A 56,467-nucleotide genomic window follows, 5' to 3' on the forward strand; every position below is an offset into this window, starting at 1 on the left:
CTCTTTGTTTCTTGATAATATATAGACTCTCATTTTTCTTCCTGTTTAGATTTTGTAAGATATTTTTTTGAAACATCAACTAAAAATTTATTCGCTAAAAATTTTCTTCCTATTAACATGGGATATTTCATATCTGAACGGTTAGTTAATGATATAACAGTAGTGTACTCTTTTCCAAAAAAATTAACTTTTACACGAATTGAAGGTCTCTCCTGAAGTTTTCCGTTTGAACTCCTTATCTTTTTCATTTGATAAAGAGGTATTTGCATTTTTTTTCCGTGATATGCTTCATGAACTTTATCGAGTAGTTTAAAATGCACAATATTATTTTCATCTACAAATATATCATCACAATGCAGAGCATTTGAATCTGCACCAGTATCTATTTTTGCATCTAAATCATAAAGTTGTAAATCAATAATAGAAATGATCTCTTTCGCCCCAATAATTTTTTTTTCCGGCATAAAATAAATCCTATCTTTTATATAAATTATAGCATATATAATAGTAAAAAATTTATAATTTTATTGATGAATAACTGTTTAAAAAAATAAAATTTTAAAGTTATTTTTAGCAAAATTTTTTTTTTTTGAGAGTATAATTTTATATAAAATTTAGGTTTAGGTTAAATAGGCTTGAATGCCAGTAGTAGTTATGTGAAAGCATCATTGATCCACAACAAAAGGGGTGGAATATATTTGTTAAAAGGGCAAATGTGACATTTAAAGATTTAGAATTTGCATTAGAGTTAAATGGTGTGATGAAAGAAGATATTGATTATATCTTAGATTTTAGTAAAAAAAATGGTATCGATATAGAGCTGCTTGATGATGAGCTCAATAAAATGGGATATGAGAGAGTGCTTGAAAATGAGTTTGATGACTCTTGGGATGATGATGAAGATGATTATGATCATATTGAGAAGTTTCCAAATAGAAGTAAGTTCTCAGAAGATTATGATTAAAAATAAGTAATGTTCGTATCGGCAGCACAGCTACATGTTGCCGATAATTTTTATCAGAAGAGTTTATTTCTCTTTTTTTGTTTTAGGTTTTGGTTCAAATAGAGTTCCTAGAGTATGTTTACCCTCTAGAAGAAATGATTTTGCAGCACTTAAATCAAAGCCATTACATAAGAACATTCTTTTTTCTCGCTTTATTAAAAAATCAGCCGCTTTAAGTTTTGTTACGATTCCACCTGTTGCAAATTCATTATTTGCAGTAGAGGTGTCATTGAGTACATTTTCCGGTAATTCATTTATAGTTTTGTAAAGTTTGGCATCTTTAAATTCTTGAGGATTTTTATCATAGTATCCATCAATATCGCTAAGTATTACTAGCAGTTCGGCATTCGTTGCATAAGCTACATTTGCCGATAATTGATCATTGTCTCCAAAGAGCTGCTCTGGCGTAGAAGTAATATCGTTTTCATTTACAATAGGCAAAATATCATTTTCTAGATGCGCATCGATAATCTCTTGAAACATTTTAGTTCTTTTTCTTGAGTCAAAATCATCCTCAGTAAGTAAAATTTGAGCTGTGGTAATATCATAAATATCAAATTTCTTTTTGTAAGAAGTCATTAAGATTGGCTGTCCGGTTGCAGCGAGCGCTTTTTTTCCAATTTGTTTTCTTTTATCAAGCTTAAGTATAGAATATCCTGCAGCAACCGCACCAGAAGTAACCAATATAACATCATATTTTTTCTTTAACATAACAATTAATGTAACAAGATTAAGCATTCGCTCTTTGGCGATATTATTATCTTCTGTTAAAACTGCCGTACCGACTTTTATAACTATTCTTTTCATATAATTCCTTTATATTCATTAGAAAACTCTATCCATATTTGAATAATTTTTTAATAATTTTTAAGATTATAAGAGCTTCTCGCGGGCATTATATCAAGTCAAAGATTTAATTTATATTATATAAGTTGCTTTTAATAATATAAAAATAAATATTATAAAAAAAATCATACAAAAAATATGATAATTAAATATCCTATATCAAATTATGATAGAATTATGATTATATAAAAGAGGTAGGATTGTTTTATGCAAAATCAAACAACTTTAACAAAATTAAATGATAAAGTATCAGCTGTTGTGGAACAGTATAATTTGCTTAAACAGGAGAATGAGACCCTTCGTTTAGAGGTAGTTAAATTAAAAGCTGAGAGTGAAATAAAAAACCAAGAGATAGAAAAGTTGATAGAACAAAATGCCATGAAAGATTCAGAAATAGAGTCAATAGTAGAGAAATTAGAAGAAATAATGGTTTAAATATATGAGTAAAAAACTTGGTTTAAATATAGGTGGCCGCCGTTTTGATGTAGATGTAGAAGATGGTTTTGCTCATTTTTTAGAACAGCAGATGAGAAAAGACTTTAATGTTGAGGGAAATAATGATTTAAAAGTGCTTCTTCAGGCATATGTTCGTAAAAACCATGAACTATTTTTACAAGAACAAAAAATAGAAGAAATCACAAAAAAATTAGAAATTTAAGAGTTGAATTTATTATTATCTAAGGTAAGAGTGATATAATTTCGTTCTCTTTAATAGAGATGGTGTGCGCTCGTAGCTCAGCTGGATAGAGCACTGGTTTGCGGTACCAGCGGTCACATGTTCGAATCATGTCGGGCGCACCATTTTGTATTTAAAACAACTTCTATACTCTTCTAAAATTTAATATATTTTCTTACATTTTAGCTTTTAACAAGCAGCAAAAAAATAAAAAACAATGGATACCAAAATGTTCATCGAAATTCCAAACTATAAAACTGTTGATCTTAAAAATATTGTATGTGATTATAATGGAACCATAGCCAAAGATGGAAAATTGCTTAATGGTGTCGGCGAATTATTTAAAAAATTGACAAAAGATTTTAAAGTTTTTGTGATAACGGCAGATACATTTGGAAGCGTTCAAAAAGAGTTACATGGGTTTGATATCGAAATTATTGTATTAAAGAGCACTCACCATACAGTAGAAAAAAAAGATTTTTTAAACTCTATCGGTGCTCAAAACTCTATTGCTATCGGAAATGGAAATAATGACTCTTTAATGTTACAAGAAGCTAATATTTCGATAGCTTTAATGGGTGATGAAGGGTGTTCGGTAAAAACTTTAAAAAATGCTGATATTGTTTGTAAAAATATTTTAGACGCTTTGGAGTTAATAATCTATCCAAAGCGGCTTATTGCAACATTAAGAGAGTAGTTTTAACTATTTATTTCACTCTTTAGTATTTTTGCCAGTTCGCCGCATTTAGCTATTTTTTGCGTATAATTTAAATTATAATCTAGCAGTATTTCAACAAAAGCACTTCCGACAATTACTCCATCAGCACCTTTTACTTTATCTTTTGCAGTTTTTTTATTAACTCCAAAACCGACATAAACCGGAGTTTGAGTATATTTTTTTATAGATGACAGGACAGATTGAAGATCTTCTGAAACACCTGAGCCTGTGATTCCTGCATATGCTACCATATATATAAATTTTTTAGAATCTTTAACTATCTCTGCAATTCTGCTTTCGCTGTCAGTTGGAGCGATAAAACTAATATTTGATATATGATTTGAGTCAAATAAATTTTTATATGCCAAACTCTCTTCATAAGGCAGATCCGGAATGATAAATCCGCTTATTCCTATCTCTTTTGCAAGCGGAATTAATGTGTTTAGGTTATGTTGATAAAAACTGTTAAAATATCCCATCCATAATGTATCTACTTTGGGAGCAATTGTTTTAGAAATATCTAAAAGATGTTCAAATTTAAAACCAAGTTCCAAAGCTTTATAGTTTGCTTTTTCTATCAATGGACCATCTGCAACAGGGTCAGAAAACGGAACTCCCAACTCTAGCAAATCTACCCCGTTCTTACTAAGGGCAAATGCTAAATCAACACTAAAAGACTTTTCTGGATAACCAGCTGTAATATATGCTACTAATTTTTTCAATTGTTTTCCAAGTTAGATTATTTAAACTAAGAATCTTTTTAATATTTAAAGTATTTTTAAATTTATACAAAGTTTCTCTATAGAGTTTAAATTATAGCACTTTTCTAAAATCCTTTCAAGTTAACTTTATTGTTAAAATAAATTTTTATATTTATAAAATTTATAAGTCGGCTATAAAAGTTAATTCATTATTACATTAATTTAGTTAAAATTCTTTTATTAAATTTTCTATTGAAAAAAAAGAGTGCCAAATGATTAAAAAAATGACAATAAACAGTATTAAAAAAGCAAAAGGTGTTCAACCTTTGGTAATGATAACAGCTTATGATGCTCTTTTTGCGAAACTTTTGGAACCAAGTTCTGATATGATTTTAGTAGGCGATAGTCTAAATATGAGTTTTGCAGGTAAAAATGATACTTTGAGTGCAACTCTTGAGCAAATGATTTATCATACAAATGCAGTTTGTCAAGGAGCAAAGAACAGTTTTGTTATTTGTGATATGCCTTTTGGAACAGATATAAATTCTGAAGAGGCTCTTAAAAACTCGATACGAATTTTTCAGGAGACAGCTGCTGATGCTGTAAAAATTGAGGGTGGTGAAGACAAAGCTCATATTATAAAGCATCTTTGTTCTAACGGAATAGCAGTTTGTGGCCATATTGGGCTGCTTCCTCAAGCAGTTCGTTCAGAAGGCGGTTATAAAGTAAAAGGGAAATCAGAAGAAGAAAAAGCAAAGCTTGTTAAAGATGCAAAAGCGGTAGAGAGAGCAGGTGCTTTTTGTATGGTTATTGAAGGTGTAAAAGCTGAAGTAGCAGCTGAAGTGGCAAAAAGCGTAGCAATACCTGTTATTGGCATCGGTGCAGGAAAAGATGTAGATGGACAGGTTCTCGTATTTTCTGATATGTTGGGATTTTTTGAAGAATTTACACCTAAATTTGTAAAAAAATACATGGATGGAGCATTATTAGTTAAAAATGCAGTGAAAAATTATTCTGATGAGGTAAAAAGTAGAGAGTTTCCTCAAGAAATACACACTTACTAAGAGAGAGTATGGAAAGATTAGTTGAGATAGAGAGATTTGAGAATGAAGAGAGTTTAGAGACGACTCTTCGTCCAAGCGCCTGGAGTGAATATATCGGTCAAGAACAGATTAAAAAAAATCTTGGTGTTTTTATAGAAGCCAGTAAAAAAAGAAGAGAAGCTCTTGATCATGTTCTTTTTTTTGGACCACCGGGATTGGGAAAAACAACATTAGCGCTAATTATCGCCAACGAGATGAATACAAATATAAAAGTAACAGCTGCTCCCATGATAGAAAAAAGCGGAGATTTGGCTGCAATTCTTACAAATTTGGAGGAGGGTGATATTCTCTTTATCGATGAGATACATCGTCTCTCACCAGCTGTTGAAGAGATACTCTACTCCTCTATGGAAGATTTTCGAATTGATATTATTATAGGAAGCGGACCGGCTGCGCAAACAGTTAAGATAGATTTGCCGCGTTTTACTCTTATCGGTGCTACTACAAGAGCAGGGATGCTCTCTAATCCGCTTCGCGATAGATTTGGAATGAATTTTAGAATGCAATTTTACTCTCCTGAAGAGCTGGCAAAAATTATTTTGCAGGCTTCGGCAAAACTTAATAAAGAGATAGTGCATGAGGCATGCATTGAAATAGCAAAAAGAAGTCGTGGAACACCGCGTATTGCGCTTAGACTCCTTCGTCGTGTAAGAGATTTTGCAGATGTCGCTAATGAGGAAAAGATTGTACATTCAAGAACAAAATTTGCGCTTGAGGAGCTTGGCATAAACTCTCATGGATTTGATGAGATGGATATTAAGCTTTTAAATCTTCTTATTGGAGCAAAAGGAAAAGCTATCGGGCTGAGTACTATAGCTGCCTCGCTTAGTGAAGATGAGGGAACGGTAGAGGATGTGCTGGAGCCTTATTTGATTGCAAATGGTTATTTGGAGAGAACTTCAAAGGGCAGAAAAGCAACAAAAAACACTTATGATGTTTTAAATGTTAATTTTGAACATGAAGAAGGATCTCTCTTTTGAAACCGCAATACTTTGTAGCCATACTATTTGCCACCTCTTTATACTGGATGTATCTTCTGTATGTTCCATTTTTGCTTGGAATGATAATCGCAGCGTTATTGGCAATTTCTACATCAAATATTCAGAATTTTTTTGAAAAAACAGTAAAATCAAAATTTTTTGCAGCACTGATTTCAAGTTTTTTGTTGGCAGTTCTGTTTTTTGTGCCTCTTGGATATTTTTTGGCAACATTGACAATAAAATTAAACAGCATGGATTTTACAATTTTTAAAAATATAGAAGTGTTTATTAGGGAATTTTTGTTAAATCCGCCTGAATATTTGTCATTTTTAAAGCCCTATACTGATGATTTAATGAAAGAAGTTAATGTAAATTCGATTGCTTCTTATGTTCTCTCTTTAACGGGAAATATTGGATCAATGAGTGCAGGGTATCTTAAAAATTCGTTTTTAGTGATAATTTTTTATTTTTTTGCTCAATACAATGGGAGTTATGTAGTAGATTTTTTAAAGAGAGTTGTCCAGATGTCAGTTGATGAGACAACACTTTTAGCAAAAGAGCTCTCATCTGTAATGAGTGTTGTCTTTTACTCTATAATTGTTAATGCGATGTTTCAAGGAATACTTTTTGGGATTGCTATCTCTTTTATGGGGTACAATGGGCTTTTATTTGGAATTATGTATGGATTTGCATCATTGATTCCTGTAATTGGAGGAGCGCTTATGTGGCTTCCTTTTATGTTTTATGAATTTTCTGTCGGCAATAGTTCTAATGCAATATTTATAGCTCTTTATTCTATTCTTGTTATTTCAGTTGTTGCAGATACTTTTATAAAACCTTTGATTATTAAAGAGATAAATCTAAGACTTTTAGAAGAGGATGATGCAAAGATGAATGAGCTTATTATCTTTTTTGCCATTATTGCGGGACTTACGACTTTTGGGTTTTGGGGAATGATTTTAGGACCTGCTATTACTGCATTTTTCTTAACTATTATGAAGCTTTTTGAGGCGAGAACAAAAGAGTGTATAACATAAAACTCAAAAAAGTTTTTAAGTCTTTTTTTTATAAATATATTGATATCTATTTTTAAATCTACGATGAATCCAGAACCAAAATTTTGGGTCATCTATTATGACTTTTGTTAGCCAGTCAGCTTGAAGCTGTGTTGCTTTTTGAATATCCTCTTTTTCGTTATCTGTTTTTGGCACCTCTATCTCATCAAAAAATGTTAGAGTATAGTTTTCTTCATCTTCTGTTTTTATGATAACTGGAATAATTGCAGCATTGAATTTTCTTGCTAAATAGGATGGTGTTGCAGTTTGATGCACTTTTTTACCTAAAAATTCAACTTCTACACCTACTCTGGAGCTAATAGCCGTGTCGATTAGAATACCGCTGGCTTTGCCATTTTTAGCAAGTTTTATAAGAGATTTAATTACACTAGATTTTTCTAATGATGTATTTCCTAAGTTTGATCTTGATTCAAGTACCCACTTCTGATAATTTGGATTTTTCATTTTTTTATAAACAGCGGCTATTGGTTCAGCAAAAATTCCTACCGCTATCCCGCCTAACTCCCATGAACAGTAATGGGAAGTTATATATACAGCTGCTCTTTTTTGTTCGTGCACTTTCTCTACAGCTTCTATATTTTTTACTGTTATTTTTTTTGCAAAATCCTCTTTGTTCATATGCCTGATTTCCATTAAATGCAAAAAGTTTAAGAGTAAGTTTTTAAAACTGTATTTGATTATTTCTTTTTTCTCTTTTTGTGTAAGTTTATCGCCGAATATAAAATCTAGGTTTGCAAATCCAACATTTCTGTATCTAAAAGAGAGGTAATATGCAACTTTTGCCAAAAAAATAAAAAAACCTTTTCGTATTTTTTTCGGTAGAATCATTAAAAATTTTTCAAATAGCAAAAATAGTTTAAATCCCATTGTTCAATAACTCCAGCTATAAATTTAAAAATAGATTATATCAAATGAAAGTAGGGTAACTTATAAAATTGTTATAAAGCATTTGGTATAATCATACAAAAATTTAAGGCAAAAAATGGTCCCAACGGATATACAGGATTTTTCAAGAGGCAGAACAAAAGCAAGAGCCTACTTTTGTTATCTTTTTTCTAAAAATATTCCTAATAGACTTCCTTCGATAAGTCAAGAGATGATACTGCCGAGACTTTTAAAAATCAAAGGAGATCTTGAAAACTGTGACGGTGTTTATCTTTTAGATAACAAAGGGGTGCAGATTAGTCCGACATTTCAAGAACACTCACAAAGAGATCAGGATGTAGGAAGAATTTTGGCTGACAGGGCATACTACTATAGAGCCGTTAGAGAGGGAAGATGTACTGTAACTGACCCTTATCCTTCACTTTTAACAGGCGAATTGTGCGTAACAGCTTCGCAGCCAATTTTTGATGAAAATGGCAATTTAAAGTATATTGCATGTTTGGATATGCCTCTTAACGAAGTTTTAAAAATATCTCGTTTAAATACTTCTGATACATTTTTTTATACATTTTTTAAATACTCTTATGCTCTCTTTGCATTTGCACTGGTAGCTATTGCTTTGCTGCTTTTTATAAATGGTGTGCAAAGTTTTTTTATTTATGAGATATCAGCTGTTCATTTTGATGCTAAAAATGTTTTTGAGGCTACAATTCTTTTAACGCTCTCTCTGGCTATTTTTGATTTATCAAAAACAATAATAGAAGAGGAGATAATGGGGCGTGAAAGAGATCATAATATTTCAGGACCGCATAAAACTATGGTTAGATTTTTGGGTTCTATTATTATCGCTTTGTCCATTGAAGCTCTTATGCTTGTGTTTAAGTTTGCTATAACGGACCCGGAAAAATTAGTTTATGCTATGTATATAATAAGCGGAGTTGCAATGCTTTTAATAGGGCTTGCTGTTTATATAAAATTTACAAAATTAAAGATTGATGAATGATAGCAATTGTTGATTATAATATGGGGAATTTGGCAAGTGTTCAAAATGCATTTGCTAAGATAGGCGCTAAAACAGTGGTTGAGAGTAATCCTCAAAATTTTAAAAAGTATGAAAAGTTGATACTTCCGGGTGTTGGTGCTTTTCCTGACGCGATGCAACATCTGCGTGAACGAAATATGATTGAAGCCATAAAAGAGTTTGCGCAAAGTGGTAAATATATGCTTGGAATATGTTTGGGAATGCAGCTTTTGTTTGAAAGCTCTGAAGAGTTTGGCAGTCATGAAGGTTTGGGTCTTATAAAAGGAAAAGTTGTTGCTTTTGATCCATCTAAGTTCAGTGAAGCATTGAAAATTCCTCATATGGGTTGGAATAGAGTCTTTACAAAAGAGCATCCTCTTTTTAAAGGTTTAGATGAACAGCATTATCTATATTTTGTTCACTCTTATCATGCTGTATGTGAAAATGAGCAAGACATTATCGGTAAAACTGTTTATGGCTATGAGTTTGCTTCTGCGGTTGCTCATAAAAATATTATGGGAATTCAGCCTCATCCTGAAAAAAGTCATAAAAATGGACTCAAAATATTAGAAAATTTTATAAAGTTATAATATATTAAAAAGGATTTATATACATGACACTATACCCTGCAATTGATTTAAAAGACGGAAAAGCAGTTAGACTTACAAAGGGTCTTATGGAGAGTGCTAAAATATACTCTGATGAGCCTTGGATACTTGTGAAAAAATTTCAAGAGATGGGTGCCAAATGGGTACATTTAGTTGATTTAAATGGAGCATTTGCCGGAGAGCCGAAAAATCTAGAGCAGATTATTAAGATTAGACAAAATTGTAATGTAAAGCTTGAGCTTGGCGGCGGCATTCGAGATGAAGAGACAATTAAAAAGATGCTTGAAATCGGTATAGACAGAGTAATCCTTGGTTCTATTGCCGTGAAAAATCCGAAATTTGTTAAGGATATGGCGGCGAAATATCCCATTGCTGTAGGCATAGACGCTATTGACGGATTTGTCGCAGTTGAAGGATGGGGTGAAGTAAGCTCTATGAAAGCGACTGATTTGGCAAGTGAATTTGCAAATGCCGGCGTAGAAGCCATAATCTGTACTGATGTTTCAAAAGACGGAACACTAAGTGGTGTAAATGTGGATTTTACTGTAGATATCGCAAAAGCAAGCGGAATTAGTACTATTGCCAGCGGTGGCGTAAAAGATGAGAAAGATATCGAAGCTTTAATTGCTACAAATTTGGTAGATGGTGTTATTATAGGCAAAGCATATTACGAAGGAACTCTAGATTTAGCAAAAATGTTTAAGTTGCTTAGTTAAGCTTTGCTTAATAGCAAAATAAATAAAATTTAGCTATTATAGTTTATTGATTTATAGATATTTAAAGAGAAGGGTTTCATTTGAAATTACTTGTTATTGATGATAGTTTAAGGGTGTTTGATGCTATAAAAAGTGCATTGGCAAAGGCAAAAAAAACGGGTATTAATGATTATATTGAAAAACCGTTTATTTCAAAAGATTTAAAAAAGAAATCTAGCATTTTTATGGGTGTTTTAATTTAATGCAGGAGTATTATTTTGAATTAACAGTTACTGTATCTTCTTATCATTCGCTTTTTTCGGATTTTTTAACAGATACTTTACCCATCGGTTTTGAAGAAACGGATAATGGTTTTATTATTAGAAGCGAAGAAGAGCTTGATACTATAGTTTGGGGACTTGAGCAGTTTGCAGAAGCTTTGCAAAAAGCTTTAGGCAAAGATGTTGAACTTGAATGCAAACAGAGAAAACTTAAAAACAGCGACTGGATAAAAGTGTATCAAGAGAGTGTTCAACCGATTCAAATTGATAAATTTTATATTCATCCTACATGGGATGAACCAAGCAGTGAGTTGATAAATATAGCTATTGATCCGGCACTGGCATTTGGCACAGGGCATCATCCTACAACAGCATCATCACTAAAAGCTATTGCAAAATATGTAAAAGAGGGTGATAGAGTTTTAGATGTAGGATGCGGGAGCGGAATACTCGGTATAGCGGCAATTAAACTTGGTGCAATAGTTGATGCTTGTGACACAGATGCGGAGTGTATAGAAAACAGTAGAGTAAATGCTAAACTTAATTCAGTAAAGTTTGAAAACTTATGGGAAGGCTCTTGTAGTTTGACAAAAGATAGTTATGATATTGTTGTAGCAAATATAGTGGCTGATGTTTTGACTTTTATAGCAAATGATTTAAAAAATGTTTTAAAAGCAGGCGGATTGCTTATATTATCAGGAATATTAAATAAATATGAATCAAAAGTCTTAAAGTTTTATCAAGATTTTGAAATTCAAGAAAAAATAACTCAAGATGAATGGGTTACATTAATATTAAAGCAAGGTAAAAAATAGATATGCAAAACAAAAACGATAAAAATGACAACAATAATAATAATTTTTTTAATAAAAATCCGCTTATAACTTTTGCGATATTTTCAGTAGTAATTATCATGCTTTTTAAAGCCATAATTGGAGAAAATAGTGTCTCAGATGGAACACTAGCAGGCAGTAAAAAAACAAAGCAGATAAGTTACTCAGAACTTAAATCTTTAATAGAGTCTAAAAGTCTAAGAAAAGTTGAAATAGGGCAAAGTTACATTAAAGCATATGGCACAGATAATGCAACTCTATATACGACAAGAATTGTGCCGGGCGACTCTAAGTTAACAGAATCATTGGACAAACAAAATATAGAGTATGTTGGCTTTAGCGAAACAAACTGGTTTACAGAGATGTTTGGATGGCTTTTTCCATTTCTAATTATAATTGCAATATGGATGTTTTTTGCCGGACGAATGCAAAAAAGTATGGGCAGCGGTATTTTGGGGATGGGCGGCTCTAAAAAGATGATCAACTCTGAAAAACCTAAAACTAAATTTGACGATGTAGCAGGGGTAGAAGAGGCAAAAGAGGAGGTTCAAGAGATTGTTGATTTCTTGAAATATCCGGGTCGTTATGTAGAAATCGGGGCAAAAATTCCAAAAGGCGTTTTGCTTGTAGGAAGCCCTGGTACTGGTAAGACTCTTTTGGCAAAAGCGGTTGCAGGCGAAGCTGATGTGCCATTTTTTTCGGTGAGCGGTTCTAGTTTTATTGAGATGTTTGTCGGTGTCGGAGCGGCTCGTGTTCGTGACCTTTTTGAACAGGCTAAAAAAGATGCACCGAGCATTATTTTTATAGATGAGATCGATGCTATCGGTAAAAGCCGTGCGGCAGGTGCTAATATGGGCGGTAATGATGAGAGAGAGCAAACTCTTAATCAGCTTTTAGCAGAGATGGACGGATTTGGAACAGATACTCCCGTTATTATTTTAGCAGCTACAAATAGACCTGAAATACTTGATCAAGCACTATTGCGTCCGGGACGATTTGATAGACAGGTATTGGTGGATAAACCTGATTTTGAAGGTCGTATAAAGATTTTGAAAGTGCATGTTAAAGGCGTTAAGATGGATGAGGATGTTGATCTCGAAGAAGTTGCTCGCTTAACAGCCGGTTTAGCTGGAGCTGATTTGGCAAATATTGTTAATGAGGCAGCACTTCTTGCAGGTAGAAAGAGTCAAAAAAGTGTAACACAAAAAGATCTTTATGAATCAGTGGAACGAGCTTTAGCAGGACTTTCTAAAAAATCTCGCCGTATAAATCCAAAAGAGAAAAAAATTGTTGCATATCATGAAAGCGGACATGCCTTAATGGCTGAAACAACGCCGGGAGCTAAAAAAGTTTCAAAAGTCTCAATAGTACCTCGCGGTTTAGCAGCACTTGGATATACGCTCAATACGCCAGAAGAGAATAAATTTATGATGCAAAAGCATGAGCTTTGGGCAGAAGTTGATGTACTTTTAGGTGGGCGTGCGGCGGAAGAGGTTTTTATAGGTGAAATTTCTACGGGTGCCGGGAATGATCTAGAAAGAGCGACAGATATTATTAAATCAATGGTTCAAACTTACGGTATGAGTGATGTGGCAGGTTTAATGGTCCTTGAAAAAAGTAGACAATCTTTTTTGAGTGGCGGAGGTATGCAGGCGAGTAGAGAATATAGTGAAAAAATGGCGCAGGACATGGATGAGTTTATAAAAAGTTCGCTTCAAGAGAGATATCAACATGTTGTTCAAAGACTTCAAGAGTATAGAAGTGCAATTGAAGATATGGTGAAACTTCTTTATAAAAAAGAGAGCGTTACAGGTGCTGAAGTTAGAGAAATTATTATAAACTTTGAAAAAAAGAGTGGATTAGAATCTAAAGTAAATCTTGTTGTTGATGATATTGAAGAAGAGTTAAAAGCTGATGCAAAAATGGTTGAAGATGAACAGAGTTCAAAAAAAGAAAGAGATGACAAAGAGGGATTAGATGAAGAATAATCTTTTACCTGTTGCAAAAGAGGGGTGGAATTATTTAATATTTTCTGTTGCAGCGCTTCTTCTTTTTACTTTGCTTGATTTAGATTTTTTGCAGTTTATTGCTTTTTTGACGACACTTTTTTTTCTTTTTGTTTTTAGAAATCCAGAGAGACAAAATATGCTTTATCAGGAAAACAGTGTTGTTAGTCCCGTTGATGGAAAAGTAGTTTCAATAGAAGAGTTGGATAGCAAAGAGAGTTACGCATACAAAATAGAAGTAGAGAGTAATTATTTAAATGTATCTCTTCTTAGAGCCCCTTTTACATCATTATTAAAAGATATATCGATCTACAGAGGTGCAAGATTATCTTCTATTTATCCTCTCTCAAAAGATATTAACGAAAATGTAGAATTGATTTTTGTTGATAAAAAATCATCCAATAAAATAAAAGTTACCCATATACTAAAACAAAGTTTCAAGGCAATTGACATAGATATTATAAAAGCTCAAAATATACTTCAAGGCTCTAGATACGGATTTATGTTAAACGGCGTTACAGCACTCTATGTGCCTTCTAACTTTAGATTAAATATTAGTGTTGGCAATGAGCTTGCAGCTTCAGAATCTCTTATTGGATATTTTACAACTGAGAGTAAAATAGAAAATACAAATTCGGAAATATAAGCTACTTCCGAATTTTATAATATTAATTTATATATGGTTCAAGCGCTTTTGGAATAGTGATGCTTCCATCTTCATTTTGAAAGTTTTCCATAATAGCTACCATAGTTCTTCCCACTGCCAATGCAGAACCATTTAGAGTGTGTACAAAAGAGTTTTTATCTCCATCTTTATATCTTATTTTTGCGCGTCTAGCTTGAAATTCTCTGGTATTTGAGACTGAGCTTATTTCTCTGTAACTATTTTGACCCGGAAGCCAAACTTCCAAGTCTACGGTTTTAGCTGCACCAAATCCTAAGTCTCCGGCACAAAGTGTGACAAGACGATGCGGAAGTTCAAGTTCGGTAAGTATATCTGAAGCAGTTTGAACCATTTCATCAAATATTTTATCGCTATCTTCAGGCTTTGTTATAGAGACAAGTTCAACTTTGTGAAATTGATGCTGTCTTATCATACCTCTTGTATCACGACCTGCCGCACCTGCCTCTTTTCTAAAACATGATGTGTAAGCAGTCATTTTTATAGGCAGTGCATCAGCCGGCAAAATCTCATCTTGATATAGATTTGTAACCGGAACTTCTGCCGTTGGAATTAAAAACAACTCTTGATCTTCTATTTTATAAAGGTCGTCTTCAAATTTTGGAAGCTGTCCTGTTCCTTCCAATGCAGCTCTATTTACTATAGAAGGCACACTGACCTCCGTAAAACCTCTTTTTGAATTAAAATTCAGCATAAAGTTAATAAGTGCTCGTTCAAGTTTTGCACCCATGCCAAAAGAGACGCTAAAGCGGCTTGTTGCAAGTTTCACTCCTCGCTCAAAATCTATCCATCCGTTATTTTCGGCTAGTTCCCAGTGCTCTTTTGGAGTAAATATAAATTGTCTTGGAGCTAAAACTTTTTTAATCTCAACATTGTCATTTTCATCCTCACCATCAGGTGTGTCATCATCTGGAATATTTGGGATAGACATAGCTAAAGTTTCAAGCTCTTCTTGTTTTGTTCTTTGAACTTCAAGCGCTTCTGCAATTTTAACTTTATTTGCATCTACTCTCTTTTTTAATTCACTTACATCTTTTCCCTCTTTTTTATAGACGCCAAACTCTTTGCTCATCGCATTTTGAGCAGCTTGGAGCGTTTCATAATCAACTTTCGCAGCTTTTAGCTCTTCATTTTTTCTTTTTAGAGAATTTAAAAGTTTAATATCAACGCCTTTTCTTACGAGTTTATCGCTGACGCCTTGAAAATCTTTTTGGAGTAGTTTTAAATCAATCATCTTTATCCTTAATTTATAATAGTATATCTCTTGCTATTTGAAACTGATTTGCCGTCATAAGGTGAATCTTGGGATGAAATGCTTTTATCTCTAAAAAGAGATTTTTACTAAGTTCAAATCCAACTCTATACTCTTCTTCTGTTCCTTGCTCATTTGCAATTTTAAGAGCTTCTATCCACTCATCTGGTACATTTATTCCTGGAACATGGGCAGATAAAAATTGTGCTGTTCTAAGTTTTGTAATCGGAAAAATTCCTAAAATAAGCTCAGCATCTTTTCTCTCATTACAACACTCTTTATTTGCAGCCTCTTTAAGCTCAAGCAGAAGTTTTGCGTTTTGCAGGTCATAAACCGGCTGTGTAATGATTCCAAGCGCACCGTGTTTTATCTTTTTTTGCATCTTTTTTTGAAGTGTTTTAGGATTTTTTGCATAAGAGTTTACAACTGCAAAGGGGTAAATCTCTTTTGGTTTATGTGTTAGAGGTTTGCCTGCGTAATCAATGCCGCTGTTAAAACAAGAAACGATGTCAAGCAAAAGCGTACTGTCTGCTTCAAAAACAGCCTTAGTATGAGGCTGATCAGAGATAGATGCAGGATCTCCGGTAAGTGCTAAGATAGCTCTTATGTCAATTTCGTTTGCTCCCAGCAAGTCTGATTGAAGAGCAATTTTGTTTCTATCACGCATGCTCATTGTTGCAATTACTGGCTTATGAAATCTTTCTTGAAGCATTTTTGCAGCAAAGAGAGAGTTATATTTTAATTTAGCAAGAGGGTTGTCTGTTGTTGTAAAACCATCTACTAATTTATCAAGCCCTAATTCAGCTATCGTATCGATAATAGGAGAAAATACAGGAGAGTGCCCCGGCGTCGTCTCAAGAGTGATATATGTATCGTTTTTTAGTTTATTTATAAGTTCATTAAACAAAAAGCATCCTAAATGGTATAATTGCGTAATTATAACTAAAGAGAGAAAAATATATGCTAAAACTGGCTGTTTTTGATTTTGATTCTACGCTGATGGATGGCGAGACGATAGATTTTTTTGCTGAAGAGTTGGGACTTGGTGAAGAGGTTGGTAAAATAACAGAAGCTGCGATGAGCGGAGAGATTGACTTTTTTGAATCACTGCAACAAAGAGCGGGTTTGCTAAAAGGTTTAGATTATAGTGTGGTTGAAAAAATAAGTCAAAATTTGCCATATATGAATGGAGCTCGCGAGACAATAGCTGAGCTAAAGAGCAGAGGAATGAAAGTGGTCTGCTTTAGCGGCGGATTTAGAAATGCTACTGGATATGCAAAAAATATTTTAGGGTACGATGCAGATTTTTCAAATGTACTGCATCATAAAAATCAAAAACTTACAGGTCTTGTCGGCGGAGATATGATGTTTAACTACTCCAAAGGCGACATGTTAATACGCTTGCAGGGGCTTTTGGGAGTCACTGAGAAGGAAACATTGGTGTGCGGAGACGGAGCAAATGACCTCTCAATGTTTGCTCATGCAGGAACAAGAGTCGCTTTTTGTGCAAGAGAGATTTTACGCAAAGAAGCAAATATAGTAGTTGAGACTAAAGATTTAAGAAAAATATTGGAGAAATTATAATGTTAGAAAATAGTGTCTGGAGACAGTACAACAGTGAAAATAGTTTTAGAGAAATGCTTGTGAAATTTTGTAAATTAGATGCAATTAATATGATTGAAGATGATAAACTTTTATATGGAGTACTTAAGTCCAAGCTTACAAAAAAAGAGTTAAGACTTTTTGCTATGGATAGTGCTGATTTGGATAATAATGAGATTAAATCTCTATTTAACTATAATGATGAAGAACTTGAAAAAGCAAAATTCAAACTTTATAAAAAATTAAAACAAGACAAGGTTCGCTTAGGTTTTAAAGCAGCTTGTATAGAAGAGTAGAAGAGTTAAATAAGAATTTATTTTTATTGAAAATTGAGTTTAAAACCAAAATCCTGTTTTAGGATTTTGGTGCATGTTTTGAAAATTATTTTAAATTTTCAAACGGTGCAGTTACTACTGTTTTACGAGTTACAGTATATGGAACTAATGCCGCAGCACGAGCTCTTTTAATAACAGTTGCAATCATATCTTGGTGACGCTTGCAGTTACCTGTTAAACGGCGAGGCATGATTTTATATCTTTCTGAAAGAGAGAAGCGAAGCGCTCCTACATCTTTATAATCCATGAAGTCAACTTTTGCTTCACAGTACTTACAGTATCTTTTTTTATACTTTCTTCTTTCTGCCATGGTATTTCCTTTTATTATCTATTTTCTAAAATGGAATTTCATCTTCATCAATGTCTATTTCCGGAACAGAACTGCTCTCAGGTATAGCTCTGTTTTGTGAATAGGATTGCTGTTGCTGATTCGGCTGTTGATAACTTTGTGCTTGTTGTTGATAATTTTGTTGTCCTGCTTGATTTTGTTGAGCAGGATAATTACCACTGTTTTGGTTATCATTTTTCGAATCTAGCATCTGCATTGTTTCAACAACAACAGAGTGTTTAGAGCGTTTCTGTCCGTTTTGATCTACCCATTGATCAAAGTTAAGTCTACCTTCTACAAGGATTTTACTCCCCTTTTTAAGGTACTGGTTGGCAATCTCTGCACTTCTTGCAAAGAATGTAATATCTACAAAGCAAACTTCCTCTTTTTTTTCACCGTTAACAGTGAATTTGCGGCTTGTAGCAATAGCAGTGTTTGCTATTGCCATTCCGCCTTGAGAGTATCTAAGTTCTATATCTCTAGTTAAGTTTCCAACCAAAATAACTTTGTTATACATGAATCTTCCTTCTTTGTTTAGGCGTTAGCCAATTACTCTGCTGTCTCTTCAGCTACTTCTTGAACTTCTGTGCTTGCTTCAACTTCTTCTTTAGTTTCTTCAGCAGGTGATGAAGCTTTTTTGTTTGCTTTTTGAACTAGTTGGTTCCAAGCTGACACTTCACGATTTGTATCATATTTGATAGTTACAAAACGAAGAAGATCTTCATTAATACGGAAGCGTCTTTCAATTTCGCTGATTGCTGAAGGAGCAGCTGTATAATAGATAACATGGAAATAACCACGCTCATTTTTTCCAATAGAATATGCTAATTTTCTCATTCCCATTGCGTCTGTTGCAGCTATTTCGCCGCCGTTAGAAGTGATAACTTCTTCAATAGCATTAACGCTAGCTTGAATCTCTTCTGCTGTTAATGTCGGTTTTACGATTACTAGGTTTTCGTAATTTCTCATAGAGTATAATCTCCCTTTGGTATTTCGCCTATAAACAGGCTTTTGTTTCCCTTTCGGATGTATATATATATCGAAAAAATTCGATACAAAGAGAAAGGAACTCGAAATTATACAAAAAGAATGCTTAAGAAAAACAATGTTTTAAAGAGTATATTAATATGTCATTATGCAATAAATAATCTCTATTTTAATTTTTTAGGATATAGTTTTATTATAATTTATGGAGAATTTATGTCAAGAAAAAGAAAAACAAGTTTTAAGAAAAAACCAAAAAATTTAACTTTTATAACTTGGATTGTAACTTTTATAATTATCGCTTTTAGTTCCTTTGGTATAGGATATTATGTTGGATATGATGATGCAAAAAAAGATTTATTTAAAAAAGAGAGCAAAATCGCTAAAAAAAGCGTTAAGCAAATAAAAGAGAGTGAAACTATTGAAAAAAGCACTAAAGAAGCAAAAGAGAAGTATGAAGATGCTTCGCATGAGGTTGAGAGTTCTATAGAGCCAAAACCAATAGAGCGGGAGAAGACAGTAGAGACTTCTGCCAAAGCAAAGTTGGCAATTATTATAGATGATGTGAGTGTAAAGTCTCATATAAAAGCTATCAAGAGCCTTAATCTGCCTATAACAATGTCTTTTCTGCCGCCAAGTGAATTCAGACCAAATTCTCATAAATTGGCTGCAAAAGAGGAGTTTTATATGGTTCATTTGCCTATGGAAGCAAAAAATTTCACAAAGGAAGAACCTTATACACTAAAAGTGGATGATTCTCAAATAAAAATATTGCAAAGAGTTGCAGAAATAAAAAAGCTATTCCCAAAAGTCAAATATATCAATAACCATACAGGAAGTAAATTTACATCAGACGAAGCGGCAGTAAATAGACTTATTTATGCGCTGGAAAAAGAAAATATTAATTTTATAGACAGTCGGACAATTGGATCAACAAAAGTACCAAAGGTGATGAAAAGTTATGGAAAAAAATATATGTCAAGAGATATCTTTTTAGATCATGAACTTGATAAAGATTATGTAAAAGGACAAATAAAAAAAGCAATCAAAATAGCTAAAGTGCATGGAAGTGCAATAGCAATAGGTCATCCGCATGCAAATACTCTTTTGGCCATTAGTGAGTCAAAGCATCTTTTTTCTGAAGTTGAATTGGTTTTAATAGATAAGCTATATTGAAATGAAAATAGTTAAAAATAAAATACCTGAACTTTTTTCTATGAAAAGTTATCCGAAGCAGCTTTTTTATAACGGAAATCTTGAACTTTTACAGAGAGTAAAAGTTTCAATCGTAGGCAGTAGAAAACCGACAAAATATTCTCGCGAATATATCCAAAAAATTTCTTTAGCATTATCAAAAAATGGAATCTGTGTAGTAAGTGGCGGTGCAATGGGGATAGATGCTACAGCCCATTCAGGAGCGGGGAGCTTTAATACTATAGCTGTTTTGCCATGTGGTATAGATATGCGCTATCCGGCAGTAAATAAAAATTTGTTAAATAATATAGGAAATAACGGGCTCTTGCTTAGTCAGTTTGAGTTGGGATTTCGTGCAACTCCTTGGAGTTTTATTGTTAGGAATGAACTTGTAGTTGCTCTCGGGGATGTTTTAATAGTGGGTGAAGCTGATATAGATAGCGGAACAATGAGAAGCGTAGAATTTGCTTTAAAAATGGGAAAAGAAATTTTTGTACTTCCAAATCGCTTAGGTGAAAGTGAGGGTACAAATCAGCTTATTAAAGAGTCTAAAGCAGAGGCAATTTATGATATAGATGAGTTTGTATCAAAATTTTCCTCTTCGACAACCCTTGGAGTGTCAAATAAGGATGATTTTATAGAATTTTGTAGTGCAAATCCAACATATGATGAGGCTTTGGCAAAATATCCGCAAAGAATTTTTGAAGCTGAGTTAAGCGGCGAGATACAAATAGTAAACGGCAGAGTTTTAGTTCTATAGTATCAACATTGCATCGCCGTAAGAGTAGAATCTATACTCTTTTTCAATAGCAATCTTATAAAGCTCCTGTGTTTTTTCTAAGCCTACAAAAGAGGCTACCAACATAAGAAGCGTGGATTTTGGAAGATGAAAATTTGTAAGCAGATGATTTACTCTTAAGGGTCTGTTGTTTGGGTGTAAAAAGAGATTTGCCTCTCCGTTTACAATATCTTTGTTTCTTGCATAAAACTCTATTGTTCTAGTGGAGGTGGTACCAATGCTCAAAATTGCTCTACTGGAGTCTAAAAGTTTTTTTGCTTCATCTGAGATGGCATAATACTCTGAGTGCATAGGATGTTCAGTTATAGTATCACACTCTACCGGTTTAAATGTTCCGCTTCCGACATGGAGTGTTACAAATGCGTGAGCAAATGTTTCGCATACTCTTTTATGCTGCTCTTTTGTAAAGTGCAGAGATGCCGTTGGGGCCGCAACAGCGCCTTCTTCTTTGGCAAATACGCTCTGGTACTCCTCTTCATCTTTTTTATTGTCTTCTCTTTGAATATAAGGAGGAAGAGGAACATGTCCGATTTTTTCTATTATCGGAAGAAGCTCTTCAAAGCGCAAAATTTTATTGTTTATATAAAAATGAACGACTCTGCTTCCATCATCATAAAGCTCTTTAACTTCAGCAACAAGATTTTCATCAAAGAAGATTTTTGTGCCTGCTTTTACCTTTCCTCTGATATATACATTGATATCATAAGCATTCAAGGCTCTGTTTATAAGAAGCTCTATTTTTCCGCCACTCTCTTTCTTACCAAAGAGCCTTGCTTTTATAACCTTAGTATCGTTAAATATTAGCGCGCACTCTTTTGGGATAAATTTTTCCAAATCCCAAAATTTTACATGAGATATTTCATCCGTTTCTCTATTGTATACAAGAAGTTTTGCGCTGTCTCTGGGACTTGCAGGATGGGTTGCTATAAGCTCTTTTGGAAGAAAGAAGTCATAGCTTGAGGTTAAAAACTCTTTATTCACTGTCTTTATTTATCGCTTTTATCTCATCAAGAAGATTTATATCCTCATCTTCACTCTCTTCTTCAAGCGGAGGTGCAGGATTAACAACTCTTACTATCAAAATAGAGATTCCATAGAGCAGGACAAGTGGTCCTGCCATTAAAAGCTGTGTTAATACATCCGGCGGAGTAAGAAGTGCTGCTACTATAAAAATAATTATGACCGCATACTTAAAAAACTCTCTCATTTGTCTATCATCTACCATGCCAAGAAGTGCTAGAAAATATGCAAAAACGGGGAGTTCAAAAGCTATACCAAAGCCAAACATGATTTTTGTAAAGAAGCCTACATAATCCTCTATGTTGATAAGCGGAGTAAACTTAAAGCTACCAAAAGTAATCAAAAAATCAAAACCAAAAGGAGTAACTATGTAGTAAGCAAATATAACTCCTATTGCAAACATTATGGTTCCACCGAGAATAAACGGGATAATCATCTTTTTTTCATTAGCATACAAAGCAGGTGCTATAAAAGCCCATATTTGACTTAAAATAATAGGAAGAGCTCCTAAAATGGCTGCAAAAAATGAGACTTTAAGAGCAACAAAAAATGCTCCGCCTACTTGATTTGTTGTTACCATTCCATCGGCAGCGTGAAGAGATTTTCTGCCAACTTCTAAAAGAGCGACATTTAAGGGTTCTACTATCCACTCTAAAATTGCTTCATGAAAGTAAAACATTACAAAAAACATTACAATAAGGCTGGCGACAGAGATACCAAGTCTTTTTCTTAGTTCAACTAAATGCGGTTTTATTTCATCAAACATCTTTGCTATCTTCTTCTATTTTATTTGGATTCTTTTTTTTCTTTGCAAGAGTTACTTCATCACTTTTATTTGGCGTTTTTTCACTTTTGTTATCTGATTGATTACTCTGTTTTGACTCTTTGAAGAGATCGTCATCTTCAAATGTACCATCTTCAAGCGTTGTTAATTTTGCTGCCATCTTTTTTATGTCAGTTGCGCTTTTTACTTGATTTGAGGCATTAAGCAACTCTTTTTTGTATGCCAATGCTTCATCTTTCATGCTTTTAACATTCATCTCTTCTTCTAGAGACTCTTTCATAGTGCCAATAGTATTCTTCGCATTTCTGAAAAATTTAGCTATCTCTACCATTGCATCTGGAAGTTTATCCGGACCAAGGAACAAAATGGCAATAACAGCGATAATAAGTATCTCAGTAAAACCCATACCAAACATAAAAAATCCTCAAAATTATTATAAAAACAAGATTCTATCTAAAGAATAATTAAACTAGGATATAAAGAGTGTAATCTCATCTGCTAAAAGATAGTCGATGTTATAAAAAGTATCATTCTTAAAGAGCAGTTTTTTTTCATTAACAAGAAGTTCTGCTTTTTTTAACTCTTCTTTATTTAAAAGATCTTTATGAACTCCTACACACGAACGCAATCCTAAAAAAATCTGTTCAATTTTTTTATCTTCGAGTGTTAATAATTCGCTTCTAATATCGAGCGGATTTTTTATATAATCTTCAATGCATGTGGTTGGATAGTATCTTTTTAAGCCAAGTTTGCCAACAGCTCCGCTTCCGAGTCCTATATAATCTTTATACTCCCAGTATCCAAGATTATGAGTGCTTTGGTAAGAGCCGAAGTTACTGATTTCGTATTGATTAAAGCCAAAATCAGTTATTTTTTTTAAAAACCAGGATGTCAGTTCCAGCTTCTCATTTGACATATAAGGTTTTGATTCAAATAAAGTACCCTCTTCAATCGTTAAAGCGTAAGCACTTAAATGGTTTATCGGCAGAGAAAAAGCGGTACTCAAATCATTTTCTAAAAGCTTTTTTGTGTCATTGAGTGTAGCATAAATAAGATCAATTGAGATATTTTTAAAACCAATCTTTTTGGCATTTAAAACAGCTTCTACTGCCTGCACAGCGCCATGTGAACGATTTAGAAGTTTGAGTTTATCTTTATCAAAACTTTGTACCCCAAAACTTATACGATTAACCCCAAGTTTAAACATCCCCTCAAGCCACTCTGCAGTTGCACTGTTTGGATTGGCTTCGCTTGTTATCTCAATATTATCTTTTAAGTAGGGTTTTAGAGCGTCAAATATTTTTTTGTACAGTGCCGGTGCAACCGTAGAGGGTGTTCCGCCGCCGATAAAAATTGATTCTATCTCTTTGGATGTGATGTTAAATCTTTTTAATTCAAATTGAAGCTGGGTACAAAGAGCTTCCATGTAGTGCTCTTTTAGATGAAACTTGTCTAGATAGGAGTTAAAAGCGCAATAGTAACATTTAGAATCACAAAATGGAATATGTATATAAAGTAGCACAAACCCCTCCTTAGTTAAGTTGAGAATTATAGCTTTATTTGATTTTTTTTAATAGTTGGATTTTTATTATTTTGAGTAAGTAGAAGCGCATTATAAAATAGTAAAAATTAGGTTACTTTAATTGCTAGTCTTGTATAATTTTATAATTCAAATCTCTCAAAATCTATATTTAAGTGAAGCTATGAGTAAAAAAAATTTATATCGACCTAATGTCGCAATGATTATTGTGTCCGACACTTATCCGCAAAAAAAAGAGATATTTTTGGCGCAGAGAAATGATTTAAGGGGTGTGTGGCAATTTCCTCAAGGCGGAATAGATGAAGGAGAAGAGGTCATAGAAGCTCTTTTTCGTGAACTAGAAGAAGAGATAGGTACAAATAGAGTTGAGGTGATTGCTGAATATCCTGAGTGGGTATCTTATGATTTTCCTTTAAAAATAGCACAAAATATGAAACCTTTTATAGGGCAGAAACAAAGGTATTTTTTAGTAAAACTCCACAAAAACGCTAAAATCAATATTGATACAAAAGAGCCTGAGTTTTCTGATTATAAATTTGTAACGGCTGATGAGGCTCTAACTTTAAGTGCAAGTTTTAAAAAAGATGTATATGAGAGTGTGATAAATTATTTCAAAGATGAAGGATTATTGTAGATGTTGATAGTTCAAAAATTTGGCGGAACAAGCGTTGGTGATTTGGATCGTATTCAAAATGTGGCAAATCGTGTAAGCGCTACCAAAAAAGCCGGTCATGACATAGTCGTAGTGGTTTCGGCTATGAGTGGGGAGACCAATAAACTTATAGGATATGCGGAGCATTTTTCAAAAAATCCTGCAAGAGTAGAGATGGATATGCTGCTAAGTTCAGGTGAGAGAGTAACTGCTGCTCTTTTAGCAATTGCGCTAAGCGAGATGGGATTCCCTGCAATATCAATGACAGGCAGAAAAGCTGGAATTGTTACGGATAATATTCATACAAAAGCGCGTATTGAAGAGATTAACCCAGTTGTTATGCATAATGCTATAAAAGAGGGAAAAATTGTAGTAGTAGCAGGTTTTCAGGGTATATCGCAAGATGGAAATGTAACAACGCTCGGACGCGGAGGAAGTGACCTCTCCGCTGTTGCAATCGCGGGAGCGCTCAAAGCAGATTTGTGTGAGATTTACACAGATGTCAGCGGAATTTTCACGACTGACCCTCGTATTGAGCCAAAAGCGAAAAAACTTGAAAAAATTTCATATGATGAGATGCTTGAGCTTGCCTCTTTGGGTGCAAAAGTACTTCAAAACCGCTCAGTGGAGCTGGCAAAAAAATTAAATGTCAATTTAGTAACAAGAACAAGCTTTTCAGATGAAGAGGGAACATTAATTACGAAGGAAGAAAATATTATGGAAAAACCGTTAGTAAGCGGAATTGCACTGGATAAAAACCAAGCGCGTGTATCGTTAATAGGCGTAAAAGACAGACCGGGAATTGCTTCGGATATCTTTACAAAACTTTCAAACAATAGTGTAAATATTGATATGATAGTTCAAAATGTGGGTCATGACGGCAGAGCAAATATAGATTTTACAGTACCTGTAGGTGATTTAAATGATGCTAAAGTTGTTGTTGATACATTTGTCAAAGATGCAGAGGTTGATGAGGTCTCTTATGATGAAAACATTTGCAAAGTTTCAATAGTAGGCGTAGGTATGAAATCTCACACCGGTGTTGCAGCAAAAGCGTTCTCGACAATGGCAAAAGAGAATATCAATATCGGTATGATCTCTACATCAGAAATAAAAATTTCAATGGTAATAGATGAAAAATATGCAGAGCTTGCAGTTAGAGCTCTTCATAATGCTTATGAGTTAGATAAATAATGAAAATTGATACTTCTTTATATTTTGCAACTTTAATAAATAAATACTTTTTTAATATTATAGAAGAGAAATAAAAGATATGCAGGATTTTGCGCAGTGGAGTTTGGATGCAATCAGAGAAGAGGGTGGCTGTTTTAGTTGGCTAGAAGAGCAGAGATTTGACTGGACCACTACAACTTCACAGGCGCTTGAGCAGATATTAAGCGGTAAAACAATTATTCTTATTACGGATGAAAAAAGAAAATGGCTTGAGACATATATTCTTGATTTTTTAAACTCTTCACAGCTAGACCGCCCACTGCTTCCTATTATCAGCATAGATAGTTTATATAAGCATTATAACAGTGTAAACGGTGGAGAGATGCTTGATGTAGTTGAAGATATGATATCTTTGGCGCATAAAGAGGACTATTTCTTTTGGTATATAGGCAAGGGAGAGGATAAAAGAGCAGACCTTGCAAAGAGAAAAGATACAAGTTATTTTTGGATTTTTGATGAGGAGTATCTCAACGCATTTCATCTTAAATCTTATGACAAGCTATTAGATATAAAACTTCTTCAGCTTTATCGTCTTTTTAATGCTTCTCTTAATGCAGCGATGTTCGGGGAAGTTGATGTCAGTTCATAAATCTCAAAAGGGCTATATACTTATCTCCACTAACATAGAAAAAGAGTTTGAAAGACTTAAGGAGGAGTTAAAACCTAATAGAGTTGCAGGTTTTATAGAGGATGAATTTAAAATTGAACATGCAAAAGCGGTAATAGCAGAATCTTATATCAGCGAATCTCAAACAAAATATATTATTTTAGGTGCAAATAACTTTAATAAAGTATCTCAAAACTCACTTTTAAAAGTTTTAGAAGAGCCTCCTAAAAATATAAAATTTATAATTATTTCTCCCACAAAATCAAATTTGCTTCCTACAGTCCGCTCAAGAATGCCTATAGTAAAAGGTGAAAAAACGCATATGATTCAAGAGATTAATCTTAATCTCTCCAGAATAGATTATGCAGAAGTTTTTGAATTTTTAAAAGCAAATGCAAGAGTGAAAAAAAATGAAGCAAAAAGTCTTGTTGAAGCAATCTACTACAAAGCAACTGTTGTGGAAAAACTTATTTTAAGCGCTTCGGCTCTTCAAAATTTTGATAAAGCTTATAGACTTTTAGAGTTAAACGCAAGACCGCAAAGTGTGTTGGCGATGATTCTTATGAGTTTTACAGGAGAAAAAAATGCAAGTTGAACTTTTATCAAATAGTATAAATATAAAAAAATATCTAAAAGAGTTGGGAGTTGACAGCGGCGGGATTAAAATACTTGCATCAAAAGCGGCGCTTCATATTGTCTATATAAGAGAGTTACATGTAGGCGGAGCAAATATTCTAAAACAGGATGCTCTTAGCATAGGAGCTGATTTAGCGGTGCCTCGCGGAACTGTTGTGGCAAAAATTTCGCATGTTGATTGTATGTTGATTGCAACAACAAAACAGTTGCAGCTGCTTAGTAAAAAAGAGCTGGCTCAACCATTTGGTTTAAAAGAGCTGGCTAAGAAACTTCAAGATATTTTAAAAGTTAAAAAAACTTCACGCGTAGAAGTTATGGGTATTCTTAATGCAAACGATGACAGCTTTTTTTCAGACTCAAGAATTAAAGAAAGAGATGCGATAAAAGCGATAGAGAAAATGGCAGAAGAGGGCGCTGATATTATTGATATTGGTGGAGTTTCTTCTGCTCCTAACACCATATATGTCGGTGCCAAAGAGGAGCTAAGAAGAGTAAAACCGATATTTGATATGATAAAAAAAGAGAAGTTATATGAAAAGGTAAAATTTAGTATCGACAGCTACGAGCCTTCAGTTGTCTCTTACGCTCTTGAGAGCGGGTTTAAAATAGTAAATGATATTACGGGATTGGCAAATGATGAAGTTTGTAAACTTTGCAGCGCATATAATGCAACTGCCCTAATTATGCATATGCAAAAAGATCCGTTTACAATGCAGCAAAGTCCTGAATATAAAAATGTTTTAGGCGATATATACTCTTTTTTTGAACAAAGAGTCGCTAAAGCTGAATCATTCGGTGTTAAAGATATGGTTTTGGATGTTGGAATTGGATTTGGAAAAACGCTAGAACATAATCTAATGCTGATAAAACATCAAGAGCATTTTTTAACTCTAAAAAAACCGCTTCTTGTTGGTGCTTCAAGAAAATCTATGATAGATAAAATATCCCCATCTCTACCAAAAGAGAGATTATCAGGAACTTTAGTTTTACATTTAGAAGCGGCTAAAAACGGAGCTTCTATTATTCGTGTGCATGATGTAAAAGAACATGTGCAAGCATTAAGAGTCCAAAAAGCTTTAGAAGATATTTGATAAGGATTTTTATAGTTTATGCAGTGTAGAATCAGTCAGAGCTCAATGCTCTGACTGGTATTTTAGAAATAGTTTTTACTCTATTTCAGCGTCGATAACATCTTCGTCATCTTTTTTCTTTTTAGTATCAGCAGCTTCCGCTTCACCGCCTTGCTCTTTTTTGTACATCTGCTCAGCCATTTTATGACTTGCTTCAGTTAGAGTTTTTACTTTTGCTTCGATTTGCTCTTTTGTAGCACTCTCATCTTTTAGAGTCTCTTTAAGCTCAGCTATAGCGCTCTCTATTTTTGCTTTCTCCTCAGCTTCGATCTTATCTCCCATCTCGCCAAGAGATTTCTCAGTTTGAGCAATAAGCGCATCCGCTTGGTTTTTAAGCTCAACCAGCTCTTTTCTTTTTGTATCTTCAGCTTTATGAGCTTCTGCATCTTGAACCATTTTGTTGATCTCTTCTTCGCTTAGTCCTGAGCTTCCGCTGATAGTGATTGATTGAGATTTACCTGTACCTTTGTCTGTTGAGCTAACAGTTAAAATACCGTTTGCATCAATGTCAAAAGTAACTTCGATCTGAGGTACGCCTCTTGGAGCTGCAGGAATATCTCCGAGTTCAAAAAGACCTAAAGATTTGTTGTCTTTTGCAAACTCTCTCTCACCTTGAACAACTGAGATACTAACAGCAGGCTGGTTATCTTCTGCAGTTGAGAAGATCTGAGATTTTTTAACAGGTATTGTAGTACCTTTTTCAATAATCTTAGTTGCAACACCGCCTAGAGTCTCTATTCCAAGAGACAGTGGAGTAACATCTAGAAGAAGTACATCTTTAACATCTCCTCTTAAAACACCGCCTTGGATAGCTGCACCTGCTGCAACCACTTCATCAGGGTTTACACCTTTGTTCAGTTTTTTGCCGCCGAAGAAATCAGATACCATTTTTTGAGCCAATGGAACACGCGTTGAACCACCAACCATTATAATCTCTTTAATGTCACTGTTGTTTAGGTCAGCATCTTTCATAGCAGTTTTAATATGGCTGATAGTCTCTTCAACAAGCTTCTCGATCATACTCTCGAATTTTGCACGAGTAAGTTTTGTTACAAGGTGTTGAGGTCCCGCTTCTGTCATAGTGATAAATGGCAGATTGATCTCTGTTTCAGTTGAGCTTGAGAGCTCCTTTTTAGCATTTTCAGCTGCATCTTTTAGACGCTGTAGCGCCATTTTGTCATTTTTGAGATCAATGCCGTGTGTATTTTTGAATTCGCTGTTTAGGTAGTCAACAATTTTGTTGTCAAAGTCGTCTCCTCCTAAAAATGCGTTACCATCAGTTGATAGAACCTCAAAAGTACCATCACTGATCTCTAGAACAGTAACATCAAATGTTCCGCCCCCAAGGTCGTAAACAAGTACATTTTCATCGCTTTTGCTCTCAAGTCCGTATGCAAGCGCAGAAGCTGTTGGCTCATTTATGATACGAAGTACATTAAGTCCTGCGATAGTTCCTGCATCTTTTGTTGCTTTTCTCTGCGCATCGTTAAAGTAAGCAGGAACCGTGATAACTGCGTCTGTTACAGTTGAGCCTAAGTAAGCCTCTGCATCCTCTTTTAATTTGCTAAGAATTTTTGCAGAGATCTCTTGAGGAGTGTAGATCTTTCCTGCAACATCAACTGCCGCCATACCGTCTTTGTCTACAATATTGTAAGTTACTTTGTCGTGAGCCGCTTTAGCATTCTCTTCACTCATCATAAGACCCATGATTCTCTTAATAGAAGAGATAGTTTTGTTTGGATTTGTAATCGCCTGTCTTTTTGCAGGATCTCCTACTAAAACCTCACCTTTGTCTGTAAATGCAACAACTGAAGGAGTTGTGTTTTTTCCCTCTTTGTTCGGGATGATCTTCGCCTCACCGCCCTCATAAACTGCTACACATGAATTTGTTGTTCCTAAATCTATACCTATAACTTTTGACATAATTTTGTTTCCTTTGTTTGTTTAATTTGTAAAAATTTGTTTTATCAGGCGAAATTATATCGCCATACTCTTTTTTCGTTTGCTACTTAAGTAGCACTATTAGTTGGCGACTACCACCATCGCTTCCCTTAATGGTCTATCTTTATATCTATAACCGGTTTGAAATGTCTGAACGATTTGACCGCTCTCTACCGTGTCGCTATCTACGCTTTGAATGGCGTTGTGAATATTTGGATCAAACGGCTCATCATGTGAAACCATTGTTACACCATGTTTTTGCAAAGAGGTTGTAAATTGTTTGAGTGTAAGTTCAATGCCCTCTTTTAATTTTTCTAAATGCTCTGTCGGATCAGTTACATTTTCCGTAGAGGAGAGTGCCATTTGAAGTGCGTCCATAACTGGAATCATGTCTTTGGCAAATTTTTCGTTTGAATATTCTACCGCTGTATATTTCTCTCTCTCTAATCTTTTTTTGATATTATCAAAATCAGCATGTACACGAGCATATTTATCTTTTAGAGAAGCTATCTCCTCTTGTAAAAGATTAATTTCATTTTCAACAGATTTTTCATCTGCTTCAGCTTTTGCTTCCGCTTCAGCCTTCTCTTCTGCCTCTTTTTCAAGAGTTGTTTTATCTAGCTCGATATTTTCAAGAGATTCATTTTCAATCTCTTCATTATTTTCTTTTGGCATAGTTGTTAAATTGCTCCTTTTCTAAAAAGATGACATCATTATACATATTGAGTGTAATAATGTCAAGTAAAAGTTGATTTTTTTTACTTAATAAAGTTTAGTCTATTGCTATCAACTATTTTATTTGCTAAAAAAATAGTTTCTATTGTATCATTATATATTATATATATGAATTGGAGATGTTATGAAATATTTAGTTTGGTTTGGCGGAATTTTGGCAACGCTGGTTTTGGCTATTTTTATAGTTCTTTTTACATCATTAGGCAATGGTGTGTTAAAGCCCATTTTAGAGCAAAAGATAAAAGAACAAACAAAACTAGAGAGCAGACTTTCTGAATTTTCATTAAGTATAAGTGATTTTTCTGTAATTTTAGAATTAAATAAAGGCAATATTATTAAGGCAGAGGGAGAATACTCTCTCTTCTCTCAGGCTTTTACTGTTTTTTACAATGTGGATTTTAAAAATTTAGAGACACTAAAACCATTAGCAGGAACTGAGCTTAGAGGCAATTTTAGTACAAACGGCAGTGCAAAAGGTGATATTGCTTTTATGCAGATTGATGGTAAGAGCAGTGTGGGCGAGAGTGACACATCTTATCATATAGAGTTAACTGATTTTAATCCTACATCTATTATTGCAAATATAAAAGATGCCAAATTAGCATCTCTGCTTTATATGGCTGCTCAAAATCCTTATGCAAGTGCAGATATAGATATGGATATAAATTTTAGAGATATAAGATTGCATAAGATGGATGGGGATGTTGTACTAAAAACAAAAAACGGCAAAATTGACCCAAAATATATGTTAAGTGATTTTAATGTAACGATTCCTCAAACCTCATTCTCTATGAATCTTGATGCAAAACTAAAAGGTGATGATGTTGATTATAGATATGAACTGCTCTCAAACCTTTTTAAAATCAACTCATCAGGACTAATTGTTCCAGAACCTCTAAAAGCTGATTTGAAATACTCGCTCAATATTGAGGATTTAGAGGTTTTAAAGCCTTTAACAAAGGCAGATGTCAGAGGTGCTTTTAAGCTCAAGGGGAGTGTAAAAGGGACAAAAGAGAAGATGATTGTGGAGGGAGTGAGCGATTTGGCTTCATCAGATACGGTATTTGAAGCTGTTTTAAAAGAGTTTAACCCCGCCTCACTAAGAGCAAAAGTAGTAAATCTTGATATTGCAAAACTTCTTTACATGGTAAAACAGCCCCACTACAGTGATGGTCTCTTCTCTATGGATGTTGATATTAGCGATGCAAAAGCGCAGAGTTTAAATGGAAAAGTGATCACAACAATTAAAAAGGGTTTATTAGATTCAAAGTATCTCACAAAAACATATGCCTTTACATCTCCTATGCCAAAAACTCTCTATGATGTAGTGACAACTACTCATTTAAGCGGTAATATTGCAGATACAAAAGTTGATTTTAATTCAAATATAGCAAATCTTGATGTAAAGAGTGCAAAATTTAACATCAAAGATGCTTCATTGAAGAGTGATTACAAGATTGCTATACCAAATTTAGACTCTCTCTTCTTTTTGACAAATCAGCATATGAGAGGTGAAATTGTAGCAAACGGCACTATTTCAAAAACAGAAGATTTGGATTTTACAATCTACTCAAATATTGCAGATGGAAATATGGAAGCAAAACTGCATAATGATGATTTTCACGCAGACTTAAACTCTGTAAAAACAATCAAACTGCTTCATATGCTCTTTTATCCGGAGATTGCAGATGCTTCGTTAAATGCTAAAATAGATTATAATTTAGCACAAAGCAAAGGAGTAATGAACGCTCAGGTTGCAAATGCAATATTTGTAAAAAATCAAACATTTGATCTTATAAAACAGTATACGAAATTTGATATGTACAGAGAGCACTTTAACGGTGATGTAAAAGCAAAAATAGAAAAGGAGAATATTTTAGCTTCAATGGACCTTCGCTCAAAAGAGGCCTCCATCAAAACTCAAGAGACAAAATTCAACACAAAAACGAAACAGATAGATACTGATGTAACATTTCAGGCTAAGAAAAATGTAATAAGCGGAGATATAAAAGGGGATTTAAACTCTCCAAAAGTAACAATAGACCTTGAAAAACTTATGAAATCCGAAGCCGGAAAAGTTATTGAAGAGAAGGTTAACAAAGCTATAGAGAAAGAAGTTGATAAACTATTTAAAAAATTATTTTAAGAATTTTTATTTTTACTTAAAATTTAGTTTTTCATTATAAACTTCTATGCGATTTCGCCCGTTTTGCTTTGCAAGATAGAGCATATTATCTGCTTTTTTAATAACTTCATGCAGATTTTTCTCTAAAGCCGGGTGATTGTGCAAACCAATAGAAACACTAAGATTAATCGTATGGTTGTTATAAAAATATTTTTTTGAATTTATATTCTCTTTGATTCTCTCACAAATATGTAAAGCTGATCCGCTTCTAGTATGAATAAAGAGTAAAAACTCTTCCCCTCCGTATCTAATAAGTATATCACTCGCGCGAATGGATGTTTTAAATATTTCACTTGCTTGAACAAGAACATAGTCTCCGGCATCGTGCCCATAAGTGTCATTGATGACTTTGAATTTATCAAGATCAATCATAGCGACGCTGTAGTTATTTAGATTGATAACATTTGGCAGCTCTTGAAGATAATTTCTATTAAATGTATTTGTGAGCGGATCGGTAAAAACTCTTTTTTTGGTAGCAAAGTAGTAAAAAAGCTGCATTAGAGTTATAAATATAAAGAGTAGAATCAGCCAAATTAAAACAATAAAAAAATTCTCCAGAGGCTCAATGGATTCTAATAGATATTTTTGAAGATCTGTTGATATATCAACACTAAACAGAGCTATGACTTCGTTATTTATAACTATTGGAAGCAGATAGGTAATATAAAGATTTTCCATATTTTTCTGTTTTATGATTTGAGGCTTTTTTGTTTTATATGCGTCAATATACTCCTGCTTTTCAACATCAAATTTTTGATAAAAATTTGCTTTATCAGTTTTTGAAGCATCTAAAATAAATCTAAATCTGTCTATCTCGTCTTTATATAAAACATAGGTATATTTAATATTTGACGATATTGTCATGGAGAGCATATTTTCATATTTTGCTCTGTTATTTTCATTTTTAAAAGCCAAAAGCATATCTTTTGAATTTTGTATATTTAAAGATTTTAAAAAATCATGCTCTATATTTTTAAGGATAGAAGAGATATGCTCAATATCATGTTTTTGTATATTTTCAAAAATACTTGTACTTGTTTTTTTTGTATAGTTGTAAACATACAGCAGTGCTATACTTAAAATAAAAAGCAGAAAAAATATAAATATCTCTTTCTTCTTTACCATATCTTCTCTTCTATATATTTGTCTAGTTTGTTTGAAACTTTAATGGATTGTTCTTTTATTCTTGGTTTAAGGATAACGATATTTGGTCTGCCTTTTTTCCAAAACATTGCGCCAAAACTGCGTGGAATCTCTTTTAGCAGTGAATAATCAAGTACAAAAATAGTTTTTTTGTAGCAACTCTTTTTTAGGTTTTGTTTTTTATCTAAAATTATTAAAGAGGAGTCTTCGCAAGTTGAAGAGGTTTTTAGGCTTGTGCTTTCTTTAAATTCAAAAAGCAGATTTTTATTGTCTGACCAGATAATTAACTCATCTTGTATAGAAATATTTGTAAAAATTTTTTCTAATATTTGCGTTTTTATAATATGTTTGTTTTCTGAAGCAAAAACAGTAATAATTAAAAAAAGTATACTTACAACTGTTTTCATTTAAAAAATATACTCCATTGTGAAGATGGCTCTCTTCTCAAGAGCAGGCACTTTTATACCTGATATGCTGTTTTGAATTGCTTTGTCAAATATATTCTCGCCTTTTATTTTCAAATCAAGTTTTTTGCTGTAATGATAGATTATACCCGCGGTATAGTCATAGCCTGCATCGATATGTACGCCGTCGACACCGATGTAAGAGGATCGATATACGAGTTCATTATAGATGTCAAACTTATTAACTCTATTATAAATTTGAAGAAGTACTCCTTCGTCTGAGCTAAAATAAAAATTATCTTTATATGCCTTAAAATACTCAAAAATTATTTTGTTATCTGCGTTAAATTTATAGCTGCTGTTGATAAAAAAATGTTTATAATCAGAATTTTTATCATTATTTATATATATTTTTTCTGAAGCATCATATATGATTCCATTTTTAGATTTAGAACCTCCCGCTCCTGCGGTTATAGTTACACTCTCTTTTTTATACTCAAGTTCAACTTTGGCAATAGCTGTTTTTGAACTTTTTAAATATGGATTTGGATTGTAGATTGGGGAGAATGTTGTTTGCGCAAAAATCGGGTAGATATAACCTTTTTGAACAAATGACTTAAGCGAAAAATTTTCACTTAATCTCCCTATATAACCCAAGCGAAATGTCTCCTGTGTTGAAGAAGTGCCAAAATGGCTGTCGTAATGATCAAATTTAAGACCCAGTGTTATTTTATGATTTTTGTTTATACTGTAAATATCTTCAAAATATGCCATGTAGATATCAAGCTTTTTTGGACCGAGAATTATCGGTTTTTCTGTGCTATTGCTTTTTAACTCATCAAGAAAAAATCTTTTAAATTTTACTTGTGCGCCAAATAAAAGATTATTGTTTTTGTATTTGTGTCTCTTCTCTAAGATTGCACTGTTGGTATACGAACCTGCTCTCATAATAAAATCATTTGCTATTGTTTCATCAAAAAGTGATATACCGGTTGTATCCGAATTTTCTATTTCCAGAGTTTCGTAAGTACTTGAAAAAATAAATTTTAAAGAGGTATCAAGATATTTTGTAAATTGAATGTAGTGATATTTTACATCAACTTCTCCATCTTCTATGGAAGAGCCTATACCGCTAAAGAGATCATACTTTTCTGAAGAGCTTCCTGCTTCGAGCATAAAGTCCTCTTTTTTTGAGAGGTTAAAGTAAAATTGTCCTCTATATCCATCTCTTGACAATGTACTTTGGTTGTTTTTGTATTTTTTATACTCATTTTTACCGATATCAATATTTGCTAAACAGGAGTAGCCGTTAAATGTATCAGCTTCTATTATTTGAGCTCTAGAGCCTCCCTCAGAGTCAAGCGAGAGTTGTGATACAAATGCCCTCTCTCTTGATGAATCTTTAGTGTAGAGTTTAATAATCATATTCCCAGGTTCACCGCTAAAAGTGATAGAGTTTGAAGCTTGGTAAACTTCTATATGATCTATATGATTGAGTCCCATTTTTCCAAACTGGGCCATGCTTGTACCAGAAGTAACAGATGTTAATTCATAAGAATTTATAAATATTTTAACAGATGACATACTCTGTTCTGAGTAGGGAGTTTTTACAAGTGAGCTCATTCCAAAGTTTGTAGTTTTTAGTGTAAACATTCTTAATGTTTTTAAAACATCATTTAGTGTATAAGCCTGCATTTTGTCTAAGTCTGCGCGAGAAAATACTATAATATGTCCCGCTTCTTCATTTTTTGTTTCAAAATAAAGTTCACTTGCCGCTCTATACTGAGAAAGCAATTCATCGATATCTGCTTCTTTACTAAACAACAGAGTTGTTAAAAATATTAAAAAAAGATATATTTTCACATTTAACCCCTATTATTTAGAAAATACGGCTGCAATTATACATAGCTGCCGCTTATTTTGTACTTGCATCTGCTAAAGCGAGACAAAACAGGACTTTTTTTTGATTTTTTTGCATAATCTGGACGGCCTGTGTAAAAGTAGAACCTGTTGTGACTATATCATCTACTAAAATCAACTCTTTTTCTTTAAATTTTTTTAGTTCAAAATCTCTTGAATTTAAAATTCTAAATTCTCTGCTTTTTCCGGAATAGGAGATTTTGTTTTTTGCTCTTAGTTTATTAAAAAACGGCTTTATGCTTTTGCTTTTTAATGATTTATTTAATATTGCTGTATGAGAGTAACCGTTTTGCACATAATCATCAATGGCTATTGAAGTTACTATACCGGGATAGTCAAATGCAGCAGCAAATTTTTTTAGAGAATTTTTTGCAAGTATGGAGTAAACATAATAGCCTAAATCGGTATGTTTTGTATGAAGCAAATCTTTTATATCGCTGTATTTGTAAAAAGAGATAACTTCTATATTGTTAAGAATTTTTCTTTTGTAGATAGAAGGAGATAAAAATTTGTTTTGGCAATTATTGCAGATATGCGAGAGTGATAAGTTCTCGCACATTAGACATCTCATTTATACTGCTTAGTCCATCTTCAATACGGACATAAACGCTTCTTGAGGAAGCTGTACTTTCCCGATAGATTTCATTCTTTTTTTGCCGGCTTTTTGTTTTTCAAGCAGTTTTCTCTTGCGGGTAATGTCACCGCCGTAACACTTTGCAGTAACATTTTTGCCCATTGATTTTACTGTTTCACGAGCAATTACCTGATTGCCAAGAGATGCTTGGACGGCTACTTCAAATAGTTGTCTAGGGATAAGTTCTTTCATATTTTTAACCAAAGCTCGACCGCGAGTTAAAGCCGATGTGCGAGGCACTATAACGCTTAATGCATCAACAACCTCACCGGCTACTTTAACATCTAGTTTTACAAGGTCACCCTCTCTAAACTCTATCGGCTCATAGTCAAATGAAGCATAACCTTTCGAGATAGATTTTAAAGTATCGTAAAAACCGACGACTATCTCGTTCATCGGAAGAGAATACTCAAGCATAACTCTATCTTCATTTAGATATGTCATCTTATCCTGCGTACCTCTTTTGGATATAAGAAGGTTTATAACATTTCCAAGATATTCGCTTGGTGTTATTACCGTTGCTTTTATGTAAGGCTCTTCTATTCTGTCTATATGGTTTATCGGCGGAAGTTCCGAAGGATTTTGAACCTCTACCAAATCTCCGTTGTTTAGATACACATTATAAATAACAGATGGTGCAGTAGCAATTAAATCAAGCCCAAACTCTCTTTCAAGACGCTCCTTGATAACTTCCATATGAAGCATTCCCAAAAATCCGACACGAAATCCAAAACCAAGAGCTATAGAGGTTTCAGGCTCATAAGAGAGAGAGCTGTCATTTAAACGAAGTTTGTCTAATGCGTCACGAAGCTCTTCAAACATATCCGTATCAATAGGGTAGAGACCTGCAAATACAAACGGTTTAGCCGGCTCATACTTTCCTACAGGTTCTGCAGTTGGTTTTTTTGCATCGGTAATAGTATCACCTACATTTACAACGCTTACATCTTTTAAGCCAAGAACTACTATGCCGATTTCGCCACTTTTTATAGAAGCTGTTTTTTGTCTCTTTAATGGATGAGGATACATTAAGTCAAGAACTTGATGCTCCTCGTTGTTGCTCATAAGTTTTACTACTTGATTTTTTTTAATCTCTCCATCAAACACACGCACTAATGCCAATGCACCAAGGTACGGATCAAACCAGGAGTCGTAAATAATAGCTTTTGTAGGAGAGTCAGGGTCTCCAACAGGAGCCGGAACTCGTTCTACTATAGCATCTATAAGCTCACGGATACCGACTCCTGTTTTTGCGGATACTAAACAAGCATCAGTTGCATCTATTCCTATGCTTGTTTCAATCTCTTCTGCTACTTTTATGGGATCTGCTGCAGGAAGGTCTATCTTGTTTATAACAGGAATAAGTTCTAAGTTATTTTCCATTGCAAGATAAACATTTGCAATTGTTTGAGCTTCAACTCCTTGAGCTGCATCAACGATAAGCAGTGCACCATCACTTGAAGCCAAGGACTTACTAACTTCATAAGAAAAATCAACATGACCCGGAGTATCAATAAGATTTAAAATATAGTGCTCACCGTCTTTAACATAATCAAGCCTGACACTTTGAGCTTTTATGGTAATACCGCGCTCCTTTTCGATATCCATCGTATCCATCATCTGTTTGCCTAGTTCCCTCTCGGTTACAGAGCCGCACTCTTGAATGATACGATCAGCTAAAGTACTTTTACCGTGGTCAATATGCGCTATGATAGAAAAGTTTCTAATATTTTTCAATTAATTCCCTTGATTATGCAAATAATGAGTTTACGCTTTCGTTATGATAAACTCTGCGAATAACTTCTGCAAAAAGAGGTGCAACCGTTAAAACTACAATTTTATCGTGCGGTTTTGATTCTAATGTATTTGTAACAATGAGCTCATCAAGTTCACCGTTTTCTATATTTTCGTAAGCTTTTCCGCTTAAAACAGCATGCGTAGCACACGCCATAACAGAAGAAGCCCCTTTATTTTTAAGCGCAGTTGCCGCTTTTACCATAGTTCCGGCAGTATCTACCATATCATCAATCATAATAACATCTTTTCCGCTTACATCACCGATAATATTCATAACTTCACTCTCATTTGCTTTTTCACGGCGTTTATCAACAATAACCATATCAAGTCCCATGCGTGAGGCGAAATATCTTGCTCTTGCAACACCGCCGATATCAGGAGATGCTATAACAGGATTTTTAAGATTTTTACTTTTAATATAATTTTCAAAGGTTACAGAGCCGTAAAGGTTGTCAACAGGAATATTGAAAAAGCCTTGGATCTGCCCTGCATGCAAATCTATCGTTACAACTCTGTCTATCCCGGCAGCTTCATACATGTCAGCTACAAGTCTTGCAGTAATTGGAACACGAGGAGCTGCTTTACGGTCTTGCCTTGCATATCCATAGTATGGAACAACAGCTGTAATACTAGAAGCACTTGATCTGCGAAGAGCATCTGTCATAATTAGAAGCTCCATTAAATTATCATTTGAGGGTGCTCCTGTTGACTGGATGATAAATACATCACGCCCGCGAACACTTTCTGATATTTGGATAGAGATCTCTCCATCACTAAATTTTTTAACATCAGCTTTTGCAAGTGGGACATCTAGAATTTGACAAACTTCTTTGGCAAATTGATTGCTGGCAGAACCAGCGAAAATTTTATAACCGCGCATAGAATACCTTTTGAAAAATTTAAAAGAGATTATACAAAATTAGTGCTGAGGAGTTGTTAAAATAATAAATCTTAAAAAAATTTAATTTCTTTATTCGTTTTAAATTTTTTAGTTTGATATAATGATAAAAAAATTAATAAATACTTAAGTTTAAAAGAGATGGTAAAAATTTCATGAATTCTGCTTATAAAATATTTACACAATTTTCATTTCTCTCATTTTTCGCCTCTTTATTTGCAGCACTTTTATTAGCATATACTCCTGAATATGGATTATCAAAAGAAGCAGTGAATACACTTTTTATACTTATCTTTGCAGCAGGACTTTGGATAAGCGAGGCAATACCGGCATTTGCGGTTTCGCTTTTGGTCGTGGCGCTAGAGATAGTTCTTTTAGGTTTTAGTGATTTTGATTTTTCAGCTTCAAATGAGTGGGAAATATACTTAGACCCCTGGTCTTCACCTTTGATTTTTCTTTTTTTAGCAGGTTTTATAATGGCATTAGCCGCCTCAAAAACAAAGATTGATGTATGGCTGGCAAAAAAAGTTCTATTTTATGTCGGAAACAAACCGCATAATATTATTACAGGTCTGATGGCAGTTACTTATTTTTTGTCTATGTTTATCTCAAATACTGCTACGGCTGCTATGATGATGACTATTATCACTCCTATGCTGCTAAGTATAAAATCATCAAATCCATTTTCTAAAGCTACAGTTCTGGGAGTTGCCGTAAGTGCAAACCTTGGCGGAATGGCTACAATAATAGGAACACCTCCAAATGCAATAGCTGTCGGTATTTTGGGGCAGAGTGCTCCATCATTTATAGGATGGATGGGTCTGGCTTTGGTACCATCGTTATTTATCGTAATAATTCTTAGATTTTTGATAGTAAAACTTTATCCTTCAAATGAAGAGTTTATAAATCTACAAAGTATCGGTGAAGTTGAACATCTAGATAGTGAAACAAAAAATTCAAACACAGAGATACTTCCTGGCTGGAAAAGGGTAGTAACCATTGTGATTTTTATAATAACTATACTCTTATGGTTAAGCGGTCCATTACATCATATCCCAACTACAGCCATATCTTTTCTTCCTATAATAGGACTTACTCTTTTTGGAATAATAGACGCGGATGATATTTGTAAAATTCGATGGGATGTAATTATTTTAATCATAGGAGGACTTAGCCTTGGTTTTGCCATCTCAAAAAGTGGATTAGATGCATGGTTTGCAACGCTTATTGAAACTGATGGGCTCTCTCTATTTTGGATTGCATTGATATTTTCATACTTTGTGGTTTTAGTGTCAAATTTTATGAGTAATACAGCAGCTACCAATATAACTCTTCCGATAGTTGTAGCAATTGCCGCAACAATTTCTGCATCTTCATCCCAATTCGCTGTAATTGCAGTAGCTCTTAGTGCCTCTTTTGCTATGAGCCTGCCTGTTTCAACTCCTCCAAATGCCATAGTGTTTGCAAGTAATAAAGTTATTTCCAGAGACTTTTTAATTATTGGACTGGTAACAGCTCTTATTGGGCCTCCGGTGGTAATAGGTTGGCTCTATTTTATAAATACTGTTTTTTAAAAAACTTAAATTAACTTTTTTTAAGTTTTTAGATAATAGAATGAGTTATAGACGGAGTATTTTTTATATTAAACAAAAAGAGGAAGCATGAATTTTTTAGTTAAATATTGGGATAAGATATTGATACTTTTTTTTTCAATAGTTGTAGTTGTTTTGGCTTTCTCTTTTGCTATCGATATAAAGGCAAAAGAAATTATTGATGACTCTTTGGCTCAAGCAATTGTAGTATTTGGCAGCGCTAAGGCTCTAAATGCAGTTATATCTCTTGCTCAGGGAACAGAGTTGGATCTGCCTTTTTTAACGGTTGCTATAGGCGAAGTTTTAGATCCGATCAATGATTTAATTGAACAATTTTCTCTTATAATGCTTGCAAGCATGACATCATTGGGTATTCAAAAAATATTGATGGCTTTTGTGACAAACAAAATATTCAATATAGTTTTGGTCTTTTGTTTGACGGTAGTAAATATTTGGTTATTTCTTAGGTTTAAAAAAGATGAAAGAGTTCGATCGTTATTTTTTAAAGTTACTGTTATTTTGGTTTTTTTGAGATTTGCAATACCTTTTATAGGATTTGTAAATGAGGTGACATATCACTATTTTGTTAAGCCTGAATATAATATTGAGAAGCTAAACGAAAATATTGTTAAAGCCAAAGATGAGGTCAGTAAAGTTACAAATGAGACTATTATGCAAAAACAGCAGAGTTCTTTTTTTGATAAAGTAGTAGAAAAATTTGATTCTGATTATTACAGCAAAAAAGTTGATGAGTATAGAGATGCGGCTGAAGATTCCAGTCAGTATATTGTTGATTTGATAACTGTTTTTGTGTTTCAGACTATACTTTTGCCAATAATTTTTCTTTTGGTTTTATACTATTTTATAAAAGGAATTTTCAATATAGGCAGATAAAATCTTAGAAATATCAAAAAAATAAATATTACTAATTTTGTTTTTAAAGTATTTTTTGTAAAATGTGTTTAATGCTAGAAAAAATTTAGCATTTTTGAAAATTAATGTTGTAAAAGTTTTAATTTTTTAAAGTAATAAAATTAACTTTTAGAAAAATAGATTTATATTTTAAAATATAATAAAAATCGGGAGAAGTTATCATGAAAAAAATCATTTTAAAAGCATTGTGTGTAGCATCATTAATTGTTGTGCCATCGGCACTATTTGCCCAAAACGGCAAAGGTTCTAAAAATAATAGTGAAGGATACACTCAAGAAAGAGTTCAAAAAAATGAGCAAAGTTATGACAGAAAACAGGAACAAAAGAATTTAAAAGCTCAGAAAAAACAAGAAATAGAAGAACGCAAAGCTCAGAAAAAGCAAGAAAAGGAAGAGCGTAAAGCTCAAAAAAAACAAGAAAAAGAAGAGCGTAAAGTTCAAAAAGAAGAACGCAAATCTCAAAAAGAGTTAGAAAAAGAGCAACGCAAATCTCAGAAGGAAAAAAATCGAAATTCAAATATAGAAGCAAATGACGATTAATTTTTCAGATTATTAAAAATTTTTTGTTTACAAAAATTTAGCCAGTTTGGTGGAAGCAAACTTCTGCTTTAAACTGGTAATTATTTTTTTTATTTAAAAGTAAGTGATTGGTGGAGCTGTGGAGGATCGAACTCCAGTCCGAAACCACGCTACTCCTAATGTCTACATGTTTAGAAAAGTTGTTTAAGTTTAATCCTGCTTTACACAACTTGCAAAGCTACACAAGACGATCCTCTGAAGTTCTTTTTATGTTCGAGGCGTACATAAAATATATCTACATAAGGGTTATACTTCGAATCCTGCCTATCTAGAGTCAACAGGTGAAGCAGCCCACCTCTTGCGAGGGGTTAAAACTTATGCTACTGCGTAAGCTGGGCGGTAATTTGTATTGTTTGCGTTTAAGCAAGTTGAGCCGCGTAACGGAAGTGCTCAGTCCGACATGCAATTAGAAGCTACTTGATCCCGTCGAAACCAGATCAGCCCCATGAACGAAATTATATCTCAAAAAATTTAATTTTTTGGCAAATAAATAGAATATTGATTAGTTTTAAATTTCTTATAAGATAAAAGGGTGGTGGCCAATCTCGGAATCGAACCAAGGACACAGTGATTTTCAGTCACTTGCTCTACCGACTGAGCTAATTGGCCATTAAAAAATTTGAAAGTCTTTAAAAGGGTGGTGGCCAATCTCGGAATCGAACCAAGGACACAGTGATTTTCAGTCACTTGCTCTACCGACTGAGCTAATTGGCCATCTTTTAAAGAGCGCAATTATATAACTTAAGGACTGAAAGTTAGCTTACAAACTGGTTTATTTGATGTTTTTAAATGCTTCTACTATTGCAAGCTGTTCAAGTTTTTTGATTTTAGACTCTAGCGAATCTACGCTTTCATCTTTGCTAAGTGAGAGTTTTTTTTGTAAAAGTATCTCTCCGTCATCATAGTTTTCATTAACCAGATGAATGGTAACACCGCTCACTTTTTCTCTGTTTTTAATAACGGCTTCATGAACAAAGCGCCCATACATTCCAGTTCCGCCATAGTTTGGAAGAAGCGCAGGATGTGAATTTATAATTTTAAACTTTTTTGTTAAGACGCTTGATAGTTTTTTCATATAGCCGGATAAAAAAACATATTCACACTCATACTTTTTTAAAAGCTGTTCTATTTTTTGGTTTGGATCTGTATCAGTTTTTGAGTTTATAACAAAATTGTCAATTCCATATTGCTTTGCTTTTTGTAAAGCAACTGAATTTGAGTTATTTGAGATAACTACTGCTATCTCTATATTTATCTCTTTTTGTTGAGCGGCTTTATACAGCGCAACAAAACCGCTACCGTTGTGTGATGCCAGGATTGCAACTTTTTTCATTGAAGTTCTTTTACCTTATTTTTAAAAACTTCTCCTCTATGTGCATAGGAGGTAAATTCATCAAGGCTTGCAGCAGCGGGAGAAAGGAGAGCTATTTCATTTCCATGGAGCTGTTTATCAATCCTCTCTACGGCATCTGTTAAATTTTTGCATATCTCAAATGCAATGCTGTATTTTTTTGCAAGTTCACAGAGTTTGTCTTTGTTTGACCCTATGGCGTAAATCTTCACATTACAATTTTGCAGGTAGATAAAAAGTTCGTTCAAATCAACGCCTTTGTCATCTCCGCCTAAAATCAGATGTACATATTGTTTCTTGTATCGTTTGAGTGCGGCGATTGTTGCATCAAGATTTGTCGCTTTTGTATCATTAACCCAGAGCCGATTTTTATTGTCTCTGAGCTCCTCTTGTCTATGCGGATCTATAACAAATGCGTTGATTTTTTCGTAATGGGTTCTGTCAAAAAGTATCTTCTCTACCGACATTGCCAAAAGCGCATCTATCAAAAAAGCGCCTTTAAAATTGATTTTTTCTATATTTATGCCGAAATACGCTGCCAAATCACTCTCATCATTATAGGTAATAAGGTGTGCAGATGTTTTTACATCTTTATACGCTTCAGGTATGATTGCAACTTCTCCTTCGCGCATCATGGTTACAGGTTTTACTTTGGCGCTTATATATGCATCTATATCTCCATGCCAACTGAGATGGTCAGGAGTTATGGGAAGCAGAATATAGATATTTGGGAGAGCTTTTTTTGTGTAGTGAATTGTAAAAGAGCTCGTCTCTAAAATCCAAATAGCTGCATTTTTATCCATATCTGCCAAAGGTGTTCCGATGTTTCCGCCTGCTGCAGAGCCTCTCTCTTGTAAAAGATGCTGCATCATCTGTGTTGTGGTTGTTTTGCCGTTTGTACCGCTTATCCAAATCTTTAAAGGTGCAGTATCTGCAAAAACATCATATTCGCTGATGAGATTTTTAGCTTTTTTTATAAGTGCATTTTTCGGCGGTATACCCGGGGAGACAATTTCCAAATCTGAGTAGCTTGGATTAAACTCTGATGAAGGTTTTACTTTAAAGCCTTTCTCATCTATAAAAGGTTTGATGCATTTATCATCATAAAATAGTGCATTAGGATAGAGTTTTGTCAATGCCTTTGTTGTTTTGCCGTAGCCAAATAGAGAGACTCTTTTCATCAGCGTATCTTTAGAGTGATAAGAGCTATAACATTAGAGAGCATTGCAATAATCCAAAATCGAACAATTATCTTATTTTCTGCCCATTTTTTCATCTCAAAATGATGATGAATAGGTGCCATTAAAAAAACTCTTTTTTTTCTAAGTTTATAGCTTCCTACTTGAAGAATAACGGAGAGTGTTTCTATAACAAAAATAGAGCCGATAAGCAGAAGTAAAATTTCACTTTTAGAGATAATCGCAAGATAACCTAAAAATGCACCGATTGTAAGCGAACCGCTGTCACCCATAAAAACTTCTGCAGGATGGCAGTTGTACCATAAAAAACCTGTTAATGCGCCAATAAGAGCACTTGAGACGATTGCAACCTCTCCTATGTTTATATTTGGCATAAGCAGGTAGGAACTGATTGTAGCATTTCCGGTAATGTAGATAATAATGCTAAAAGATGAAAGAGCGGCCAAAGAGGGTACAGTTGCAAGTCCATCAAGTCCATCTGTCAAATTGACTGCATTTGATGTTGCTATTATCACTATAACCCAAAAAAAGATAGCAAAAAATTTCATGTCGCAAACCGGATTTTTTAAAAAAGGAATATAAAGGTTGGTGTTAAAATCAGATATAGTATATAGAAAAAGAGCTATAGCTGTTGCTGAGATAATTTGTAAAAGGAGTTTTGTTCTTGCTTTTAAGCCTGCTAAGTTTTCATTTTTTTTGATTTTTGCAAAGTCATCCTTAAAACCGATAAGGACAAATATGACAAGCGTAGCAATAGCGCCTAGAGCGTAAATATTTGAAAAATTTATGCTAATCAAAGAGGCTAAAATAGTTGAAAAGATAAAAATAACTCCACCCATCGTCGGGGTTTTTGCTTTGCCCTGATGTCTCTGGGGTGCCCAGCTGTTAATAGGTTGGACACTTGAGTTTTTTTGAGCCCATCTAATAAAACGGGGCATTAAAAAGAGTGTAAAAAACAGAGCTAAAAAGAATGATATTCCAGCACGAATTGTTATATATCCAAGTAAATTTATATGTAGAATTTCTGATAGCCAATATAGCAAAGTAAATAGTCCTTATAAAATAAAAATGACATTATAGTATAATTGCATAAAACTTTCGTTAGAAGAAGATTTGGTAAAAGGAGTCAACATTGACAAAAAAAGCTGTTTTAGTCATAACGGATGGTATAGGCTATAGTGCAAAGACTGAATATAATGCGTTTTATAACGCGACAAAACCTACTTATGACAAACTTTTCAATAGTACTCCGCACTCTTTGATTGATACTTTTGGACTTAGTGTAGGACTTCCTGAAGGACAAATGGGTAATTCTGAAGTCGGGCATATGACTATTGGAAGCGGGCGGATTTTATATCAAGATTTGGTAAAAATATCTCTGGCTTTAAATGAAAACAGATTTAAAGACAATGAAGAGTTTAAAAATCTTTTACTCAAATCAAAAAGATTGCATCTTATAGGACTTATGAGTGATGGCGGTGTTCATTCGCATATTGATCACTTTATGGGCATTGCTGATTTGGCTGCAAAAGAGGGCAAAGAGATCTTTTTGCATCTCATTACAGACGGCAGAGATGTGTCACCAACTTCTGCTAAAAAATATTTAGAACAAGTTTGTAAGCATGTTGGAGAAAATATAAAGATTGCCACAATTAGCGGCCGTTTTTATTCAATGGACAGAGATAATCGCTGGGATAGAGTCCAGAAAGGTTACGAAGCGATTGTAAATGCAACTCCAAAAACCGATATGCAGCCATCTGAATATATTGATGCCTCTTATGCAAAGGATGAGACGGATGAATTTATAGAACCTGTTGCATTTAGTGACTATGAGGGTATGAAAGAGGGTGATGGCATTTTAACGATAAACTTTCGAAGCGACCGAATGCGTGAGATAGTAAATGCAATTGCAGATAAGAATTTTAACGGTTTTAAAAAATCTCATATAGATGTTAATCTTGCAACGATTACAGAGTATGACAAAAGTTTTACTTACCCTGTTTTGTTTAAAAAAGATACGCCGAAAAATACCTTGGCAGAGGTTATATCCAAAGCAGGTCTTAGACAGCTTCATACTGCTGAGACTGAAAAATATGCACATGTAACATTTTTCTTAAACGGCGGAATTGATGAACCTTATGAGAATGAGACAAGAGTTTTGATTCCCTCTCCAAATGTAAAAACCTATGATGAAAAGCCGCAGATGAGTGCGCCGGAAGTCGGAGAAGTAGTACTTAAAGCAATGGATGATGAGTATGATTTTGTAGTTGTAAATTTTGCAAACGGTGATATGGTGGGACACACTGGAGATTTTGAAGCGGCAAAAATAGCTGTAAATACAGTTGATACCCAGCTTGGAAAGATTTTAAACAAAGCAAAAGAGAAAAATTATGCTGTTGTTATCACTTCAGACCATGGAAATTGTGAAGAGATGAGAGATGATGAGGGGCATATCTTAACAAATCACACGGTCGGAAAAGTGTGGTGTTTTGTGGAAGCTGAGGGTGTAAGCAAAGTTGAAAATGGTGGATTAAATAATATTGCACCGACTCTCTTAAAACTGATGGGGCTTGAGGTCCCTTCAGAGATGGATCATAGTTTAGTATAAAAATTTTAAATATTTTACTCTAAACAAATTGTTTGAACAAAAATATAAATCAAAAAAATTAAGGAGAAATAGTATGAAATTTAGCGGAAAAAATGTTTTAGTAACTGGTTCAAGTAGAGGTATAGGCGCAGAGATCGCAAAGGTTTTGGCAACTTACGGACTTAAAGTTTGGATAAACTACAGAAGCGGTGCAGCGGAAGCGGATGCTGTTAAAGATGCTATCGAAGCGGCAGGTGGCAGTGCGGCTGTTATCGGTTTTGATGTAAGTGATGAGAATGCTTTTATAGATGCGATTAAAACTATCGTTGATTGTGATGGCGAATTAAGCTACCTTGTAAATAATGCAGGAATCACAAACGACAAACTTGCACTTAGAATGAAGAGCGAAGATTTTATGTCGGTAATCAATGCAAATCTTCTCTCATGTTTTGTTGGATGCCGCGAAGCTATGAAAGTTATGAGAAAGAAAAAATTCGGCTCAGTTGTAAATATCGCCTCAATCGTTGGCGAAACCGGAAATGCCGGTCAGACTAACTACTCTGCTAGCAAAGGAGGCGTTATTGCTATGAGTAAGAGTTTCGCACTTGAAGCGGCATCTAGCGGCATTCGCTACAACACGATAACTCCGGGCTTTATAGCAACCGAGATGACTGATGTTTTAAGCGATGAGATAAAAGATAGTTTTACATCTAAGATCCCTATGGGGCGTTTTGGAAACCCTGCTGAAGTAGCAGAGGCAACGGCATTTTTACTCTCAGATCACTCAAGTTATATTACGGGCGAGACGCTGAAAGTTAACGGCGGAATGAACATGGCGTAAGCCAAAAAAAAGGAACAAAAGATGAATATAGCAGTATCGGCATGTTTACTAGGGGAGAAAGTTCGATTTGACGGCGGGCACAAGCATGACAGATTTGTTACCGATGAGCTTGGAAAGTACGCCTCTTTTGTTCCATTTTGTCCTGAAGCCATAGCTTTTGGCACTCCAAGACCATCTATAAAACTTGTAAACAGAGATGACAATATTGCCGTTGTCTCAAACAAAGACGGCAGTAATTTAACTCAAAAGCTTCTTGATAAATCTTATGAGGAGATTCACAGAATATCTGATGAGAAGCTAGGCGGCATTATATTTAAATCCCGCTCGCCAAGCTGTGGTTTTGGAAGTGCTAAGGCATATCTAGACAATGGCTTTGCCGACTCAAAAACAGACGGTGTTTTTGTGAGTATTTGCAGAGAGAAGTTTCCTCTTTTGCCTATGGAAGAGGAGGGTAGACTTCAAGATGCGTGGCTAAGAGAGAACTTTGTGATGCAGCTCTTTGCGTATAACTCCATAGAAAAGTTAAAAGAGAGTAAGCTGAGCATGAAAACGCTTGTAGATTTTCATACAAGAAACAAGTTTTTGCTTCAGGCAAAAGATGAGAATCTCTACAGAGTACTTGGAAATATTGTGGGTAATCATGAAAATCTCTCATTTGATGAACTCTTTGCAAACTATGAGCATAACTTTAAAGTTGCCATCTCGCAAAAAAGCTCGATAAAAAGAAACAGAAATGTACTGGAGCATATGGCAGGTTTTTTTAAAAATGAACTAAGTTCAGTTGAAAAAGAGGCTCTGCATGAGCAGATAGATGATTATGCAAAAAAGATAGTCCCGATCATCACTCCGCTCTCAACGATCAAGCTCTATGCTAAAAAATACAACACTAGCTATCTTTTGGCTCAGACTTTTTTGGAGCCCTACCCAAAAGAGCTCGCTCTTCGCTCAAGCCTGCTTAGTTCAAAATGAAGCGCATCCTCTGGTTTAGAAGAGATTTAAGGGTTGAGGACAATCCGCTTCTCTCTTTTGGCGGGGAAGTTCTTCCTATCTTTATATTTGATGAAAATATCCTCAAAGAGCTCTCTAAAAATGATAAAAGAGTCTCTTTTATCTTCCATTATGTAGTAAAGTTGAAATCTGACCTGCAAAAAGTTGGGCTTGACCTTAAGATCTTCTATGGCAAACCGGAAGATATCTTTGAGGAGTTAAAAGGTTTTGATGAAGTTGTAGCATCTGGAGATTATGACGCTTATGCAAAAGAGCGTGACACAAAAATCTCTCATATATTGCACTTTCGTTACCTTAGTGACACATACATCTTCAAGCCAAAAGAGGTGCTAAAAGAAAATGGTGAACCTTACTTCGTTTTTACTCCTTTTTACAAAAAAGCCAGAACGATTCTTGAGCATAAAAATATAGATGAAGTAAAAATTGCAGAGCATGTTTTGGCACAAGAGGATTATGAGGACATCCAAATAAATGGCAAAAAACTCTTGCTTGAGCTTGAAAGTATAGGATTTATAAAACAAGAGATCGAGATAGTAGATCCGCATGTAAAGCTGGAGAATTTTTTAAAAAAGATAGACAACTATCAAGAGATGCGGGACTATTTGTCCTCGGATGCGACTTCGGGCTTAAGTGTTGATCTGCGTTTTGGTACTATCTCCATCAGAGCGATTTTAAGAGCTCTCTTCTCTTTAAAAAGCTCAAATATAGAGCCATTTATCAGACAGCTTATCTTTAGGGACTTTTACGCCTATCTTCTTTTTCATATCCCGACATTGGAGACTCAAAACTACAAGTATAATTTTAACGGCATAGAAGATGATGAGAAATTCAGAGCCTTTTGTGAAGCAAAAACTGGCGTTCCTATCGTAGATGCAGGGGTGAGAGAGTTGCTCGAAACCGGGCAGATGCACAACCGTGTGCGAATGGTTGTCGCCTCTTTTTTCACAAAAGACCTGCTTCTGCCTTGGCAATGGGGAGAGCGCTTTTTCGCATCACATCTGCTTGACTACGACCTAGCCAGCAACGCACTATCATGGCAGTGGAGTGCCGGAACGGGAGTTGACCCGCAACCCTACTTTAGAGTCTTTAATCCATATTTACAGAGTAAAAGATTTGATAAAGAGGCATATTACATCAAAAAATGGTTACCTGAATTAAGAGATATCGCACCAAAATTTTTACATGATGAAATCTATCTTTTAAAAAACTCAATTCCAAATTATCCCAGACCTGTGGTAATACATAAAGAAGCGGCAAATAGAGCGATTTCACTTTTTAAAAAATAACCAATCGACAAAATAAAACTATGAAAAAAGTTTGTAGCAATGTAAAATATTTCTTTAAAATAAAACTTATACATCACTGAAATAAAAAGGAGTATTAATGAAAGTTGTAATGAGTATAGCTGGTTCAGACAGCAGCGGTGAAGATTGGGATGCTCTACTCCAAAGAAATTATTGGATTTATAGGAGAGCTGTTTGATTTTTTTATTCAGTTTGAATTTGATAAAATGTTTGCATATAGACATAAAATTACAAAAAGTATTTTAGAAAGGAAAAAAAATGTTTAAAGATTTACTCTACACGAGCATTGGTGCCGCGGTTGTTTTAAAAGAGAGAGTTGAGGCGGAAGTTAAAAAACTTCAAGATGAGGGAAAAATTAAAACAGATGATGCGAAAAGTTTTTTAGATTCTATCGAAGCAAAAGGAAAAGAGGAAGAGATACGCATCAAAGAGCAGTTTAAGAGTGCTCTCAAAGAGGTTATCGATGAGCTTGGCGTTGCGACAAAATCGGATTTAGATAAACTAAAAGAGGATTTAAAATAAAAACTTTTTTCAAAAATATTGATTTCTACTCACCTATGCGAGTGGTGAGAGTTTTTATGTTTTTGCTTAGCATCTATTTGGTTATAAAAAAGAAAAAGAGTTTCTTTGGTATTAAGCCATTAGGTGCAAAAGAACTCAAAGAGACCATAACTTATTTGGGAGCTAGTTTTGTAAAATTAGCACAAGTTTTAGCTACAAGAGCTGATTTTTTTGATAAAGAGTATCTTCAAGAGCTTAAAGAGCTTCATGATCAGCTTCCTCCGATGAACAAAGCGGAATTTAACGAGGTTTATTCAAAGGCTTTTAGGAGTGAAACCTTTTTGAGTTTTGAAAAAGAGCCTATTGCTTCTGCTTCCATAGGTCAGGTTCATGTCGCTTATACACATAAAGAACAAAAAGTTGCAGTAAAGCTTAGACGCCTAAATATCGAACAGATGGTAAGAGCAGATATAAAAATCATCAACTTTTTTAATACTCTTTTTAAGCCTCTTCTTTCTCACTACACAAAAAACTCTATTGAGGCAGTTGTAAGTGAATTTTCAAAAATGATTCTTCAAGAGGTGAGTCTTGCTCAAGAATTAAAAAACCTTCAGAAATTCTCATCTGTATATAAAGATGCAGGTATAAAGTTTCCAACTCCTTTGGTACAATTTTGCAGCGACGATGCTTTGGTTATGAGTTTTGAGGAGGGATTTCGTTTTGATGACAAAGAAAATATTTTAAAACACAAAGTAGATTTTAACTCCATCATATCTAAACTTGTAGATTTTTATACGACACAGATGCTAATTAAAGGCTATTTTCATGCTGATCCGCATCCTGGGAATTTGCTTGTAAACAAAGAGAGTGAGCTGATTTTGTTGGATTTTGGTATGGTGAAAATGGTGCCAAACAGCTCAAGGGTTGCTATCATAGAGCTTATAAAAGCGGCAAACGAGCAAGATTATGAACGCTATATCGCCGCATCGAAAAAATTAGGCACCGTTGCTTATGAAGCCCCTGTTGCAGAGGTGGCAGAATTTACTTCTAAAATGTTTGAGATATTTTCCAATGAAAATCTAAGCAGCGAATCAATGCAGCAACTTGCTTTTGAAGTTTTAGAATCTACACGAGGTTTGCCTTTTAAACTTCCAAGCGATGCTATTTATATTTTGAGAGTAAGTGCCATAGTTGAGGGCTTAGGAACAACATATATAGAAAATTTTAATGGCATAAAGGATATTTTACCTATTTTGCAAAAGAATATCCCAAGAGCATTGGGAGCAAAAGACAGCATCATAGAGACGCTTATAGATGAGATAAAAGAAATTCCTTTTTTTGCAAAAGATTTTAAATCGGCTCTAAAAAAAATAAGTGCTAATGAACTTCAAGTTGAACTTTCTCTTGATCAGTTAGAGTGGATAAAAAGAGATTTAAAAGAGAGTCAAAAATCAAATTCTCTCTCTTTTGTATTTATGCTTCTGAGTGTTTTTATTCTTTTATATGACAAAGAGTTTGCAGTATTGGCTGTAGGGTTTTTCGCTTTTGGTGCAATAAGAATTTTAAACAAATAGATATTTGGAGAAACTGATGTTAAATCTACAAGATATGCGAAGAGAGTATAAACAGAGCGAACTTGATGAGAGCAGCGTAGATGCAAGCCCTTTTGTGGAGTTTGAAAAGTGGTTTAAAGAGGCTCAAAACGCACAAATATTAGAACCAAATACAATGCTCTTAGCTACTAGCAGTGCGCAAAATATTCCAAATATAAGAGCTGTTCTTTTAAAAATATTTGATGAGAAAGGTTTTGTGTTTTTTACAAATTACAACTCCGATAAAGCAAAAGAGATAGAACAAAATCCAAATGTTGCACTGGAGTTTTTATGGTTAGATCTCGAGAGACAGGTGCGTATTATCGGCGCATGTGAGAAAATTTCCCACACAGAGTCGCTCTCTTATTTTATGAAACGCTCTCGTGGCAGTCAAATAGGTGCATGGGTAAGTGAGCAAAGCACAATTATAAGCTCTAGAAAGCTTCTTTCTATCGCACTTGAGAAGATGAAAGAGAAGTTTGAAAGCGGTAAAGTTCCGTTGCCGGATTTTTGGGGCGGCTATAGAGTAAAGCCTAGCAAAATGGAGTTTTGGCAAGGAAGAGAGAGCCGTTTGCATGATAGAATTCTCTATACAAAAGAAGGTAATAGATGGAAAATTTCACGATTGGCACCGTGAGAAAGTTGTTAAAGAGTAATTAAAAGTTATTTATTAGTTAAAACGACAAAAAGAGGGTACAAAACTCTTTTAATTTAATATAAACTACATTAAAAAAAATAGGGAGAGATTTATGCCACATATAGTTTTAGAAAATATTAACAAAGCAAGAGATGCTTTTAATGCCGTGCAGCCCTTTGCAAACAAGATAGAGGGTGGAATGTTGAAGGTTATGGATAAATACATAAATGCAAATGAGCAAACAGTTCTTATAGATTCTCTTGCGATAGAAAATGGAAAAAATCAAAACTTTTTTGTGCAGCTTAGTCAAAAAAAATCAAGCCTGACGGTGAGACTTTTACCTCTTACCGACCCTCAAAAAACAGATGGTGTTAAAATAATTATGGCGCATATTGCAAAGCAGATTAAAGATACAGATCCAAATATAAGTTATGGTAAAAATAATTTGGCAGATTTTTTAATAGATTAACTTTATGATAAAAGATTTTGCAGTAGTCGGTTCAGGCATCGGTGGGAGTTCTATAGCGGCGCTTCTGAGTTCAAAAGGCTTTGATGTTATTTTATTTGAAAAAGAGCCCTATCTTGGAGGGTGCAGCTCTTCATTTTCAAGAGCCGGCTACAACTACAACACAGGCGCTACAACACTTGCCGGATATGAAGATGGGCATGTTGTCAGAGAGATTTTTGATGCTATTGGAGTAGTGCCAAATCTTTTAGAGAGCGATCCATCTATTGTTATTATACACAATGAAAAGGTAACTCCTAGATACAGAGATTTTGAAAAATTTTTTGAAATATTGCAACTCAACTATCCGCATAAAAAAAATAGAGTATTTTGGGAACTTATCTATGATATAAATAGAGAGTTTTACAGATTTAGCGGACATTACTATGCAAATTCAAATATCTTTTCAAAAGTAGAGTCACTTTTTAGTTTTTTGCCTATTTTTTTAAGGTTTAAAAAGTATCTTGTTGCAAATGCTCATTCGTTTATAAAAAATTTTTTTGCCGATGCGGATGATGAGTATATTGCATTTTTGGAATCTCAAATATTTATCGTTGCTCAAGCTCCACTTAGAGAGATAAACTTCTTTACTGCAGCGCTCTCTCTGGCTTATACATTTAATAAAAATTACTATGTTTTGGGCGGATTTAGCACTCTTTTTGACGATATAACGCAAAATGTCAAAGAGTTACATAGAAAAAGTGAAATAATCTCTATTTCTCGTCATAAAAATCACTTTGAACTTTATACTAAAAATGGGAGATATAAAGCAAAAAAAGTGATTCTTAATTCTACAGTGTATGATAGCGGCAAACTTTTTAATGATATTGAGATAAAAAATTACTATAAAAGGTATAAAAAACTAGATAATTATCAAAGTTCGTTTATGTTTTACATGACTATAAAAAGTGAGAAAAATTTTCATCATCACTACCAAATCATCCAAGAAGATACTCTTCCCTACACTCTTTCAAAGGCGCTATTTGTCTCTTTTTCTGATAAAAATGATACTTTGATTGCGCCAAAAGGGCACTATAGTATTACAGCTTCAATACACACCGACAGCAGATTATGGGAGAATAAAAGTTTTTATAAAGCTAGAAAAAAAGAGCTTGAGGATATACTGCGAGAAATAATTTTAAAGAAACTTGATATAAAAGAGGATGAAATAGTTCAGAGTTTTGGTGCAACCTCAAAAACATTTTATCGCTATATAAGAAGATCACAACTGGGAGGTAATGCCATGACTTTTAAAAATTTTCTTCCGTTTCTACCTGGAAATGATACCTCTATAAAAAATTTATACAATGTCGGTGATACTGTTTTTCCTGCTCAAGGCTGGCCAGGTGTAATGCTTGGTGTAAAAAATCTAAAAAGGCTTTTAGATGCATAATATAGCCCTCTATATAAAAACAAAAGATTGGTTTTATATCTTGTTTATTGGGCTGTTTTTTGGAATGTTTTTATCTCTGTTATTATAGGAGTTTTAACATACACTACTGGAGCGTTACTTTATAGATTTGCGAACAAAGTAAAACTTCATATATAGCCTATACCCAAACACTGGAGTGTGCCAAAGTTTTCCATACAGCTTATTGTAGAAAATGCCATTAAACACAGCTTTAAAGAGAATAAAAAGAGTCTTAATGAATTTCTCTCTTTTTATGAAGATAAGAAGAGTTAAAAATTTGAGGCAGGACTTTCAAATCTAAAATAAAAGATATTCAAACAGTTCAACAGAGCAAACTTAGTTTTACTTTTAGAAATATTTCTGATACCATAGAATCAAGTAAAGATGGTGCAAAAGCTTTTAGAAAAATTTTTGAATAAAAATCGATTATTATGCCTAAAGAGGCTCTTTTTAATTTTATTAGTCTGATAGTTTATTTAAGTTAAATATGCTACAATTACGAAATTTTATATATAAACATAGGAGCTAGAATGGCACTTTTAGATGATATTAGAGAAGTAG

At 34.0% G+C, this 56,467-nt stretch carries 62 protein-coding genes, 3 tRNA genes and 1 other RNA gene (2 of these 66 running past the window's edge); 38 read left to right on the plus strand and 28 right to left on the minus strand.

All coding sequences use genetic code 11. The features are described from left to right. Positions 1-33 carry the 5' portion of a 30S ribosomal protein S6--L-glutamate ligase gene (gene rimK / locus CVO_RS01755; RefSeq protein ID WP_159569658.1) on the minus strand. The gene continues 900 nt to the left of window position 1, outside the view, so the window shows 33 of its 933 coding nt (coding positions 1-33); its start codon is at positions 31-33; its stop codon lies beyond the left edge, outside the window. Then, complete coding sequence (locus CVO_RS01760) at positions 30-464, minus strand: ATP-dependent zinc protease family protein (RefSeq protein ID WP_159569661.1); 435 nt, start codon at positions 462-464, stop codon at positions 30-32. Before CVO_RS01760 ends, rimK begins: the two co-directional genes overlap by 4 nt. Positions 465-715: 251 nt before the next feature. Here CVO_RS01760 and CVO_RS01765 point away from each other — a divergent pair, with 251 nt between their 5' ends. After that, positions 716-964, plus strand: coding sequence for a hypothetical protein (locus tag CVO_RS01765; RefSeq protein WP_152299882.1), 249 nt, complete (start codon positions 716-718; stop codon positions 962-964). A 63-nt stretch (positions 965-1,027) separates the two neighbouring features. Here the strand turns inward: CVO_RS01765 and proB are convergent, their stop codons facing one another. Next, positions 1,028-1,810 carry a glutamate 5-kinase gene (gene proB / locus CVO_RS01770; RefSeq protein ID WP_152299881.1) on the minus strand — a complete coding sequence of 261 codons (783 nt, stop codon included), beginning with the start codon at positions 1,808-1,810 and terminating at the stop codon, positions 1,028-1,030. A gap of 246 nt (positions 1,811-2,056) precedes the next feature. On the opposite strand from proB, the gene CVO_RS01775 reads away from it, so the two are divergent. The 4 genes from CVO_RS01775 to CVO_RS01790 all read left to right on the plus strand — a co-directional run bounded on the left by CVO_RS01775 (position 2,057) and on the right by CVO_RS01790 (position 3,222). Further along, positions 2,057-2,284, plus strand: coding sequence for a hypothetical protein (locus CVO_RS01775; RefSeq protein ID WP_152299880.1), 228 nt, complete (start codon positions 2,057-2,059; stop codon positions 2,282-2,284). 4 nt (positions 2,285-2,288) lie between these two features. Further along, positions 2,289-2,507, plus strand: a complete 219-nt coding sequence (locus tag CVO_RS01780; RefSeq protein ID WP_152299879.1) for a hypothetical protein — start codon at positions 2,289-2,291, stop codon at positions 2,505-2,507. Positions 2,508-2,573: 66 nt separating this feature from the next. After that, a tRNA-Arg gene (locus CVO_RS01785) sits at positions 2,574-2,650 on the plus strand. 104 nt (positions 2,651-2,754) lie between these two features. Beyond that, complete coding sequence (locus tag CVO_RS01790) at positions 2,755-3,222, plus strand: HAD family hydrolase (protein ID WP_159569663.1); 468 nt, start codon at positions 2,755-2,757, stop codon at positions 3,220-3,222. Between the two features lie 2 nt (positions 3,223-3,224). Here the strand turns inward: CVO_RS01790 and trpA are convergent, their stop codons facing one another. Continuing rightward, the gene (gene trpA, locus CVO_RS01795; RefSeq protein WP_159569665.1) at positions 3,225-3,965 is read right to left on the minus strand and encodes a tryptophan synthase subunit alpha; all 741 of its coding nucleotides are present in this window, start codon (positions 3,963-3,965) and stop codon (positions 3,225-3,227) included. 251 nt (positions 3,966-4,216) lie between these two features. Here trpA and panB point away from each other — a divergent pair, with 251 nt between their 5' ends. From panB to CVO_RS01810, 3 genes are read left to right on the plus strand one after another with little or no spacing between them, the layout of a single operon-like run. Continuing rightward, positions 4,217-5,008 carry a 3-methyl-2-oxobutanoate hydroxymethyltransferase gene (gene panB, locus CVO_RS01800; protein WP_159569667.1) on the plus strand — a complete coding sequence of 264 codons (792 nt, stop codon included), beginning with the start codon at positions 4,217-4,219 and terminating at the stop codon, positions 5,006-5,008. An 8-nt stretch (positions 5,009-5,016) separates the two neighbouring features. Continuing rightward, positions 5,017-6,027: a Holliday junction branch migration DNA helicase RuvB gene (gene ruvB, locus CVO_RS01805; RefSeq protein ID WP_159569669.1), complete on the plus strand. Its 1,011-nt coding sequence runs from the start codon at positions 5,017-5,019 to the stop codon at positions 6,025-6,027. Then, a complete protein-coding gene (locus tag CVO_RS01810) occupies positions 6,024-7,064 on the plus strand; it encodes an AI-2E family transporter (RefSeq protein ID WP_152299874.1) in 1,041 nt (346 codons plus the stop codon). The genes ruvB and CVO_RS01810 overlap by 4 nt, the downstream gene beginning before the upstream one ends. 15 nt (positions 7,065-7,079) lie before the next feature. On the opposite strand, the gene CVO_RS01815 is transcribed toward CVO_RS01810, so the two are convergent. Then, a complete protein-coding gene (locus CVO_RS01815; protein ID WP_159569671.1) occupies positions 7,080-7,970 on the minus strand; it encodes a lipid A biosynthesis lauroyl acyltransferase in 891 nt (296 codons plus the stop codon). A 115-nt stretch (positions 7,971-8,085) separates the two neighbouring features. On the opposite strand from CVO_RS01815, the gene CVO_RS01820 reads away from it, so the two are divergent. From CVO_RS01820 to CVO_RS01850, 7 genes are all read left to right on the plus strand, one after another. Then, positions 8,086-8,991: a PDC sensor domain-containing protein gene (locus tag CVO_RS01820; protein ID WP_152299872.1), complete on the plus strand. Its 906-nt coding sequence runs from the start codon at positions 8,086-8,088 to the stop codon at positions 8,989-8,991. Next, the gene (hisH, locus tag CVO_RS01825; protein ID WP_159569673.1) at positions 8,988-9,599 is read left to right on the plus strand and encodes an imidazole glycerol phosphate synthase subunit HisH; all 612 of its coding nucleotides are present in this window, start codon (positions 8,988-8,990) and stop codon (positions 9,597-9,599) included. Before CVO_RS01820 ends, hisH begins: the two co-directional genes overlap by 4 nt. Before the next feature lie 23 nt (positions 9,600-9,622). Then, positions 9,623-10,333 (plus strand): 1-(5-phosphoribosyl)-5-[(5-phosphoribosylamino)methylideneamino]imidazole-4-carboxamide isomerase, encoded by a 711-nt coding sequence (gene hisA / locus CVO_RS01830; protein WP_152299870.1) that lies wholly within the window; start codon positions 9,623-9,625, stop codon positions 10,331-10,333. An 80-nt stretch (positions 10,334-10,413) separates the two neighbouring features. Beyond that, positions 10,414-10,575: a hypothetical protein gene (locus CVO_RS01835; protein ID WP_159569675.1), complete on the plus strand. Its 162-nt coding sequence runs from the start codon at positions 10,414-10,416 to the stop codon at positions 10,573-10,575. Further along, the gene (locus CVO_RS01840; protein ID WP_152299869.1) at positions 10,575-11,408 is read left to right on the plus strand and encodes a 50S ribosomal protein L11 methyltransferase; all 834 of its coding nucleotides are present in this window, start codon (positions 10,575-10,577) and stop codon (positions 11,406-11,408) included. Before CVO_RS01835 ends, CVO_RS01840 begins: the two co-directional genes overlap by 1 nt. A 2-nt stretch (positions 11,409-11,410) precedes the next feature. Then, positions 11,411-13,414, plus strand: coding sequence for an ATP-dependent zinc metalloprotease FtsH (gene ftsH / locus CVO_RS01845; RefSeq protein ID WP_152299868.1), 2,004 nt, complete (start codon positions 11,411-11,413; stop codon positions 13,412-13,414). Then, the gene (locus CVO_RS01850) at positions 13,404-14,078 is read left to right on the plus strand and encodes a phosphatidylserine decarboxylase (protein ID WP_152299867.1); all 675 of its coding nucleotides are present in this window, start codon (positions 13,404-13,406) and stop codon (positions 14,076-14,078) included. Before ftsH ends, CVO_RS01850 begins: the two co-directional genes overlap by 11 nt. 22 nt (positions 14,079-14,100) lie before the next feature. Here CVO_RS01850 and serS read toward each other — a convergent pair whose 3' ends face one another. Together serS and CVO_RS01860 are read right to left on the minus strand one after the other, a co-directional pair. Further along, positions 14,101-15,348, minus strand: a complete 1,248-nt coding sequence (serS, locus tag CVO_RS01855; protein WP_159569677.1) for a serine--tRNA ligase — start codon at positions 15,346-15,348, stop codon at positions 14,101-14,103. 13 nt (positions 15,349-15,361) lie between these two features. After that, a complete protein-coding gene (locus CVO_RS01860; protein ID WP_159569679.1) occupies positions 15,362-16,273 on the minus strand; it encodes a methylenetetrahydrofolate reductase in 912 nt (303 codons plus the stop codon). Between the two features lie 53 nt (positions 16,274-16,326). Between CVO_RS01860 and serB the strand changes: the two genes are divergently transcribed. Together serB and CVO_RS01870 are read left to right on the plus strand one after the other, a co-directional pair. Beyond that, entirely contained in the window at positions 16,327-16,950 is a 624-nt protein-coding gene (gene serB, locus CVO_RS01865; RefSeq protein WP_152299864.1) for a phosphoserine phosphatase SerB, read from the plus strand. Further along, on the plus strand, positions 16,950-17,264 hold the full coding sequence (locus CVO_RS01870; RefSeq protein WP_159569681.1) for a hypothetical protein: 315 nt from the start codon (positions 16,950-16,952) through the stop codon (positions 17,262-17,264). The genes serB and CVO_RS01870 overlap by 1 nt, the downstream gene beginning before the upstream one ends. Positions 17,265-17,349: 85 nt before the next feature. Here CVO_RS01870 and rpsR read toward each other — a convergent pair whose 3' ends face one another. From rpsR to rpsF, 3 genes are read right to left on the minus strand one after another with little or no spacing between them, the layout of a single operon-like run. After that, positions 17,350-17,613 carry a 30S ribosomal protein S18 gene (rpsR, locus tag CVO_RS01875; RefSeq protein ID WP_159569683.1) on the minus strand — a complete coding sequence of 88 codons (264 nt, stop codon included), beginning with the start codon at positions 17,611-17,613 and terminating at the stop codon, positions 17,350-17,352. Between the two features lie 25 nt (positions 17,614-17,638). Next, positions 17,639-18,148 carry a single-stranded DNA-binding protein gene (locus CVO_RS01880; protein ID WP_159569685.1) on the minus strand — a complete coding sequence of 170 codons (510 nt, stop codon included), beginning with the start codon at positions 18,146-18,148 and terminating at the stop codon, positions 17,639-17,641. A gap of 32 nt (positions 18,149-18,180) precedes the next feature. After that, positions 18,181-18,600 (minus strand): 30S ribosomal protein S6, encoded by a 420-nt coding sequence (gene rpsF / locus CVO_RS01885; protein WP_152299860.1) that lies wholly within the window; start codon positions 18,598-18,600, stop codon positions 18,181-18,183. Positions 18,601-18,831: 231 nt separating this feature from the next. On the opposite strand from rpsF, the gene CVO_RS01890 reads away from it, so the two are divergent. Together CVO_RS01890 and CVO_RS01895 are read left to right on the plus strand one after the other, a co-directional pair. Beyond that, the gene (locus CVO_RS01890) at positions 18,832-19,791 is read left to right on the plus strand and encodes a divergent polysaccharide deacetylase family protein (RefSeq protein WP_159569687.1); all 960 of its coding nucleotides are present in this window, start codon (positions 18,832-18,834) and stop codon (positions 19,789-19,791) included. Position 19,792: 1 nt separating this feature from the next. Continuing rightward, positions 19,793-20,569: a DNA-processing protein DprA gene (locus tag CVO_RS01895; RefSeq protein WP_159569689.1), complete on the plus strand. Its 777-nt coding sequence runs from the start codon at positions 19,793-19,795 to the stop codon at positions 20,567-20,569. Here the strand turns inward: CVO_RS01895 and queA are convergent. Genes queA through hemW form a run of 4 tightly spaced genes read right to left on the minus strand, consistent with a single transcriptional unit; the run spans position 20,564 to position 23,934 of the window. Beyond that, positions 20,564-21,589, minus strand: coding sequence for a tRNA preQ1(34) S-adenosylmethionine ribosyltransferase-isomerase QueA (queA, locus tag CVO_RS01900; RefSeq protein WP_159569691.1), 1,026 nt, complete (start codon positions 21,587-21,589; stop codon positions 20,564-20,566). The genes CVO_RS01895 and queA overlap by 6 nt on opposite strands. Beyond that, on the minus strand, positions 21,582-22,394 hold the full coding sequence (gene tatC, locus CVO_RS01905; RefSeq protein WP_159569693.1) for a twin-arginine translocase subunit TatC: 813 nt from the start codon (positions 22,392-22,394) through the stop codon (positions 21,582-21,584). Before tatC ends, queA begins: the two co-directional genes overlap by 8 nt. Next, the gene (gene tatB / locus CVO_RS01910; RefSeq protein ID WP_152299855.1) at positions 22,387-22,827 is read right to left on the minus strand and encodes a Sec-independent protein translocase protein TatB; all 441 of its coding nucleotides are present in this window, start codon (positions 22,825-22,827) and stop codon (positions 22,387-22,389) included. Before tatB ends, tatC begins: the two co-directional genes overlap by 8 nt. Positions 22,828-22,881: 54 nt before the next feature. Further along, positions 22,882-23,934 carry a radical SAM family heme chaperone HemW gene (gene hemW, locus CVO_RS01915; RefSeq protein WP_159569695.1) on the minus strand — a complete coding sequence of 351 codons (1,053 nt, stop codon included), beginning with the start codon at positions 23,932-23,934 and terminating at the stop codon, positions 22,882-22,884. A 181-nt stretch (positions 23,935-24,115) separates the two neighbouring features. Here hemW and CVO_RS01920 point away from each other — a divergent pair, with 181 nt between their 5' ends. The 5 genes from CVO_RS01920 (at position 24,116) to folP (ending at position 28,171) form a co-directional block, all read left to right on the plus strand. Next, a complete protein-coding gene (locus CVO_RS01920) occupies positions 24,116-24,586 on the plus strand; it encodes an RNA pyrophosphohydrolase (RefSeq protein ID WP_159569697.1) in 471 nt (156 codons plus the stop codon). Beyond that, complete coding sequence (locus CVO_RS01925) at positions 24,587-25,798, plus strand: aspartate kinase (RefSeq protein WP_152299852.1); 1,212 nt, start codon at positions 24,587-24,589, stop codon at positions 25,796-25,798. It abuts the gene before it with no gap. Between the two features lie 79 nt (positions 25,799-25,877). Next, the gene (locus CVO_RS01930; RefSeq protein ID WP_152299851.1) at positions 25,878-26,426 is read left to right on the plus strand and encodes a HobA family DNA replication regulator; all 549 of its coding nucleotides are present in this window, start codon (positions 25,878-25,880) and stop codon (positions 26,424-26,426) included. Continuing rightward, positions 26,413-27,039 carry a DNA polymerase III subunit delta' gene (locus CVO_RS01935; RefSeq protein WP_152299850.1) on the plus strand — a complete coding sequence of 209 codons (627 nt, stop codon included), beginning with the start codon at positions 26,413-26,415 and terminating at the stop codon, positions 27,037-27,039. Before CVO_RS01930 ends, CVO_RS01935 begins: the two co-directional genes overlap by 14 nt. Continuing rightward, positions 27,029-28,171 carry a dihydropteroate synthase gene (gene folP / locus CVO_RS01940; RefSeq protein ID WP_152299849.1) on the plus strand — a complete coding sequence of 381 codons (1,143 nt, stop codon included), beginning with the start codon at positions 27,029-27,031 and terminating at the stop codon, positions 28,169-28,171. Before CVO_RS01935 ends, folP begins: the two co-directional genes overlap by 11 nt. Positions 28,172-28,246: 75 nt before the next feature. Here the strand turns inward: folP and dnaK are convergent, their stop codons facing one another. Together dnaK and grpE are read right to left on the minus strand one after the other, a co-directional pair. Further along, on the minus strand, positions 28,247-30,133 hold the full coding sequence (gene dnaK, locus CVO_RS01945; RefSeq protein ID WP_152299848.1) for a molecular chaperone DnaK: 1,887 nt from the start codon (positions 30,131-30,133) through the stop codon (positions 28,247-28,249). A 99-nt stretch (positions 30,134-30,232) separates the two neighbouring features. After that, positions 30,233-30,826 (minus strand): nucleotide exchange factor GrpE, encoded by a 594-nt coding sequence (gene grpE / locus CVO_RS01950; protein ID WP_152299847.1) that lies wholly within the window; start codon positions 30,824-30,826, stop codon positions 30,233-30,235. Positions 30,827-31,010: 184 nt separating this feature from the next. On the opposite strand from grpE, the gene CVO_RS01955 reads away from it, so the two are divergent. Next, the gene (locus CVO_RS01955) at positions 31,011-33,032 is read left to right on the plus strand and encodes a hypothetical protein (RefSeq protein WP_152299846.1); all 2,022 of its coding nucleotides are present in this window, start codon (positions 31,011-31,013) and stop codon (positions 33,030-33,032) included. Positions 33,033-33,044: 12 nt separating this feature from the next. Here CVO_RS01955 and CVO_RS01960 read toward each other — a convergent pair whose 3' ends face one another. Genes CVO_RS01960 through CVO_RS01985 form a run of 6 tightly spaced genes read right to left on the minus strand, consistent with a single transcriptional unit; the run spans position 33,045 to position 39,849 of the window. Then, positions 33,045-34,196, minus strand: a complete 1,152-nt coding sequence (locus CVO_RS01960; protein ID WP_159569700.1) for a sensor domain-containing diguanylate cyclase — start codon at positions 34,194-34,196, stop codon at positions 33,045-33,047. Then, positions 34,190-34,621 (minus strand): hypothetical protein, encoded by a 432-nt coding sequence (locus tag CVO_RS01965; RefSeq protein WP_152299844.1) that lies wholly within the window; start codon positions 34,619-34,621, stop codon positions 34,190-34,192. Before CVO_RS01965 ends, CVO_RS01960 begins: the two co-directional genes overlap by 7 nt. Further along, positions 34,622-36,481, minus strand: a complete 1,860-nt coding sequence (locus CVO_RS01970) for a TonB-dependent receptor domain-containing protein (protein WP_159569702.1) — start codon at positions 36,479-36,481, stop codon at positions 34,622-34,624. It abuts the gene before it with no gap. Between the two features lie 52 nt (positions 36,482-36,533). Continuing rightward, complete coding sequence (locus CVO_RS01975; RefSeq protein ID WP_241690986.1) at positions 36,534-37,097, minus strand: ComF family protein; 564 nt, start codon at positions 37,095-37,097, stop codon at positions 36,534-36,536. 21 nt (positions 37,098-37,118) lie between these two features. Further along, complete coding sequence (gene lepA, locus CVO_RS01980; RefSeq protein WP_152299841.1) at positions 37,119-38,909, minus strand: translation elongation factor 4; 1,791 nt, start codon at positions 38,907-38,909, stop codon at positions 37,119-37,121. A gap of 13 nt (positions 38,910-38,922) precedes the next feature. Beyond that, positions 38,923-39,849: a ribose-phosphate pyrophosphokinase gene (locus CVO_RS01985; RefSeq protein WP_152299840.1), complete on the minus strand. Its 927-nt coding sequence runs from the start codon at positions 39,847-39,849 to the stop codon at positions 38,923-38,925. Between the two features lie 173 nt (positions 39,850-40,022). Here CVO_RS01985 and CVO_RS01990 point away from each other — a divergent pair, with 173 nt between their 5' ends. The 3 genes from CVO_RS01990 to CVO_RS02000 all read left to right on the plus strand — a co-directional run bounded on the left by CVO_RS01990 (position 40,023) and on the right by CVO_RS02000 (position 42,931). Further along, on the plus strand, positions 40,023-41,441 hold the full coding sequence (locus CVO_RS01990) for an SLC13 family permease (protein WP_159569704.1): 1,419 nt from the start codon (positions 40,023-40,025) through the stop codon (positions 41,439-41,441). Positions 41,442-41,528: 87 nt separating this feature from the next. Further along, a complete protein-coding gene (locus tag CVO_RS01995) occupies positions 41,529-42,353 on the plus strand; it encodes a hypothetical protein (RefSeq protein WP_152299838.1) in 825 nt (274 codons plus the stop codon). Positions 42,354-42,553: 200 nt separating this feature from the next. Then, positions 42,554-42,931: a hypothetical protein gene (locus CVO_RS02000; RefSeq protein ID WP_159569706.1), complete on the plus strand. Its 378-nt coding sequence runs from the start codon at positions 42,554-42,556 to the stop codon at positions 42,929-42,931. Positions 42,932-43,039: 108 nt separating this feature from the next. Here CVO_RS02000 and ssrA read toward each other — a convergent pair. The 6 genes from ssrA to mraY all read right to left on the minus strand — a co-directional run bounded on the left by ssrA (position 43,040) and on the right by mraY (position 46,563). Further along, positions 43,040-43,415: a transfer-messenger RNA gene (ssrA, locus tag CVO_RS02005) on the minus strand. An 88-nt stretch (positions 43,416-43,503) separates the two neighbouring features. Next, positions 43,504-43,579, minus strand: a tRNA-Phe gene (locus CVO_RS02010). A 29-nt stretch (positions 43,580-43,608) separates the two neighbouring features. After that, positions 43,609-43,684 (minus strand) — tRNA-Phe (locus tag CVO_RS02015). Between the two features lie 58 nt (positions 43,685-43,742). Then, complete coding sequence (gene purN, locus CVO_RS02020; protein WP_152299807.1) at positions 43,743-44,303, minus strand: phosphoribosylglycinamide formyltransferase; 561 nt, start codon at positions 44,301-44,303, stop codon at positions 43,743-43,745. Next, positions 44,300-45,502 carry a UDP-N-acetylmuramoyl-L-alanine--D-glutamate ligase gene (gene murD / locus CVO_RS02025; RefSeq protein WP_159569708.1) on the minus strand — a complete coding sequence of 401 codons (1,203 nt, stop codon included), beginning with the start codon at positions 45,500-45,502 and terminating at the stop codon, positions 44,300-44,302. Before murD ends, purN begins: the two co-directional genes overlap by 4 nt. Then, positions 45,502-46,563: a phospho-N-acetylmuramoyl-pentapeptide-transferase gene (mraY, locus tag CVO_RS02030; RefSeq protein WP_152299805.1), complete on the minus strand. Its 1,062-nt coding sequence runs from the start codon at positions 46,561-46,563 to the stop codon at positions 45,502-45,504. Before mraY ends, murD begins: the two co-directional genes overlap by 1 nt. Positions 46,564-46,652: 89 nt before the next feature. Between mraY and gpmI the strand changes: the two genes are divergently transcribed. The 10 genes from gpmI to acpP form a co-directional block, all read left to right on the plus strand. Continuing rightward, the gene (gene gpmI, locus CVO_RS02035) at positions 46,653-48,128 is read left to right on the plus strand and encodes a 2,3-bisphosphoglycerate-independent phosphoglycerate mutase (protein ID WP_159569710.1); all 1,476 of its coding nucleotides are present in this window, start codon (positions 46,653-46,655) and stop codon (positions 48,126-48,128) included. A 73-nt stretch (positions 48,129-48,201) separates the two neighbouring features. Next, a complete protein-coding gene (fabG, locus tag CVO_RS02040) occupies positions 48,202-48,948 on the plus strand; it encodes a 3-oxoacyl-ACP reductase FabG (RefSeq protein ID WP_159569712.1) in 747 nt (248 codons plus the stop codon). A gap of 21 nt (positions 48,949-48,969) precedes the next feature. Then, a complete protein-coding gene (locus CVO_RS02045; RefSeq protein ID WP_159569714.1) occupies positions 48,970-49,917 on the plus strand; it encodes a YbgA family protein in 948 nt (315 codons plus the stop codon). Continuing rightward, entirely contained in the window at positions 49,914-51,242 is a 1,329-nt protein-coding gene (locus tag CVO_RS02050) for a cryptochrome/photolyase family protein (protein ID WP_159569716.1), read from the plus strand. The genes CVO_RS02045 and CVO_RS02050 overlap by 4 nt, the downstream gene beginning before the upstream one ends. A gap of 276 nt (positions 51,243-51,518) precedes the next feature. Further along, entirely contained in the window at positions 51,519-51,782 is a 264-nt protein-coding gene (locus tag CVO_RS02055) for a hypothetical protein (RefSeq protein ID WP_152299800.1), read from the plus strand. 56 nt (positions 51,783-51,838) lie between these two features. Beyond that, positions 51,839-53,335, plus strand: coding sequence for an ABC1 kinase family protein (locus tag CVO_RS02060; RefSeq protein WP_241690987.1), 1,497 nt, complete (start codon positions 51,839-51,841; stop codon positions 53,333-53,335). A 16-nt stretch (positions 53,336-53,351) separates the two neighbouring features. After that, positions 53,352-53,990: a pyridoxamine 5'-phosphate oxidase gene (gene pdxH, locus CVO_RS02065; RefSeq protein ID WP_152299798.1), complete on the plus strand. Its 639-nt coding sequence runs from the start codon at positions 53,352-53,354 to the stop codon at positions 53,988-53,990. Between the two features lie 112 nt (positions 53,991-54,102). Next, on the plus strand, positions 54,103-54,459 hold the full coding sequence (locus tag CVO_RS02070) for a hypothetical protein (protein WP_152299797.1): 357 nt from the start codon (positions 54,103-54,105) through the stop codon (positions 54,457-54,459). Positions 54,460-54,463: 4 nt separating this feature from the next. Beyond that, positions 54,464-55,888 carry a phytoene desaturase family protein gene (locus CVO_RS02075; protein ID WP_159569720.1) on the plus strand — a complete coding sequence of 475 codons (1,425 nt, stop codon included), beginning with the start codon at positions 54,464-54,466 and terminating at the stop codon, positions 55,886-55,888. A gap of 548 nt (positions 55,889-56,436) precedes the next feature. Continuing rightward, positions 56,437-56,467: the start of an acyl carrier protein gene (gene acpP, locus CVO_RS02080; protein WP_137013889.1), read on the plus strand. Its footprint extends 197 nt past the window's final position; only the first 31 of its 228 coding nucleotides appear in the window; its start codon is at positions 56,437-56,439; its stop codon lies beyond the right edge, outside the window.

Origin of the sequence: Sulfurimonas sp. CVO (assembly GCF_009883775.1) — a bacterium.
GTDB lineage: Bacteria > Campylobacterota > Campylobacteria > Campylobacterales > Sulfurimonadaceae > Sulfurimonas > Sulfurimonas xiamenensis.

What these genes read in the sequence shown, in the direction of transcription:
- CVO_RS01760 (WP_159569661.1), bottom strand. Translation starts at nt 464, where the DNA reads ATGCCGGAAAAAAAAATTATTGGGGCGAAAGAGATCATTTCTATTATT.
- proB (WP_152299881.1), bottom strand. Translation starts at nt 1,810, where the DNA reads ATGAAAAGAATAGTTATAAAAGTCGGTACGGCAGTTTTAACAGAAGAT.
- CVO_RS01775 (WP_152299880.1), top strand. Translation starts at nt 2,057, where the DNA reads ATGCAAAATCAAACAACTTTAACAAAATTAAATGATAAAGTATCAGCT.
- CVO_RS01780 (WP_152299879.1), top strand. Translation starts at nt 2,289, where the DNA reads ATGAGTAAAAAACTTGGTTTAAATATAGGTGGCCGCCGTTTTGATGTA.
- CVO_RS01790 (WP_159569663.1), top strand. Translation starts at nt 2,755, where the DNA reads ATGTTCATCGAAATTCCAAACTATAAAACTGTTGATCTTAAAAATATT.
- panB (WP_159569667.1), top strand. Translation starts at nt 4,217, where the DNA reads ATGATTAAAAAAATGACAATAAACAGTATTAAAAAAGCAAAAGGTGTT.
- ruvB (WP_159569669.1), top strand. Translation starts at nt 5,017, where the DNA reads ATGGAAAGATTAGTTGAGATAGAGAGATTTGAGAATGAAGAGAGTTTA.
- CVO_RS01815 (WP_159569671.1), bottom strand. Translation starts at nt 7,970, where the DNA reads ATGGGATTTAAACTATTTTTGCTATTTGAAAAATTTTTAATGATTCTA.
- CVO_RS01820 (WP_152299872.1), top strand. Translation starts at nt 8,086, where the DNA reads ATGGTCCCAACGGATATACAGGATTTTTCAAGAGGCAGAACAAAAGCA.
- hisH (WP_159569673.1), top strand. Translation starts at nt 8,988, where the DNA reads ATGATAGCAATTGTTGATTATAATATGGGGAATTTGGCAAGTGTTCAA.
- hisA (WP_152299870.1), top strand. Translation starts at nt 9,623, where the DNA reads ATGACACTATACCCTGCAATTGATTTAAAAGACGGAAAAGCAGTTAGA.
- CVO_RS01840 (WP_152299869.1), top strand. Translation starts at nt 10,575, where the DNA reads ATGCAGGAGTATTATTTTGAATTAACAGTTACTGTATCTTCTTATCAT.
- ftsH (WP_152299868.1), top strand. Translation starts at nt 11,411, where the DNA reads ATGCAAAACAAAAACGATAAAAATGACAACAATAATAATAATTTTTTT.
- CVO_RS01850 (WP_152299867.1), top strand. Translation starts at nt 13,404, where the DNA reads ATGAAGAATAATCTTTTACCTGTTGCAAAAGAGGGGTGGAATTATTTA.
- serS (WP_159569677.1), bottom strand. Translation starts at nt 15,348, where the DNA reads ATGATTGATTTAAAACTACTCCAAAAAGATTTTCAAGGCGTCAGCGAT.
- serB (WP_152299864.1), top strand. Translation starts at nt 16,327, where the DNA reads ATGCTAAAACTGGCTGTTTTTGATTTTGATTCTACGCTGATGGATGGC.
- CVO_RS01870 (WP_159569681.1), top strand. Translation starts at nt 16,950, where the DNA reads ATGTTAGAAAATAGTGTCTGGAGACAGTACAACAGTGAAAATAGTTTT.
- rpsR (WP_159569683.1), bottom strand. Translation starts at nt 17,613, where the DNA reads ATGGCAGAAAGAAGAAAGTATAAAAAAAGATACTGTAAGTACTGTGAA.
- CVO_RS01880 (WP_159569685.1), bottom strand. Translation starts at nt 18,148, where the DNA reads ATGTATAACAAAGTTATTTTGGTTGGAAACTTAACTAGAGATATAGAA.
- rpsF (WP_152299860.1), bottom strand. Translation starts at nt 18,600, where the DNA reads ATGAGAAATTACGAAAACCTAGTAATCGTAAAACCGACATTAACAGCA.
- CVO_RS01890 (WP_159569687.1), top strand. Translation starts at nt 18,832, where the DNA reads ATGTCAAGAAAAAGAAAAACAAGTTTTAAGAAAAAACCAAAAAATTTA.
- CVO_RS01895 (WP_159569689.1), top strand. Translation starts at nt 19,793, where the DNA reads ATGAAAATAGTTAAAAATAAAATACCTGAACTTTTTTCTATGAAAAGT.
- tatC (WP_159569693.1), bottom strand. Translation starts at nt 22,394, where the DNA reads ATGTTTGATGAAATAAAACCGCATTTAGTTGAACTAAGAAAAAGACTT.
- tatB (WP_152299855.1), bottom strand. Translation starts at nt 22,827, where the DNA reads ATGTTTGGTATGGGTTTTACTGAGATACTTATTATCGCTGTTATTGCC.
- CVO_RS01920 (WP_159569697.1), top strand. Translation starts at nt 24,116, where the DNA reads ATGAGTAAAAAAAATTTATATCGACCTAATGTCGCAATGATTATTGTG.
- CVO_RS01925 (WP_152299852.1), top strand. Translation starts at nt 24,587, where the DNA reads ATGTTGATAGTTCAAAAATTTGGCGGAACAAGCGTTGGTGATTTGGAT.
- CVO_RS01930 (WP_152299851.1), top strand. Translation starts at nt 25,878, where the DNA reads ATGCAGGATTTTGCGCAGTGGAGTTTGGATGCAATCAGAGAAGAGGGT.
- CVO_RS01935 (WP_152299850.1), top strand. Translation starts at nt 26,413, where the DNA reads ATGTCAGTTCATAAATCTCAAAAGGGCTATATACTTATCTCCACTAAC.
- folP (WP_152299849.1), top strand. Translation starts at nt 27,029, where the DNA reads ATGCAAGTTGAACTTTTATCAAATAGTATAAATATAAAAAAATATCTA.
- dnaK (WP_152299848.1), bottom strand. Translation starts at nt 30,133, where the DNA reads ATGTCAAAAGTTATAGGTATAGATTTAGGAACAACAAATTCATGTGTA.
- grpE (WP_152299847.1), bottom strand. Translation starts at nt 30,826, where the DNA reads ATGCCAAAAGAAAATAATGAAGAGATTGAAAATGAATCTCTTGAAAAT.
- CVO_RS01955 (WP_152299846.1), top strand. Translation starts at nt 31,011, where the DNA reads ATGAAATATTTAGTTTGGTTTGGCGGAATTTTGGCAACGCTGGTTTTG.
- CVO_RS01960 (WP_159569700.1), bottom strand. Translation starts at nt 34,196, where the DNA reads ATGGTAAAGAAGAAAGAGATATTTATATTTTTTCTGCTTTTTATTTTA.
- CVO_RS01965 (WP_152299844.1), bottom strand. Translation starts at nt 34,621, where the DNA reads ATGAAAACAGTTGTAAGTATACTTTTTTTAATTATTACTGTTTTTGCT.
- CVO_RS01975 (WP_241690986.1), bottom strand. Translation starts at nt 37,097, where the DNA reads ATGTGCGAGAACTTATCACTCTCGCATATCTGCAATAATTGCCAAAAC.
- CVO_RS01985 (WP_152299840.1), bottom strand. Translation starts at nt 39,849, where the DNA reads ATGCGCGGTTATAAAATTTTCGCTGGTTCTGCCAGCAATCAATTTGCC.
- CVO_RS01990 (WP_159569704.1), top strand. Translation starts at nt 40,023, where the DNA reads ATGAATTCTGCTTATAAAATATTTACACAATTTTCATTTCTCTCATTT.
- CVO_RS01995 (WP_152299838.1), top strand. Translation starts at nt 41,529, where the DNA reads ATGAATTTTTTAGTTAAATATTGGGATAAGATATTGATACTTTTTTTT.
- CVO_RS02000 (WP_159569706.1), top strand. Translation starts at nt 42,554, where the DNA reads ATGAAAAAAATCATTTTAAAAGCATTGTGTGTAGCATCATTAATTGTT.
- purN (WP_152299807.1), bottom strand. Translation starts at nt 44,303, where the DNA reads ATGAAAAAAGTTGCAATCCTGGCATCACACAACGGTAGCGGTTTTGTT.
- murD (WP_159569708.1), bottom strand. Translation starts at nt 45,502, where the DNA reads ATGAAAAGAGTCTCTCTATTTGGCTACGGCAAAACAACAAAGGCATTG.
- fabG (WP_159569712.1), top strand. Translation starts at nt 48,202, where the DNA reads ATGAAATTTAGCGGAAAAAATGTTTTAGTAACTGGTTCAAGTAGAGGT.
- CVO_RS02045 (WP_159569714.1), top strand. Translation starts at nt 48,970, where the DNA reads ATGAATATAGCAGTATCGGCATGTTTACTAGGGGAGAAAGTTCGATTT.
- CVO_RS02050 (WP_159569716.1), top strand. Translation starts at nt 49,914, where the DNA reads ATGAAGCGCATCCTCTGGTTTAGAAGAGATTTAAGGGTTGAGGACAAT.
- CVO_RS02055 (WP_152299800.1), top strand. Translation starts at nt 51,519, where the DNA reads ATGTTTAAAGATTTACTCTACACGAGCATTGGTGCCGCGGTTGTTTTA.
- CVO_RS02060 (WP_241690987.1), top strand. Translation starts at nt 51,839, where the DNA reads ATGTTTTTGCTTAGCATCTATTTGGTTATAAAAAAGAAAAAGAGTTTC.
- pdxH (WP_152299798.1), top strand. Translation starts at nt 53,352, where the DNA reads ATGTTAAATCTACAAGATATGCGAAGAGAGTATAAACAGAGCGAACTT.
- CVO_RS02070 (WP_152299797.1), top strand. Translation starts at nt 54,103, where the DNA reads ATGCCACATATAGTTTTAGAAAATATTAACAAAGCAAGAGATGCTTTT.
- CVO_RS02075 (WP_159569720.1), top strand. Translation starts at nt 54,464, where the DNA reads ATGATAAAAGATTTTGCAGTAGTCGGTTCAGGCATCGGTGGGAGTTCT.